Raw genomic sequence first — 41,779 nt, forward strand, 5'->3', positions numbered from 1 at the left:
AACCACGCGTAAACTGGAGTAAACATGGCCGCTGCAACAAGATAGGCGGTGAGCACCCACGAAACTTCTGTTATGGTCGCGGATAAAGCGCCTTGCATCTGTGGCAAGGCTACACCCGTAGCAAAGCTGTCCATACCCTGCATTGCCCCGGCGGGTATTGTCGACAAGGCAATGAGTAATTTTTGGCGTTCAGATAGCCTAACTTGTGTTTCAGTAGCTGCCATTAAAAAATTTAACTTAACTTTAGTATTTGTGACACCGCAGAAATATGGCTTGCCCAAACTTTAACACCGGATTAAAGGCATTTATTCTTGACAATAGGAAAGTTGTTTTTAGGCTCCTTTTTCCTTCCCCTTGTCTGAAAATCGGAAGAGCATTTGTAGTGTTCTATTAATAGCGCTTCATATAGTTAATCAAGCCTTTGTAAAAGAATGGCATCGGTAGAAGACGAAGATAAAATGATACAACTGGTTAGTATTTTTTTGTATCAAGTCGCATCAAAAATACAAGTGGGAAGAGACATAACAGAATTACAGCCATAAGCTGAAAATCAAATAGGAAGCCAAGAAATTCGGCTTCTTTTTCAACGAGTCGGTTCAAATGGAAGGCTCCAGACTGTTCATCTGGGTTCCAACTTTCGGGAACTGATAGCTCTCGTAGGCGTTCAGGCGCGATATGTATCGCTAGGCCATTGCGCACTGACTGGGTTTTATGAACAAGCACACTTACAAGAATTGAAATTCCTATCGAAGTCCCAAGCCTGCGAGCAAGTGAGTTCATCACTGTCGCATCAGGACGCAGTGCTGGGTCAAGGCTGGTAAAAGCGCAGGCAGTGATGGGAACGGTAAAGGCTCCTATGCCAAACCCTTGAAGAATAACAATTGCCATAATGTATTGTATCGGCGTATCGGCAGTAATTAACGATAAGAGCCACATAGAACCTGCCATCGAGAGCAATCCAAGAGTAACTGTTGGACGTGGGTCGCGCCCCGTAAGAAGCCATCCGGCTACCGAAGCACCTATTATTGAGCCAATTCCCCGCATCGCCATTACTATTCCAGCGCTCGTCGGAGGATGGCCCATGTGATCTTGAATCACTTTTGGTAGCAGCCCAGCCATGCCATAAATCATGAATCCGAGCGCGAACACCAGAACCAGTCCAATAAAGAAATCCCTATTCATGAAGACGTGCGGATCGATATAGGTATTTTTTGCAGTTGAGACGTGGACAGAAAACAAATAAATACCAATCGCTGAAAGAGCAGCAAATATTATTATTGTATTGCTTGCAAACCACTCCAAACGCTCACCCTGATCGAGCAGTAACTGCAAAAATAGGATAGCTATGCTTAGGGTAATAAAGCCAAACATATCAAACTTGGATGCCTTGATAATACCGCCCTCAGGAATATAGCGAGCCACCAAGTAAAAAGCCGCCAACGTAACTGGGATGTTGGCCCAAAAAACCCAACGCCAGTCAAACCACTCGGTAAGAAAACCACCTACAATAGGGCCTAGCATTACGCCGGCCATTCTGCCGTTTGACATCCAGCTGAAAGCCTGTGGGTGAAGTTGCCTAGGGTAGGCGGCTAATAATACCTGCTGCGCGAGAGGATTTAGGCCAGCGGAAAATGCTCCTTGAATAAACCTGTATATGATTAATTCGAGCAAAGTATTTGAGGTAGCTACAAGCAAGGTGCTGCCTATAAAGCCTGCTATAGTAATAAGGAGGAGTTTTTTTCTTCCAAGTTTTTTGCTTGCCCATCCGAATAATGGCATGAAGATGGCGGCTGCAACCAGATATGAAGTCAGCACCCAAGAAATTTCCGTAATCGTTGCAGAAAAACTACCTTGCATAATAGGAATGGCAACAGAGACCGCAAAAGTATCCATGCCTTGCATGGAACCGCAAGGAACTATTGCGACTGCAACCCAAAAACGTTCTTTTGCTGGCAGGTGAGTAGTTCGTTCGCTACTGGCATCGGACATGTTCTTAACTGTTCTTTTTTGCCGATTTTGAGTATTTGGGATGCTCTTCCATTTCGCCCGGCGGCTTAATTCGCAAAACTAGTACGAGCGGTAGAAGTAAAAACATCAAAAGTGTCATAAGCCGAAAATCATGAAGATAAGCGATAAATTCCGCTTGTTTGTCTATGACCTTCTCCATAGATAATAAGCCTGGCAGGCTGTCTAGATTCCATTTTTCTGGCAATGGAAGGTGTTTGAAAAGCTCATTATGGGCAGTGTAGTTCTCGCTGAGGACCTGCCTTGCACTTTGTGTTGATCGAGCGAGCTGTGTTACTAAAACTGATACTCCGATCGCCGATCCCAAGCGTCTAAACAAACTCAGGACCGACGTCCCATCTGCACGCTGAGATGGTGACATTGATTGGAAAGCTACCGTCGTGAGCGATACTGAAAGAAACCCAAATCCTGCTCCTTGTATAAACAATGCCAGAGAGATGTATATCGCGTTGACCTCAGGAGTGAAAAAAGACAACCAGCACGTTGATCCACCTATACAGCATATACCAAGCGCCGAGATTGGCCGGGCCGAATATCTCATTAGCATTGCGCCCGCGATAAGTGACGAAACCATCGTGCCTATGCCTCGTGGTACCATCAGGAAACCAGTGGAAATAACTGGGTATCCCATGTGGTTTTGCAATATTGGAGGAATTAATCCAGCGTAACCGAAAACCATAAAATTGAGTAGAAATCCAAAGAGCAGTCCTATTAGGAATTCACGATTGGCGAAAACTCTCGGGTTTAGGAAAGGATTGCGGCTCAAAAAGATATGACCAACAAATAAATATAGTGCGCCAGCAGATAGCAATGTTGCACCGATGATTTCTACTGAGTCAAACCAACCTAGGGTTTGACCTTGATCAAGAGCATATTGTAGCGCAAGGATAGCGATACCGAGTATTAGAAAACCAAAAAGATCGAATTTTTTGGTAGTCTCAGGATGCCCCCGCGGCACGTAAAGGTAAACCAGATATGCTGCCAGCATTCCAAGGGGGATGTTTGTAAGGAATACAAAACGCCAAGAGAAGTATTCCGTCATAATGCCGCCCAATAATGGCCCCACAATGATACCGCTCATCCGCCCGGTTGTTAACCAACCGAAGGCTATTCCCTGTTGACTGACAGGGAATGTTGCTAGGACGATTTGCATAAGTAGTGGGTTGAAACCAGCTCCAAAGAATCCTTGGCAGAATCGGAAAAAAATTATCTCTTCAAGGCTATCTGATTGAGCTATTAATCCGGCACATGAACAAAAACCGATAATTATAATTAGAAATAATTTTCGACGTCCGACACGCCGGGCGAGCCATCCATACATAGGCGTAAAAACTGTCGCGGCAACCAAGAAGGCAGTAAGGATCCAGGAAATTTCCAGTAAGGTTGCTGATAAAACCCCCTGCATGCGTGGTAATGCTACGCCGACAGCAAAAGTATCCATGCCCGTAATCATGCCGGCCGGCAAAATACCAATGACCACAGCAATGCGTTGACGAGGTGTTAGTAGAACCTCTCTTTCTTCGGGCTCCTGTTTGGATTCTGATTTTTCTATCATTTATTTCCAAGCGTTTTCTTTGGAGATCGTTCCGAACCTCGGAATAATAGTATTAGCGGCATCATAAGTAATATTACTATGCCAAGGACATGAAAGTCGAAAAGGTAAGCGATGAACTCAGCTTGCCTTGTCACTTCTTTATCGAGTGCTGCCATGCCTTGAATATTGGTTAAACTCCAGCTGTCAGGTAACTCTTTGTGGCGAAAAATTTCATTCAGTTGACTTACATTTGCACCAAGTATCTCATGGTTACGCTGGGTATTTCTAGCGATCATTCCGACAAGTACTGACACTCCAACACTGGATCCAATTTTACGCATTAGGCTCATAAATGCTGTTGCTTCGGCACGGTGTTCTGCAGGAAGCGTAGCAAATGTCATGGAATTTCCTGATACGAAGAAAAGCCCGAAACCAAAGCCTTGAATAATTATCGCGAAAATGAAGTGCCAGGTTGCTGTCTCAGGTGTGAAGCCAGCCATCATCCAGAGTGATAAAGACATTAGTGACATTCCAAATGCGCAGATCCATTTTGGGTTGAACCGGATCATAAGCCTTCCGGCGGTAGTAGAAGCTAATGCGGTTGCAATTCCGCGAGGGGCAAGGATAAGTCCAATTGTCAGAACCGGAACATCCATTAATCTGTTTAGGAAGGATGGAATTAGGCCCGTAAGTCCGACAAGTGTTACTCCGTGCATGGTAGTTAAACATAATCCAAGAACTAAATTACGGTTTTTAAAAATGGCGGGTTCGACAAATGGCTCATTCGAGGTCAATATATGCACTATAAAAAGGTAGAGTGCGAGACAGGCCGCAGCAAGTTCGAGCAAGATTTCGGGGGAGTGGAACCAGTCAAGCTTGTTGCCCCTATCTAGCATAAGTTGTGTAGCGCCAAGACAAATTGTGAGTAGTATGAACCCAAACCAATCGAAAGGTCGTTTTTCATTATCCTTGCTCTCAGGCACAAACATGTAAATTAATAACATGGCGACGGAAGCTATCGGGATATTCACGTAAAAATTCCAGCGCCACGATAAAAATTCAGTGAGTATTCCACCAAGTGTTGGGCCGCAAATTGCGCTAAACATTACTCCAAATGACCACCAGCTGATTGCGATTCCGTGTTCTTCGCGTGGATATATATCGAGAAGGATATGCATTGAAAGAGGAACCAGGGCAGCACCGAAGACACCCTGTGTAAAACGATAGGCGACCATTTCATTAATTCCGTCAGCTCCACCAGCAAGCATTGAACAGACAATAAAGCCACCTATAACAACAAGGAATAGTCGCTTACGACCGAATTTACGACCGAGCCAGCTCACTGGCGGTGTGGCAATGGCAACTGCAATTAGATAAGATGTTAAAATCCACGATGCTTCCTCAAAGGTTAGCGATAGCGAGCCCCGTATATGTGGCAGAGCGACAGCAGCAAGCATTGTATCCATGCCTTGTAACCCAGCCCCCATCACGGTAGCTATAGTTATTATTCCACGGTGGGTAACAGAGTCGGTGATTTTACTCGCTGTTTTAGGCATGGTGACTGGAGAATATAGAAATTGTGTTTGATCCACTTATAATAGAATAATCGGCATGATTTTGTTGGTCTTTATATGTTTTGGTTAAATCGCAGTCACGGCAGGAACGGGGAAACATGACAAAGAAACAACCTATTGCATTTGTTACCCAAGGAAGCGGACCGAAACTTGTGCTTTTTCATGGGGGGTTTGGCTGTCGGTATCATTGGGTAAAAAATATTGAGGCCCTAGCGGAGCAATTCACTGTTTATGCAATTGATCATCCAGGGTATGGAGAAAGCCTTGGTGTCTCTTCCGAAATGTCCGGGCCAGAATATTTAGATTATTTTTATCTCGCTTTACAAGGTATGTTTCCAGCCGATGAACCGTTAAAATTTGCAGGTTTTTCGTTCGGCGGAGCGATTGCTGCCAATATGGCTGCCCGAATGGGTAGCAGAATAAGTCATCTATTGTTGATTTCGCCCGCCGGAGGGCCGAAGAGGGACTATCCCAATAGGCCGACGCGTAGCTACAAGGAAGCAGGAGATGATGAGGCTCTACTGAGAGATATTTGCCGTCATAATTTACTTGTAAACATGCTTTCATTTCCTGAAACTGTCACAGAACAATGCCTAGATATTCAAGTGTATTGTGTAAATCATACCAAATTTAACAGTCGTAAAGTTAGTGGCGGAGATACTTTAGCCAGTGACCTTGGGAATCTGAAAAGCAAGCTTAGAGTATTGTGGGGTGAGGGCGATGACTCTGAATATAGAAATGCAAATCAATTAATTGACGATATCCGTTCGGCATACCCCGGGGTATTAGATTTGCATCGGGTACCTGATGCGGGGCATTGGGCAGCATTTGAGAATCCCGAGGCCGTAAACTCACTTATGATTGATTTTTTTACTGCTGAGTGATCGCAAGCATTTTGTCGGAGCAAGAATAAGGGGTCCGGAAGCGACGGTTTTACATTCTTGCATGAGGCTGAAAAGAATTGGTGGTTGGGAAGAAATGTTTTTGGTCGCCCATGTCGCAGCAACAGGATAATCATTGTACCACCATTGTTGGTCTAAAATACTTCCATCTGCTGACCTCATGTCAACCAGTAAATGAGTAGGCCTATACAGGTCCAGAAAATCGATCAAAGGTTGGCGAGAATTCCCATATTGGGCATAAATTAGACTCTTCGTTGCGCTTTGTAGATTATTTATGTAAGGCAGGGAGTAGGGTATTGCATATTCCCGGGCACTCAACACTCGCCGACCTGAAAAACTTGGTATGTTGTCTGCTTCGGTTGAGAGTGACGCAATAAGAGAATTTTTTGGTAACTGTCCTACATGCTCATAAAGCTTAGGATGCTGTCCTGTCACGTAGTTTGCATATGGACTTACCGACAAAGGCAATGGCAGTATAAAAAAAATCAAAGCGAATAATAAGACAAGAATTCCAAATAATTTTGGGGCATACTTTCGTCCAGCAGCAATAAGAGGCGGCCCCAGCAATAGTGCTGTCGCAATCCACATTGTTGCTCGAAGAGTATGTTGGGTGTAGCGAGAGGGCAAGTGCAGATCAAATAGAAAAAAATGTGCCGCAATAAACCAGAAGCTGCTGGATATTAATACCAACGAAAAAAGTTGTTCTCTATTTCCAAAAGTACCTGGCTTTCTAACAACTGTGCTGTTTGCAAAATAACAAAGCATGAGTGGTATGCTCAAAGTGAAAACCAGAAGCATAGTAGCTAGCAATGGTGCAAAGCCGAAGCCTTGCCGAAAAGCCTCACCGCAGCCCCACTCGACAGGTAAAAAACCCGCCCTCGCACCGCAGATATAAGTTTCTATAAATCCGTCGAGGAAGAATGCAGACCTGCCTCCGACCTGAAAAGCCGGCAATGCCGCTGCATCGGCAGCAGTTATTATAGAACCATACCTGCCGCTCGTGAGAATGAAAGGTAATAGCCCCACGCCGATCGCAGAATTGCCAACCAACGCCGGCCATATCTGTTTTTTATTAATTCCAACACTTCTCTCGGTGTGTTTCCATCTAAATAACAACAAAACAAGAACGCCGGCACTTACAAGGGCTATAGTTGGGTAAAATAGAGCTTGCAGTAGGCAGCTCACAGCGGTTTGGTATGTTGAATTTTGAGAAACGGATAGCAAGAACCATAGGAGAAGAGGCACTGCAAAGGCGCGTGGAGTAGCACTCAAAAGCGACTGGTCAATAAGACTGAGGAAAAAACAAGTGAGCCAACTGCCTGCTATCGCAACTGCGGTGATTGGCCTCACGGAGTATGCGAGTTTGTAGGCAAGCGCTGCTGTTAAAAGGAAAAGTGGCGTGACTAATAATTTATTAGCAAGGAATGGCTCAATGCCAAGTTTATCGAAAACGTAATGAAGTGCGGCGTAGCCCGGAGGTGTGACGGACTTAAAATATTCCGCTATAGGGTCATTATTGAATAATCTTGGATCTTGCCATTGTTTCATCCAGAATAAAAACTGTCGTGCATCATCTTGTACAGTATATGGCCGATCAAAAGAAAGCACGAGTGTTTCGAGTGAAGGGACCAACGCAAACGCCAAGGCAATAACAAGACCTATTCTACAGTAAGTGGTATTATTTTTATTCTCGTGGAAAAGGCATTTGTCGGCGAAACTAAGAAACCCTGTCATGAGCTAAGTACCAAGTTTAACATCTTCTTTGATACGGCGGGCAATCACAAGGTACCGTCGAACAAATGGTAGGCCTATTAATGCAGGTAAAAAATACCTGAGTGTACACAACAAACCCAGTGCTGCTGCAGTTGGAGCTCCTATGTAAGGCTGGTAAAAAAAGATAATGGCTGCATCTCTTGTTCCGATCCCAGCTAAGGTGAAGGGTAGTAAGCCGATAAAGATAGCCAGTGAAGCCATTGCTGCATTATCAAGAAATGGAATTTTTGAATTCAGTGCTAGGACGAAAAGCCATATTTGAAAAAGATGCATCAACCAGAGAAAAAGTGAGCCATTGATGATAATCATGGCTTTGGTCTTGTTAGACCAGAAATCTGTTAATGCCCGGCACCATGCACTCTGTAACGTCTCAATTTTCTTGTTTCTCTTATTTGGAATAAAATTAAGTGCAATAGAAAAAATGCCATTTGCGAATCTCAGTGATGCGACCATCATTCCGCCTACGAATAAGGCTAAAATGATTGCACAAGCCATGACGTAGAATAACGGACTGATGCCATTTGAGGTTAAAAGCATCCATAATAAGCCAATGGAACACCAAAAAGATAAAGCCAGCACATCCCATGTTTTCTCAAAAATTACTAAAGAAAGGGCATCTGCCATGGGCATATGGCCCTGTTCTGCCAGTGCATACGAACGTGCAATATCACCGAGTTTGGATGGAAGCACAGCGTTAAGAACACTTGCCATGAGAGTGAGGTTAAGGCTTTGAAAAAAACTGAGCCTCGCATCTTTGGGGGCGAGAAAACATATTCTCCAAGCGCTCGCAGCAGTTAAGGGTGCAATCATAGCTATTGCAAGTCCAAACCACTGCCAATCCAAGCCGTTCATTGCTTGCCCTAAAAGCTTCAAGTCAATTTGGTAATATATAATCGCGAGGATAGTGAGACTTATCGATGTAGCAATTATTTTACGTATGTAGATCATGATCGTTTCGTTAAGAGGGAGATTTTTTATGGCCGTTGTGGCGTTGTCGACGCTGCGAAAACTGTATATCTTCAAGCAATTTGCGATTTACCGACTGCAAATCACCTATCAGTCCAGCCATCCACAACAACATGCCTGTAAGTAAAAGAATTGCCGAAAGTATCAAGCTAGGGGTGTGTGTACGTGTCGTACCCTCCAGCCAAAAAATAAGGTACCGCATGCCGAGAAGAAAGCCGAGGGCAAATGGTATTGATCCAAGAATACCAAAACTTCTCAGCGGACGGTAATAAAGGAATATTCGAAAAATAGTTACTATAGAGCGCCATACATAGCTAGGAATGCTTTTGATTAATCGAGATTGGCGTAATTGCTCATTTGTGCGAATAGGGACAGAAGTAATGGCAATGCCGCGCTGTCCAGCGGCGATAATAGTTTCGAGAGTGTAGGTATATTCTGAAAATACATTAATTTTCATTGCAGCTGCAGCAGAGAAGGCACGAAATCCACTTGGCGCATCATCAATCTTGGTGCCACTCACAAGCCGGACCACCCAGGAACCTATTCGCTGTAGGTATTTTTTAATGGGCGAGAAATGACTAATGCTATTAATAGGACGCGCGCCGACAACTATTTCTGCATCGCCAGAGATGATCGGCATCAGAAGAGTCTTTATGTCATCTGCGCAGTACTGGTTATCAGCATCGGTATTGACTATGAAATCCGCGCCTGCTTCGAGTGCTCCCTCAATTCCGGCCATAAACGCTCGGGCAAGACCACGATTCTTAGAAAACTTTATGACGTGTTCAACGTTATGCTGGGCTGCGATTTCAGAAGTTCTATCACGTGACCCGTCGTCTATAACGAGTCGTTCAATCACATCAATCCCTTCTATGTGTTTTGGTAACGCAGCTAAAGTAATGGGAAGAGTATCCTCCTCATTGAAGCACGGTATTTGAATTATAAGTTTGGTCATTCTGGCTCTAACACACTGTATACATAGATATCGTTAGTCTAAACCTGTTTCCGCTCGATCGACAACAACCTAAGCCCTGTCAGAATTGCTGGCACTGCAAATATGCTGAACGCAATATGATAGCTGTTTCCGGATATAGAGAGAAGGATAAGGAAAAGGGGCGTGGTAGCAATACATCCGGCATAGGTCATAATGAGGGATATTCCTAAGACATGAGAAGCTAAACCTGCCGGCGCTCGTGCAGCAGTCTCTGCAATATAAACACCATTCCAACCGGCTGCTGTTGATGCAAGAACAAACGAGGTTATCGCAATGCCGTAAATCGGCCAGTCCGGTGTAAATTGCGCGGTAATAAGACTGGCGCCGCCCATGATAAAACCAAGCAAACCAAGCGTTTTTAGAGGTGATATTAGATTATCAGCAATTATGCCAAAAATTATGCGAGAGAAGAAACTGCCAGCGAAGGATAGTGCATAGATTACCCCGGCTGTTTTATGGTCACAGCCGACTTTTGTAACAAGAAATGTAACCAGATAAGATGTGGTTGCTATTTGCAGCAACACAAAAGCAAACGAGGATATTGAGAGCCAGCGGAGACGTTGGTCAGCAAAAATGATTCGGACACCAGAAGCAAAACTTTTTAAGGTAAAGGTAACGTGAGCAGCGGTGTCGCGGCCAGTGTCCCAGGTCCTTTGTAAAGGCTGGAAAATAAGTGCAACTGCCCCCGTTAAAATTGCAGTGATTAGGAAAGCATTCTGCCATCCAATAGCTATTGCGAGCAGTACTAACAAACCTGCGATAAGGTTGCCTGCTGGAACAGCGGCTTGTTTGAGTGAAAAGACAAAACTTCTAATTGCTACTGGTGTATATCGCAAAAGTATGTCCGACGCAGCCGGTGTTGCGAGCCCAAGCCCAGTTCCTATGCAGATAGCACCTAGAGATATTAATTTGCTATTGAAACCGCAACATAGTGCTACACCTATGGCACAACAAAAAACACAAATTTGCATCATCCTCATGGGACCAAATCTCGCGGTGCAAGGACCAGAAAATGGAACTGTGACCATGGAAGTAAGGTAAAGAAGAAAAACGAAAGTTCCAATGTCATTAGCATTTAGACCCATTTCGGGGGCCATTACCGGAACGATAAATACAGCTAATGCTATCAAGGTATGCATACAAAGCATAACACTTACAGGCAGAGCAACGTCGCTTTTGCGGGGAATGTTCATAGGCCCTAATCGACCAATCCACAATAAAAGCAAGGCATACGAGGCAACCGAAGTTTTGTCCAGCTATTGTTCAATTAATATTGCTCTGGCAAACTCTAATAGTTAGTAAAACATCTAGAAAGAGACTTTATCGATGCCTTATCGTAGTTTTTTGTTCGCTCCCGGGAATCATCCACGCAAAGTTGAAAAAGTTTTCAATTGTGGAGCCGATGCTGTGATCCTTGATCTTGAGGATGCCGTTGCTCTCGCAGAAAAGGAGGCAAGTCGCTCGCATGTTGTGGACGCACTTAAAAATACTCGATCAGCCAAAGGTTATGTCAGGGTCAATGGTTTCGATACTGAATTTTGCTATGATGATATTGCTCAAATTGTGGGTCCATGGCTAGATGGTATTGTACTGCCTATGGTGGAGCGGTCTGGTCAGTTGGAAACTATAAGTTGGTTAATATCAAACTTAGAGGCTGGCGCCGGAATGAAGAAAAATGCCTTAGACCTAATACCCATAATAGAGACCGGTAAAGGGATTGCAATGTTAGATGATATCGCTTCAGCAAAAGTTGGAGGACGCGTTCGGCGAATGGCTTTTGGTGCTGGAGACTATACCAACGATCTTAATATTCATTGGACTCTTTGTGAAGATGAATTAAGAGACGCTCGCGCTAGAATGGTATTACAATCTCGTGCGCACGAATTGGAGCCGCCCATCGACACTGTGTGGATTCACATTAAAGATGCCAATAACTTTGAAAAATCGTCTTTAAATGCACAGCAGCTCGGATTTCAGGGTAAAATGTGTATTTATCCGCCACAGGTCGAAATCGTGAATAAGGTTTTTACCCCTTCGGATGCGGATGTTATTTTTGCAAAAAAAGTTGTAGCTGCTTTTGAGGCGGCCGAAAAATTAGGATCATCATCTATTCAGCTCGATGGTTATTTTATAGATTACCCAATTGTTGCTAAAGCTCGCCGAACACTGGAAAACATGGCTGAGATCCAAAGCCAAATGAAAACCGAGTAATCGGGCGTAGGGCTACGCTAACGGAAAAAAATAATGAGCACGCAATATTTGCACAGCATGATTGGATTACATGTTATAGTGTCATATTTACTTGCAGTAATATTTGCAAAAAAGCCTTTAGGCAAAGTAAAATTCAAAAAGTACTTCAAATTATCTTTTGCATTGATCGGTGTATTTGTAATATTGATTTTTATTACAAGTGGAGATCAGTACATATATCGAGAGGCGTTAATAAGCTTAATAGTAACTGTAGGGGGCTGTGTGCTGCACATTAGCGCCAGGCGATACATGGAAATAGGAGGCAATCGTTGGAATTGTTTTGTGCCTTACATCCATTTTTCAGAATTTATCCGGCTATGGTGGGAATGCCCTGTGCTTAAACAACCTCAAGCAAAGGATAAATGACGCCTTGAGGGTGTGCCTCCCCCATCTAAGTATTCATCACTTTAACTTTTCTTATTCGATTTGTTACCTAGTTTTGATATTCCGGTCGAACCTATTGTTAAAACGAGACGGCTGGTAATGCGATCGCGATTTATCCAACCCATCTCGTCTGGGCCCATTGACAGTTGTGAATATCCGCGAAACTGCACAGTTTCATGTCTGATCTTCTTTATTGATTTTATAGCCTGTCCGACATCCGGATGTTCAAAAACAACAATATCACCAACATCTAAATTATCGTCAGGCAAAACAGCCTTAGTAATCACATAATCGCCATCATTGAGGACTGGTGACATGCTCCTACCACAAACGCGAAACATCCGCCATGGGAAGTACCTAAAGAACAGGGTATACCGTAGGTAGTTCGGGCGGGTAAGGACAAGTCTTTTTTATCGTCTCTACGCTTTTGGTGGCCCAGAAGATTTCGGCAAACCTGTTAACTAAATCAAGCAGTTCTTCACCATCGCTCCGCTTAGTGCCCTGTTTGCACGCACTAGCCTTCATCATGATTTTGTGGGCTAGTTCGTGTATCTCGGGGAAAGCTTCGATTTGCGGACTTTTGAAATAGTCACCCCAGATTATACGAACCTCATGCTTAACCTTTTCAGCTTCCTCTTCCTTGCGCAAGATACTCCGCGCAATAGTATTTTGGTCGTCAATGGACGGAGAACCATCCTTGCCTGCCGTCTCAGCAATAATGTCCATCAGTCGGATAACCGACAGGGCAGCAATTAATGAAGTTGATGGATCGTAAATTTTGCAGGGAATATCACAGTGAGCGTTTACCGTTGATATTTTACTCAAGGACTCAAGAGACTGCGCTAAGCGAAAAAGCATTTTGTGTACCTTTCGAATTAATCTTCAAATAATTTATTGACCGCCAAATGGCAAATCTATCTCTGTTGCTCGTTTGATTTACAATGATATTTCGCAATGCCAGTTGTGACCCGAAGGGCACAAAATGTTATCATTATACCTGCGACAACAAACCCTCCCACAAACAAAATACCAGTAAAAGAGGTTAAACCCACATGTGAAAGCCCAACAAACGAACCTGCTACACCACACACTATATAAATGTAGGCTTGAGAGCCAAAAAGTGAAGTAGCCAACGCAACCATCAGTGCAAGAGCAACAAAATTAATAAAGTGCTCCGGAGCTGTTATGGCATGTAAGAAACCCGACCCTCCACCAGCTATTTCATGGGCAAGCGGAGAGGAGAGAGGAATTAAAGTTAGAATGAAGAGTAAAGCAACTTTTTTAATATAGCTCATTATGACCCTTTTAAATTAAGCATTTCCATGGGACTTCGCATTAAAGTCCGAGGTATGTTGATAAGTATTAATTGATCGGACGTTTTGTAATTTGTGCCTATTGTATATTTGGTATGCCTTCCATACGCAATAGATACCAAAAATATTTAATCGTTAAAGCCCTAATCTTTCTCTGTCCGCTCTTTCTTTTTATCACAGTCGCCGGAGGCGGGAAGTTGTGTCTTGATAATTGTATTTTTGGCAAATGAGCGTGACAAAATTGAGATGAAGAAAATTTCATAAATTGCGTTGACTTCAGTCAAAAAAAGATAGAGTTTGCGGTTTCCGGTAACGTGGGTTGAAATATTCTGTGGCCCCGCCATTCGTTAGGCTAACTGGATTATTAAAAAACACCGGGTAAACCAGGGTGCATTAGATATGAGTAAACGTTTAAGCGCTAAATACAAAATTGATCGCCGTTTGGGTGTTAATCTGTGGGGCCGTCCTCGAAGTCCTTGGAACAAAAGGGAGTATGCTCCTGGTCAGCATGGTCAGCGTCGGAAAAAGCCATCTGATTTTGGCACACAGCTTCAGGCAAAGCAAAAGCTCAAAGGCTATTACGGAAATATTGGGGAAAAGAAATTCCGACGGTATTATCTGGAAGCATCCAAACAAAAGGGTGATACTTCTGAAAACTTGATAGAGCTGCTAGAGCGCCGGTTAGACGCAGTGGTATATAGGGCAAAGTTTGTCCCGACGGTTTTTGCTGCTCGGCAGTTTATCAATCATGGGCACATATCTGTAAATGGTAAACGTGTTAACATCCCATCGTATTCAGTGAGTGATGGTGATATTATCGAGGTTAAGGCTAAAAGTCGCGAGATACCCATGGTTTTAGAAGCGATGGAATCCAGCGAGCGTGAACTTATTGATTATGTTTCAGTGGATCCGCGCAAAATGCAGGCCACATTCGTACGTGCGCCGAAACTCGAAGATGTACCCTATCCGGTCTTAATGGAACCAAATCTAGTTATTGAATTTTACTCCCGATAAAAAAAGTGCCTGCAGGTCACTCAAATGGGAACTCGAATTTTTGCTAACTATTAATTAATGTTAGCAAGACATACCCATTTGTATATTTTCAGCGCATCACAAGGCCCGTGGTAGTATCGTATATACCAATGTTGCAAAAAAATTTGTACCCAATGAACAGATTAATGGGTTTTGTTACATAGCAACCCTGTCGCATAAAAGCGTCGATCCTAAGAATATGTCGTAGCCTTGCACTCAAGAAGTTGCCTTTTGTATTTCTTTATCCTCAATCAAAGTCTGAAGCTCCCCAGATTCATACATCTCTCGGATAATGTCGCAACCACCTATAAACTCGCCCTTTACGTACAGCTGGGGGATCGTCGGCCAATTGCTGAAGTCCTTGATACCTTGTCTTAACGAAGGGTCTTCGAGAACATCTATACCTTTATATTTGATATTCAGTTCTCCTAACACTTGAACAACTGCAGCTGAGAAACCACATTGGGGAAAAACCGGGGTCCCTTTCATAAACAAAACAACATCATTTTCATTGACTTCTTTTTGTAACAGTTCGTGAGCGGGGTTATTTGACATTATTTTGCCTCATGTTAATTGTAAATTGATTACGGAAAATTGATGCAATGCTTAATCATCAGGAGTAGAGGTTTGCAGGGCTAAGGCGTGCAGCTCCTTGCCCATACGGCCCCGTAAAGCATCGTACACCATTTGATGTTGTTGGACTCTTGTTTTACCTTTAAATGCAGTTGAGCAAACGTGCGCAGCATAGTGATCGCCGTCACCACGCAAATCATTTATTTTCACATCTGCACTTGGCAGAGCGTCTCGGATCATCTGCTCAATTTCATCAGCCCTCATTGCCATGTATATCTCCCTTATCTGGTCTGCATGAAATGTTCGAACCAATGTCTGTGGCAATCTCGCAACTCTTCCACGGATATGGAGGTTAAGGAGCCCAAAGTCAATGTTGAGCCTCCGGTAGTTCCGATTACTTCCGCAGGCACATCTGCTTTTCGAGCAGCGCTCAATATAGGTTCGGCATTATTTGCTGCGATGATATAGCGTGCCTGATCCTCACCGAAAGCCCATGAAAAAAGTGGAATATTAATTCTTTTTGGGATCAATTTGGCGCCAATCCCACTGGCCATTGACATTTCAGCAACGGCGACCAGAAGGCCACCATCAGAAACATCGTGGCATACACGCACCTCCTCACTCTCAATAAGACTACGAACGAAGTCACCATTTCGTCGTTCCACTGACAAATCAACAGGGGGTGGGGCTCCCTCTTCGCGATTTTCCATTTCTCGCAGGTAAAGTGACTGCCCTAACCACCCTTCGGTCTCACCAATCAAAATGATTTCTTCATTACTTCGTTGAAACGCTAAGTGCGCTTGATTTTTTATGTCCTTTAAAAGTCCAAGGCCGCCAATAACGGGGGTAGGTAGTATAGCCTCACCGTTTGTTTCATTGTAGAGAGAGACATTTCCTGACACCACTGGAAAATCCAATGCTTTCCCTGCATCTCTAATCCCGGATATACAACCAACCAATTGCCCCATTATTTCTGGACGTTCCGGATTACCAAAATTTAGATTGTTAGTTAGTGCGAGTGGCTTTGCACCTATCGCTGTAATATTCCGCCATGCTTCGGCAACTGCCTGTTTGCCACCTTCCTCAGGTGCTGCTTTACAATAGCGAGGTGTGCAATCGGTTACAACGGCGAGGCCGCGCTCTGAGCCATGAATTCGCACAAGGGCCGCATCACTACCTGGGCCGACGATTGTGTCAGCCATTACCATGTGATCGTATTGTTCCCAAACCCAATGCTTTGACGCCATGTCAGGGCAAGAAATGAGTGTTCTGAGGACGTTATGTATATCTTTCGGGGCAATCAACTCAGTGGGATCAATTCTCACATCTGGCTGGGTAGCTTTCCAAGGTCTATCGTACTCCGGTGCATTCTCTACAAGCGGCGCTACCGGAATGTTAGCGTGCACCTGCCCATCTTTCCTGATAACGAGTTGGCCCGTGTCATTGATGGAACCTATTATTGCAAAATCGAGCTCCCATTTTGTAAATATTTTCCTTGCCATGATTTCTGAGTCTGGCTTGATTACCATAAGCATGCGCTCCTGACTCTCAGAAAGCATTAATTCGTAGGAGCTCATTCCTTCTTCTCGCGCTGGGACATTATCTAAATCCAACTCTATGCCCACTGCTCCCTTCGATGCCATCTCCACAGATGATGAAGTAAGGCCTGCAGCCCCCATATCTTGTATCGCAACAATAGCATCGGTAGACATCAACTCGAGGCATGCCTCCAAGAGTAATTTTTCTGTAAATGGGTCACCAACTTGCACTGTTGGCCGCTTTTCTTGTGCATCCTCGGAGAATTCTGCTGACGCCATTGTAGCACCATGAATTCCATCCCGCCCGGTTTTAGAACCAACATACACTACGGCGTTCCCTATACCGGCTGCTGCTGAATAAAATATTTTCTCTTGATCAGCCAGTCCAACGGTCATTGCATTTACCAGAATATTGCCATTGTATGAGGGATGAAAATCTATTTCGCCGCCCACAGTTGGAACACCTATGCAGTTTCCGTATCCGCCAATTCCAGAAACAACTCCTGCCAAAAGATGTCGTGTTTTAGGATGATCGGGAGCTCCAAAACGCAGTGCATTGAGATTTGCTATTGGCCGTGCACCCATTGTGAAAATGTCGCGTAGAATGCCTCCAACACCAGTTGCGGCGCCTTGATATGGCTCTATGTAGCTAGGGTGGTTGTGACTTTCAATTTTGAATACAGCAGCTTGCCCCTCTCCTATGTCCACCACACCGGCGTTTTCACCCGGACCTTGGATTACTTGTGGTCCATTAGTTGGCAACGTCTTTAGCCATCTTTTTGAGCTTTTGTATGAGCAATGTTCCGACCACATGACAGAGAAAATTCCAAGTTCTGTATAAGACGGAGCGCGACCCAAAATACTTTCTACGTTTGCATATTCATCAGTTGTAAGACCATGCTCAGTAATAAGCTCTTCAGTGATTTTTGGATCGAGTGTCATCACATCAGATTCTTTGCAAGTGTATCAAATAATATTAACCCATCGGTGCCCCCGAGCTTCGCATCCACGGCACGTTCGGGGTGTGGCATCATACCAAGAACGTTGCGCTTTTTGTTGAGGATACCAGCGATTGCGCGCTGTGACCCATTTGGATTATAGCCCGAGTAACAAAATGCAACACGATCTTCTCCTTCAAGCTCATTCAAGGTTTCTTCATCTGCGTAGTAATTCCCATCATGATGCGCAATCGGCAGTTCAAGTGTAGAGCCAACACAGTAGCCGCCGGTAAAAATACTATCCTGTGTTTGAACGGTCACGCCGACATTTTTACAAATAAAGTTTAATTTCGAATTCCTGAGAAGTGTGCCAGGAAGAAGGCCTGTTTCTGTCAACACCTGAAAGCCATTACAAATTCCTAAGATAGCAATACCTTTTTTAGCAGCTTTGACAACATCGAGCATAATCGGAGAATTGCCTGCCATAGCGCCTGCTCGGAGATAATCTCCGTATGAAAAACCGCCTGGTATTAGGATTAAATCCAATCGCTGTGGCAACACACTATCTCGATGCCAGACCATTGCTGGTTGGTTGCCGGTGAGGGCTTCAAGAGCAACCGCTGCGTCGCGGTCACAATTAGAACCAGGAAAAACGATGACTGCCGATCTCACCGTTACATGCGCTCCTACTCGGATAACTCTATGTGATAATTTTCTATTACCGTGTTAGCTAAAAGTTGCTCGCACATAGCCGAAATTTGAGCATGTGCTTTTTCAGGGTTATTCTCATTTATGACAAGCTCTATGACCTTACCTAGTCGAAGCTCTCCCACATCGCTAAATCCAAGCCCATCTAACGCACGTTGGACGGCTTTCCCCTGCGGATCAAGGACGCCCTCTTTAAGCATTACCTGAATTTTTGCCTTCATTGGTCATGCTCCATGAGTCTATTTTCTTTTTCTAGGCTTGGAATTCTCATTTTCCTCTATGTCGGGTAAAATACCAAGGCGACGCGCTACCTCCTGATAGGCCTCCTCCACCTTACCCAAGTCGTGTCTAAACCGATCCTTGTCCATTTTCTCACTGCTTTTGACGTCCCATAATCGGCACGAATCTGGACTTATTTCATCTGCCAAAACGACGCGCATTTCCCCATTTTGCTCATACAATCGTCCAAATTCGAGTTTAAAATCAATGAGTTTTATGTCGATAGCCATGAATAATCCCGACATGAAGTCATTAATGCGAAGTGCTAGCGCCATCATATCATCCACATCATGTGGGGTAGCCCAGCCGAACGCTGTTATGTGTTCCTCGGAAATAAGCGGATCGCCCAACTCGTCAGCTTTGTAATAATATTCCACTATCGATCTTGGGAGCGGTGTTCCCTCGTCAACTTTAAACCGTTTAGCGAACTGCCCCGCAGAAACATTTCGAACGACCACTTCTACGGGTATGATCTCGACTTCGCGTACCAGTTGCTCGCGCATATTAAGACGCTTCACAAAATGTGTCGGCACGCCCATCTCTGCCAAGCGTAACATCATGTACTCTGAAATTCGATTATTAAGAACGCCCTTGCCGGCGATCGTGCCTTTTTTTTCATTATTAAATGCCGTGGCGTCGTCCTTAAAATACTGCACAATCGTGCCCGGTTTGGGCCCTTGAAAAAGGATTTTGGCCTTACCCTCATAAATTTGGCGGCGGCGTGTCATTTTGACGTCTTTCGCTGAAGTACTTCTATAATTAAAAACACAGGCACAGGATCGTATAACACTCCGATGTCGTTGAACCAATCAAATCAAGAGCTGAATTTTTTTTGAGGATATTGGACCTTTCTTTACCAAGGATATTCCAACCAAAAAGGATCCTAACATACTGTAAAAGCTTCAAAAAAACCCAGACCAAAAAAATTTTATAAACCCAAAAAATAGTTGTCTTTTTAGTATGAGAGCACTTGGATCGAAATAAGATGCCACAAGAAATCTAATTCTGATTCGCGAGCAATTAGCTTTGCACCTCTGTCAAGTCATTCCATAGCATATCTGGACCCCTGCCGGCAGCACGACGACCAATTTCTTCTGCCCAATTATTATCTGATCCATATTCAGCTCTCCAACACCAGAGCCGGCGAGTTGAAAAATTAAGCATATGATCATGCGTAAAACCTATTGCCGCAAATACCTGATGTGCAGTTTCAGCCGCTAATGTTGCGGTTTGGCCAGCCACAACTTTGGCTATTGATATTTCAAATCTCGGATCCCTCCGGTCAGCGGCACGAAAAGCAGCCTCAGTTGCTATAGTTGCTTGGGCTACGTGTGCAGCTAAATTGGCTAACTGATGCTGAACTGCTTGGAATTTCGCAATGGGTCGACCGAAGGCTTTTCGTTCACGAGCATATTCAACAGCCAGGTCAAGCGCCCGTTGCGATGCGCCCGCCATTTGGGCTGACCGAAACATAGCGCCGTATAGCCTTATTACATCTCGTGTTATTTCATAACTAAGGGGTTCGCTTATCTCGCACACTGGTGTGCTTTTAAAAATGAGCGTGTCGCGTGGTTCCTTTGCCATATTTAAATCGGGAATTATGGTGGTTTTGCTGGTTTGTAAAATCCCTGAACGAAGTGCTCCGCCTGCGTCCGCAATTACGAATACATGCTCTGCCTCGCTCCCCCATGGCGTGTGGGCTGCAGTGCCAGACAGTGACCAGTCAGAGCCAGTCTGCTTGAATTTAAGCGCATTGCTCCTTCTATTCTCTATCAAGGTTATAGGCCCTTTAGGAACTGAGATTCCAGTTTTCTTTGCTAACCAACTTGCAAGAATTGTCTCGATGAGCGGAACCGGGGCTGAGTGATAACCAGCTCCGTAAATTATTTCATAAGCGTTGGTAAAGTGCGCATCGACCCCTCCATCTTGTTCAGTTGCCAATGGTTGAGTGAGACCACTGCTTTCTAGTGCCTCCCATAATTTATGGGGAAACATGCCACCTTCGGCGGCCTCTAAACTCTCCCGTGTTACGTAGTCATTTAGGAGGCGGTCTACAGTTTGCTTTAATATTTCGGAGAGTTCATTCATCGGGACTGGTCTAGCGCAGCTCCATGTATTTTGCGATTATGCCGCGCATAACTTCACGGGTGCCACCTCGCAGAGAGAAAGAAGGTGCCAACATATTGAGCATAGCGTAGGTTTTTTCAAGCTCTGAGCCATTATTCAAACCGGGCTCAATTCCGAATAAATCGTGAGCTGTTTTTGGAATTGACTGTTCAAAAGCAACTCCTATTTCCTTAATTAATGATCCTTCTAAAGCCGGGTCTTTGCCAGCTTGCTGCATCCCTGCTACCGATAAAGACATCTGACGTAAGCTTGCAAGATTGGCAACCATTTTACCTATCTCTACCGCTATTCTCTCACTTGGATTTTGGGTGGCAGCTCGCACTATTTCGTTCATTAGAACTTGACTGGACATATAACGTTCAGGTCCGGCGCGTTCGAAGGTCAGCTCTGTCATAACTTGATCCCAGCCTTGACCCTCTGTGCCGATAAGTGCTGTGTCTGGCAAAAGTACATCTTCAAAAAAAACTTGGTTGAAATCATGTCGGCCCGCCAGGTTAACAACAGGCTGGATCGTTATGCCTTTTGTGTGGCGAAGGTCGACGAGAAATTGCGATAACCCTAGGTGCTTCTCGGTATCTGTATTTGTGCGAAAGAGTGCTATCATATAGTGAACCATATGTGCTTGGGAGGTCCATATTTTTGAGCCGTTAACTAACCACCCTCCGCTTACTCGTTCTGCTCGTGTTCTAACTGCAGCTAAATCTGAGCCTGTATCAGGTTCACTCATGCCGATGCAAAAATAGCAAATCCCTTTGGCTATTTTCGGCAATAAATCTCTGCAAACTTCTTCGCTAGCAAACCTCATCAAAAGTGGGCCTGATTGTCTATCGGCTATAAAGTGAAGACTTATAGGGGCACCCATAGCCAGAAGCTCCTCCTGTACAACATATCTTTCGAGCATGGTTTTTTCTTGGCCTCCATATTTCTTCGGCCAAGTCATACCTATCCACCCCTTCGCTCCCAACTTTTTGGTGAAGTCCTCGTCAGCCTCGCTCCAGCTATTTGCCCGGTCTGATGGCTTGAGATGTGAAAGCTCTGCATTTAAAAAGTCTCGAACCTCTAGTCGCAATGCATTGGTTTCAGGCGGTAATGCGCAAGGCTCATATCGGATTCGGCTCATTATTTAAATCCAGCTTGTTGGTAACTCAAATTTATTAAAGCTCAATGCGGCTATAATCGTTACGGTTAGGCGGGCCTGGTGCGAAATACCACGTGTCGGACTGCGTCTTCGCTTGCCGCCCCGCAGGTGAGGTAAGCGCAATTAAACTTGATGATACTGTGCCGTAGTCATTACCACGGTCCACACACATTGCACTGGTAACATCTGCGGCGTTTGCAAGTTTTTCACTGGCCAGAAGCGAACGCCAAGAACTCCAATCATTAATCTCCGGTCGTGGTGTGTCTGCATTCCTAAAAAGTGGTAGATAATATTTTATTCGTTCGCTTGTTTCATCATTAAGATCGTAACTTGTTAACATGTGCAAGCCGTAGGGGATTGAGTTTATTAACAACCGGTTTCCAGGACCTGAATTCGCTATCCAATATGCATTTATATTGTCCGCAATTACAAGATTGAAACTACGATAGGCCTTTGAATTCAGGTCAGCAATAGAATTTGCGGCATCGGATGCTTCTGAAAAATCTAGCGCCTCAAGAACGAGTTCGCCGCGGCTTCTCTTATTTGGAGCTGGACCTAGGCTTCCGTGCCTATTAAGGACAGCTGCGACCACACCGAAATCATTTATACCAAGCCAGCTTCCTTGAGCAAATTGGTCAAGGCCTGCGATTGTGTAGGGTCTATCCTGCCAATGGCGCGCGGGTTTATTCCAGCTCCGAGATCTCATCTCGTCCCGGTTTGCTGAAATTAATAAAGGCCATTCATGATCTCGGCGCCTTAATATGACTAACGTACACATTTAATAAATCACAATTTCGTTGGAACCGCGATACGGTGTTATAGGCAGCTCCGTTCGAGAATAAGCATACATTCGAAAATAGAGAAATAAATTTTATATTTGTCCATCTGCAAAAAAGTTTAATTTGCCACTATTATCCTTGTGACCAAAAAAATATTTCCATAATTTACATTTAGGGTGTCAACTTTTTAGGGGTTCCTTTCCCTGCAGGTTCGATACTATCCTTGCCCGACTGTTTGTTTTGCGACGACCCAAACATATCTCCGCCTCTTTTAATTTTATCCGATTTTTCGCGTCTGGGAAGTTGCGAAGTGTCATTTCGGAAACTTTTATTTTGTTCAACCTTATCATATTGTTTTTTTTCGGATGGAAAGGCTTTTGCTATTTCGCCGTACACCCTTGCACGTGATGCTATATCTCGGATTCTGCCTGCTGCACGCAAAGCCAAGCGCTGCTTCCCCTCTGCTGCCGCAGCGACGGCAACACGTCTTAAAGCAGCGTTTCGTGCATTTAGGCTTGCCTCCAGTTGTCCGGGTTGTTGCGGAGGGGTAACGCTATCAGGGACGCGTGCAGCTAAATCAAAAGCTTGCAAGAGCTCTCCGACTTCAATTTGAGCCTTCATAAGATCGGTCAATATCGATGGATATTTTTGATTTCTTCGATTGAGCCATGATATTCGCCATGCTCCAGCTAATGCTCTTAATGCTGCCGTCTGCCTTTTACTTCGTGCCTCCGCTATTGCGATCCTTGTTAAAACATGAATTTTTGTAGAATCATCAGGAAGTTCATCAAACCGTTCCAGAACACGTTTAAACAATGCATCATTCTTCGCAACGGACCCAGCTTTGGATTGAGCATCTATAACAAGCGGCAATGCTTTTTTCAGTTCCAAGGGGGAGGCTTTAAAGCGAGTCTCCTTCAGGGCCATTGTAAGATAATTGCTTGCTTTCTCTTTATCGCCTCGAAGTCCTGTATCAAGAGCAACGGGTACAAATATTTGACTGCGCATACTAACGTATGGAATGAAGTCTACTAGTTTGATTGCCTCGTTATATCTTTTTTGTTTTAGAAGAACACGGCCCATTTTAAGCAAAGCAAGTGCTTGTGGTTTTCTATCTCTAATGACCCCTGCATAGCGAAATGCATCTGCCAGGAGGCCCACTTTTGCCTGTTCTACGATGATGTGAGTCAACGCTAGGTATTTCAAAGTTTTATCTTTAATTTTCTCTATTTGTTCAAAGGCTAAAGTAAATAAAGATACTGCAGCTTCCATATTACCCTTTTGTGCAGAAGCGCGAGCAATTGAAGCGATGGCACGAGCCTTACGGCCTATGTCTATTGTGGAACGAACAATTGCTTGGGCTGCTACCGGGTCGTCTATGAGCACCAACGCAGCAGCAAGATCAGCGCGGAGTTGATCCCGTCCCATAAACCGTCTTTTTTCAAGAACATTTTCAGTGTGTGCCAAACTTTGCCGAGCGCCCTCTCGGTCGTCGGCGCCAATTTGGAATTCAGCAATGCGGATGATCGTTGTAATGGATTCTTTCGTAGTGGGCCTAATCGAGGTTGCAATTTTATAAGCTGCGGCCAGAACTTTTCTGCTGTCTGTCTTGAAAACAGGCAACTTGCTCTGCTGTAACTGGGTTGCGATCTTAAGCAAGAGTCGGATCTGTTCAAATTTGTCCGGTATCACAAGTGTAGCAGCTGTTGCGGCCTGGAAGTCCTCAAGGGCAATGAAGCGTTCGGCTACGCGAATTGCCGTGGCACCGCCATCGCGTTCCATTTGCTTACCCTTAGCCAAACCAAAAGATTTATTAAGCGTAGTTTTAGCTGTTTGTATTCGTCCACGTCGTTTTTGATAGTCTGCAACATGTATCAAAGCGCGAGCGCGCCATAACGGATCAGTTATGGCCTTCATTTCAATGGCAGCGTCATCTGGCTTGTTTCTTGCCAATAGCGCTGATACAAGCCCTGATAGCGCTTCGCCCTGATGCGATGGCTCCTTTAGACTAAGTGCGGCGATACGAATAAGAGTTAAAGGGTTTCCTTCGACGGCCCGCGTCAAAGGGTCCACATTTACTGAAGTTGGATTTTCATTGTTAAAGACAGAATTCTGCGAAAAAACTGGCGCAACATTGAGTAGGGCAGCCACGGTGGCCACTGATAGGGCTGTGATGCCAAATTTAATTATCTTCCAGTGCGCGCCTAAAAATTGTCTCCACATGTTTGGTGTGGTATCCTAAATCGAAAAGTGTCTCAAGTTCATCATTCGCGAGAAAATCGGTTATTTCGCTTTCGCTTTTTAAAAGATTGAGAAATGAACCATTGCCTTTCCAAACCTCCATCGCATTTTTTTGTACGAGCCGATAAGCATCCTCTCTGCTCATGCCTTTTTGGGTAAGAGCCAACAAAACTCGTTGGGAATTATGCAAACCACCGAGTTTTTCTAAATTCTGCCGCATTGCGTCTTCATAAACAACTAAGTTTTCTACAACGGCTGAAAGTCTATGCAGTGCAAAATCGAGGCCCACTGTGGCATCCGGTGCAATCATTCGTTCAACAGAGCTGTGAGAAATGTCCCGTTCATGCCAAAGAGAAACATTCTCGAGCGCTGGTGTAACCATAGAGCGGACCATGCGCGCTAGACCGCAGAGATTTTCTGTTAAGACTGGATTGCGTTTGTGTGGCATCGCTGAAGAGCCTTTTTGACCCGGCGCAAAATATTCTTCGGCCTCTCTTACTTCAGTTCTCTGTAAATGCCGTATTTCAGTTGCTAATCTCTCAACAGCAGAGGCCACAACACCTAGGGTGGAGAAGAATGCCGCATGCCTATCACGAGGTATGACCTGTGTTGAGACTGGTTCGGGTAAAAGCCCCAGTTGCTTTGCAACGTGCTCTTCTACGAATGGATCAATATTTGCAAAAGTTCCAACTGCGCCTGATATACCACATGTAGCAATTTCAGAACGTGCAGCCATAAGACGTTTTTGGCAGCGTACAATTTCAGCATAGTGGCCGATTAATTTAAGACCAAAAGTTGTGGGCTCGGCATGTATGCCATGGCTCCGGCCTATGCACGCCGTGTGTTTGTGTTCAATAGCTCGCTTTTTAAGCGCAACAAGCAGCCTGTTGATACCATCTAAAAGTTTATCTGAAGCCTGTGTCAATTGCACGGACAGGCAGGTATCCAGAACATCGGAAGATGTCATGCCTTGATGGACAAACCGCGACTCTTCGCCAATTTGCTCGGCTAGTTCTGTGAGAAAAGCGATGACATCGTGCTTTGTCTCCGCTTCAATTTCATCAATTCTGGCTATCCGCTCAGGCGTATAAGGAAGATTTCCCCCTTTCCATATCTGTTTTGCTGCGGGTTCTGGGATAATGCCCAACTCCGCCATTGCGTCACATGCATGTGCCTCTATCTCGAACCAGATACGAAAACGATTGGCTGGTTCCCATATATCCTTCATCTCAGGACGACTGTATCTCGGGATCATATTATCTTCGCACTTTTATGTTATTAGCCTAGCAGTCAAAAATAAAGTGTTGGTGTTGTTTGCGCCAGTCATGCTGAATATATTTCAAGAAAACAGGAGTTTAAAAGGATTGCGGTTTTATTGCGCTTGCATTTGTTTAGCGAATCCAGTTTTGTGGGGTACCAAAGATGTGGCAGCGTAGAACAAATAATAAAAAGGTCTTCAGCTTGTTATGATGACAGCTTCGAAAAAGCAAGGACATAAAGTTTTCGCATTCAATAATGTTTTTTTCTGCAAGCGCAGTCTTGCTGCTTAACATAAAAGCCTGTTCTAGTTCGTTTGTGCGGTTGAAATTGATTTATTTGTGTTCTATTCCAGAAAACAATATTTATGGTTCTCACTGAGATTATCGAATGGTTAAAGACAAACTCAACGATACATTAACGATTAGAGAGCCTGATGACTGGCATGTTCATCTCCGTGATGGCAAAATGTTAGCCTTAGCACTTGATTTCACTTCGCGTCAGTTTGCTCGAGCTATTGTTATGCCAAACCTTGTTCCGCCAATCACAACCGTCGCTGCTGCGCTGTCATACAAAAATAGGATTTTGAGAGCCTTGCCACCGGATAGAACGTTTACTCCTTTAATGACAGCCTACCTTACAGACGATATTAATCCGAAAGAAATTAAGAATGGTTTTCGACAAGGTGTGTTTACTGCATGTAAACTCTATCCGGCCGGTGCTACCACTAATTCTTCTGCCGGTGTTACCGATATAAAAAATATTTACTCTGTACTCGAAGAAATGCAGAGAATATCAATGCCACTCCTAGTGCATGGGGAGGTCGTGTCCCCTGAAATAGACATTTTCGATCGAGAGGCTGTATTTCTTGATACCATTTTGAAACCAGCTTTACAGAATTTCCCTGAACTGAGGGTCGTTCTTGAGCACATAACAACTGAAGAGTCGGTGGCATTTATTCGCGAAACAAAGTCATCTGTAGCTGCAACGATAACGGCGCATCATTTAAGGATTGATCGAAATGCTTTGTTTGATGGAGGCCTGCGACCACATGCCTATTGCTTACCTGTTGCTAAACGTCGTCACCATCGTGCTGCCTTGAGAAAAGCGGCTGTTTCCGGGAGCCCGAAATTTTTTCTAGGGACAGATACAGCCCCACATCTTCAAAAAGACAAGGAGAGTGAATGTGGCTGCGCAGGAATCTTTAGTGCGCCGGCAGCACTAGAAAGTTATGCGATGACTTTTGAGGAAGAGGGGGCTCTGGACAAATTAGAGGCCTTCGCTTCAGTGTTTGGGCCGCGTTTCTACCGCCTGCCCTTGAATGATGGCACCGTGACTCTCAAGCGCTCGCCTCATAGCCTGCCAAGCAAGATTATTGAAAAGGATATCACTGTTGTTCCTTTTCATGCGGGAGAAACTCTCCCTTGGCATGCAAGGTGTCGATGTGCTTAAGACTAAATAGTTTTTAGCTGTGCCCTGATTTGTACATTTTTTCGTTAGAACTTTATTTCCAATGGTTGGATCATATGACGTTTTAGCGAATAAGAAGTCGATCCATAACCGAAGCGTTGTTTCTTATTTTTTCAAACAGGAAAAAACCATAATGGCTCGTCCAACACTAATAGTGTTATCAAATTAGCGATTAAATTCTAGTATCAAACCCTATTTACAATTCCCATATTTATGGGGGGTAGAGCCCTCTCCCAAATCCCAAAATATGCCCGCAGTCACCCCTAGTCCTTCGCGCAGGAAAGATTTAAGACCGTGCTCATCTGGTCCGTGTTGGTTGCACCCGCTATAAGAATGAGGAATCCAAATAACTGGCGCTTTTAGTCCAGACTTAAATAATTCACTCGGATTCGAGCCGGATGAACACGGCAAAACGTTGGGCTTAACGTTTGTAGTCTTTTTAATCGAATTCATCACCCATTTCACCCAAGGGTGGTTTGGATCAGTACGGGAAGCAGGAAATTGATCGCGTCCTATCTCGGTATTTATCTTGACATGGTTAAGTTCTTTTTTGTCAAGGTGATGCCTCAATGCTGGAATGAATACCTGACGGTCTACGTCTGTGGTGTATCGTACTTGGCATCGTGCCTTAGCGTAGGAAGGAACTGCGTTTACTGGGTTATCTGGATTGCCAGTTTTGAATGCAAGGACAGCGAAGCTAGTCCAGGCAAGTGTTTTCTCATGTACGCTTAAATCTGGCTGACCCCAATTTGGATCTGGTTCCTCTGTACCAGCACCTTGATCAACTACCAGGCATTTGCATGCTTCAGATACTTGTGCTGGAACTTGGGCAGGCAGCCACTCTTTAATTTTTATTCTACCGCGCGGGTCAGAAATACTTGCAATTGCATGAGCCAGCTGAATCCCAGCATCAGGAAGAACGCCCCCCCAATGACCTGAATGCATGGCGCCTGGCCGACTGTGATCCACTATTAAATCGAAAAAAACACCTCCCCGGCATCCAAGATTTAAATCCATGCACTTTGATGATTTTCGGGGGCCATCGAAGCCAAGAAAGATGTCGCATTTTAAAAAATCTGCATTATTTTCAATTATTTTCAGAAGACCAGGAGATCCTTGTTCTTCTCCCATCTCAATAATAACTTTTGCATTAAACCCTAATTTGCCATCTCGTTCATCTAAAACAGCGCCGAACGCATTTAATGCTAAAGTATGTTGACCCTTATTGTCGGCTACTCCGCGACCGTAAATTTTATCCCCCATTATCGACATCTTGTAAGGGTCTAAGCCTTCGCTCCATTCGGATCTTACAGAGCGAACGACATCGCCATGTCCATAAATTAAAACTGTGGGTAATGTCTCGTTCTCTATCCGCGATGCTATGAGTGCGGGACCACGATTTTTAACTGGATTTTCAACAACCTTCGTCTTAAATCCCAATGCTTTGAGGCATGGCACCATTTCGTCTCTCTGGTATCGATGCAATTCATCAGCCAATTCCGGCACTTGGCTCTCTGTTGGAATAGCAACGCGACGCGCGAGCTCTTTTAAAAAACTGCCATCATCAAAGCGATCATGTGCTTTTTTGACAGCGCCTTCCCGTGTCTTAATATTTGTCATACTGAATTGATCCTTATCAGGCTCATAAGTTCAAGTTGGGGCTTGCTTTCGTTCTTGTTCTTGCACAATCTACATAGCCAGTACAATCTGTATCTAAAAATGAAAGGTTAAGATCTTGTTGTCAGAAGAAGAACGGTGGCAAGTAAGAATTGATTTAGCAGCGGCTTTTCGGTGGGCTGTTCGCCATGAATTACATGAGGGTATTTGTAATCACTTCAGCTACGCCGTTGGCGATAACAAATTTCTTATCAATAGGTGGGGTCTGCACTGGTCTGAAATTACCGCTTCTAATATACTTCTTGCTGACTATGATGGTCACGTTTTAGAGGGCAACGGTACAGTTGAGCCAACAGCATTTTTTATACATAGCCGAGTTCACCTAGCTCGCCCTGAAGCCGTTTGTGCTCTTCACACCCATCAACCTTACACAACAGCCATTAGTTTACTGAAAGACCGGCGGCTGGAGCCGATCGAACAAAAAGCAATACGTTTTCAAAATTTGCTTGCTTACGACGATGATTACAATGGGACTGCATTAGATGTGGCGGAGGGAGATCGAATTGCAGCGACATTGGGCAATAAAAGTGCGGTGCTGATGGGGGCGCACGGGATATTAGTAACTGGTTCGACAGTTGCTTCCGCCTACGACGACTTGTACTATCTTGAACGCGCTGCACAAGTTCAGGTTCTGGCAATGTCGACCGGGAGACCGTTGCGCGAGCTCTCGTCTGAAGTGATTAAACGCACCGCTAGTCAGTCAGAAGGGGAGCGTGCAGGAGCGCAGGACCATTTTGAAGCGCTCAAGAGAGTGCTTGATCGTGATGAAGCAGATTACAAGGATTAAGGATTTTTATGTATGAAATTTTTGGTTTTGAACGGAGACGGCATAGGGCCAGAAATAGTGCCGGCCGGAAAACAATGCTTGGAAGCTGTTAACTATGCCCACGATCTCGGTATTACGTTCGAGGAGGAACATATTGGGCTCAAAGGTATAGAGGTGCATGGGCATGCTTGTTCGGAGAAAGTCATAAAGCGTATTCAAGAGCTAGACGGGGCAATTTTCGGCCCACACGATAACGTTAGTTATCCATCTGCACATCAGAGCTATCCAAATCCATCCGGGGTGGTTCGGCGATCTCTTGGCCTTTTTGCTAATATGCGACCTTCCAAGACGCGACCCAACGTGCCAGCTCATGTGCCAAAGATGGATTTGGTGATAGCGCGGGAAAACATGGAAGGCTTTTATGCCGACCGAAATATGTATAAGGGGGGAGCAGAGTTTATGGCTAACCCCGACCTTGCCCAATCGGTCCGTAACATAAGTCGGTCAGCAACAATTAATATTGCGAGGGCAGGGTGTGAGTTTGCCATGCAACGTAAAAAGAAAATAACGATAATTCATAAGGCAAATGTTATGAAGATAACGGATGGGTTGTGGAGAGATGTGTGCTTGGATGTTGCCAAAGATTATCCTGAGTTGGAAGTGGAGGAAGTTATTCTTGACGCGTTCGCAGCCCATATCGTCAGAAGGCCGCAAGAATTCGACGTAGTAATCTGCTCAAACATGTATGGCGATATTTTTTCTGACCTTGCATCTGAACTCGCAGGAGGTCTCGGGTTGGGCGGCTCGATTAATGCAAGCAATGACACTTGTATTGCTCAATGTGCACATGGTTCGGCGCCCGACATTGCAGGTCGGAACATAGCAAACCCAACAGCTATGATTATCTCTTGCACAATGATGTTGACATGGCTCGCTGCAAAACATGACAAACCAAAATTCAAAAAAGCGGCGTTATCTCTCGAAGGGGCGTTAGCATCTCAACTTCTCGAGGGCCGTACACGTGACTTAGGAGGTGAAATGAATTGTGATGCTTTTGCAGCTGCAGTAGCGGATAAGGTTCTCATTCAACAACAATAATTGAAGGCCCGTGTTATCAAGCACTCTACTATTCGCCACCAATTGCGTAATTTGGATCCTTAATCACAACTTTTACTGAGTCCCGAAGGCTTTTAAGGTACGCCTCAAGCTTTTCAGACACCAATATTTTGGTAATTTGGTCCCTAACCTCTTCGAACGGGGTGAGTTTTCCTTTATTGATCTGGGTAACCTTAATTATGTGAAATCCAAAGCGAGTTTTAATGGGGCCGCCGGTTGCACCTTCGGAAAGAGAGAAAGCGGCACTATCAAAAGCTGGGACCATTTGTCCGCGCTTAAAAAAACCCAAATCACCACCCTTCACACTAGACGGGCCTATGGACTTTTCTTTGGCCAATTTAGCAAAGACCTTACCCGCTTTCAGCTCCTCAAGCACGTCCTCGGCCTCTTTCCTGGTTTTAAGCAGAATGTGACTCGCACGCACCTGATCGTCACGGTAGCGTCGCTTGTTTTTGTTGTAGAAGTTTTTTAAATTTTGCTCATCAATTTTGCTGGCGTTCGTAATAAAGTAATCGACTGTCGTTCGGGCGAGAGCCGTGTCAAATATAGAACGTTGCCTTGCTTTAAATAATTTACTTTGGTCAAGCTTTAAGGCACGTCCCTCAGATGCGAGTATTCTTTGATTTATGATCTCGCGCATGATCTGGACTTTTTGTGCCGGCGGTATTTTTTTTAATTCTGTGTTGAAGTTTGGGATCATAAGTCTGATTTCGCGCTCTGTTATTATCTCATCGCCCACGATCGCTATAACATGTTCTTCGGGATTTACGGGCTTGGATGTTTGCGCATCCGAAATGTGAGGCACTAGAAAGAGGATACAGGTCAATACGGCGGTAAAAGAATATGAAGTCACTATGTTTCTCGCATTAAGTTTTATTCAAAGATTTATCGAGCGCCCACTAAGCGCACTGTCAGTTTGGTTTTGATAACGTGTTTTTTATCTTTATGGGCTTGGGCCTTATGCTAGAAGTCAAGATCGCCGGCGAACTCTGCATTTTTTTGAATGTATTGGAACCGTTTTTCAGCTTTGCGTCCCATAAGGCTCTCTACAAGGCGCGCCGTCTTACGCTGACCATCCTTATCATCAATTTGTGGAATAGAAACACGTAAGAGTGTTCGAGTTTTTGGATCCATTGTTGTTTCTTTCAGCTGTTGAGGGGGCATTTCGCCAAGACCTTTAAATCGACTGACATCTACCTTAGCATTTGTGCGAAATTCGGTTTCTAATAACTTTTCACGGTGTGCATCGTCGCGTGCATAGATGGTCTTATTACCTTGTGTCAATCGATACAGGGGTGGTTGTGCGAGAAATAACCTACCATTTTGAACCAAGCTTGGCATCTCACGATAAAAAAAGGTCATCAGAAGGGAGGCAATGTGAGCACCATCTACATCCGCATCTGTCATGATGATAATGCGTTCATACCGAAGTTTTCCAATATCAAAATCGCTTCTGGTTCCGCATCCCAGCGCTTGAATTAAATCTGTCAACTCTTGATTGTTTTGTAATTTGTCAGCAGATGCACTCGCTACATTCAAGATTTTTCCGCGCAACGGCAAAACAGCTTGTGTTGTTCTCTGACGTGCTTGTTTGGCGGAGCCCCCAGCGCTGTCACCTTCAACCATGAAAAGTTCTGTCCCCTCGGATGTACTCTGTGAACAATCTGCGAGTTTCCCGGGAAGTCTAAGTTTGCGGGTCGCGCTTTTCCTCGCTAAATCTTTTGACGACCTCCGTCTTTGTCTGTCTTCAGCACGTTCAAGTGCTCGCTCTATAAGTTCTCTTACACCAGCGGGATTATTTGAGAGCCAAATTTCAAAATGATCCCGAACGATTCCTTCAACTAATTTTGCGGCCTCGGGTGATGAAAGTTTATCTTTTGTCTGCCCCTGAAACTGTGGATCGCGAATAAATACCGACAACATTACACAGGCACCACCTAGAAGGTCATCTCCGGTAATTTTGCTGATTTTTTTTATATTCGTAAGATTCCCATAATTTTTTAAGCCTCGAACCATCGCTGTTCTAAGTGCTGCCTCATGGCTCCCTCCTTGAGGTGTAGGTATTGTATTGCAGTAAGAATTGACAAAACCATCCTCGTCGTCGGGCCACGCGATTGCCCATTCTATTTTTTCTTTTTGATCGCTACCTGCAGCGCTACCAAAAAAGTGCTCTGTGGTCAGCGAACTGCGTGAGCCAAGCGAAATCACTAAATAATCAGTAAGCCCTCCCGGGAAATGGAGTTTATCGGTTTCAGGCGGGGCATTACTTCCCTTAAGTAACTGGGCCGCACAGCTCCAGCGGATCTCTACTCCTTTATATAGATAAGCTTTTGATCTTGCCATGCGATAGAGTAGGGCAGGATCAAATGAGATAGTGTCACCAAAGATTTTTCTGTCTGGTTTAAATGTTATCGAAGTTCCCCGTCGATTGGCTGGGGCTTTACGTTCTTCCAAGGTAGTTTTTGGCTTGCCTCTGGAAAAGCTTTGGACGTACAGCTTACGTTGGCGTGCTACCTCAATTGTAAGTATTTCCGAAAGAGCGTTAACAACCGAGATGCCAACTCCATGTAGTCCGCCAGATGTGGCATAAATGGTGTCATTGAACTTTCCCCCAGAATGCAGGGTCGTGAGGATAACCTCCAAAGCGGATTTGTTTTTAAATTTAGGGTGTGGGTCAACAGGTATTCCGCGGCCGTTATCTTTTACGGTTGCAGAACCATCGCTTGCCAATTCTATCTCAATACGGCTTGCGTGCCCTGCAACTGCCTCGTCCATTGAATTGTCCAAAACTTCAGCGAGAAGGTGGTGCATTGCTTTTTGATCTGTGCCACCGATGTACATCCCAGGCCTTCGCCGAACTGGTTCTAACCCCTCCAAAACCTCAATATCTTTAGCTGAGTAGTTACTTTTTGCCATTTTTTTTGTTAAAGCTGTGTCAAAAAGGTCACTAGGGTGATCATTAATAGAACTTGTTTTTGATGATTTTTGCGGTGCCACTTTGGTCTGCCTTTACTCTTTTTGAGTAGGAATTTTTAACATAAAACTTTTCTGCAATAAGAATTTGGTTGCACCCACTAACCCAATTAACAAAATACTTATAATGTCGGTATAGATCGTTGGTGTTTCCATCAAGGACTATACAGTGTTTTCCGAGTTTCATGCCGCAATATATAGTGGTACGGGTTCCATTAAAACAAGATTTTGTAGAGAGGGGTATATGCCGCGACCCGCCTCAAAAAATTAACGCAAAAATATCGGTAGAGAGCTAAAGAAAAGTTGCATTGAGATCTTTGTTATTTTCAATCAAAATCCGTATAGCGTATTTTAACTAATCCCGTAAAAATAAGTTGTGGAATTAAAGCGTATTGATCAACAAGATTTAGAATAATCTTTAAATGCATTGCAATTATGGCGCTAATACCCCATATTTTCGTCAGCTTACGCAGATTCTAGGCGTAGAGATCTAGACGCCACGGCGCTACCTCGCGTTACTCCTCGACAATGTGAAGCCGACCACCGCAAAAAAATTATTGTTTTTTTGCATGATAAGAAACTAAATGATTGGAAGAGACATGCCTACAGGTTCCGTAAAATGGTTCAATCCCACCAAGGGCTACGGCTTCATCGCTCCTGATGAGGGTAGTCAAGATGCATTCGTTCATATCTCCGCTGTTGAGAAGGCGGGTCTGGACACGCTCAGAGAAGGCCAGAAGGTCGAATACGAGCTAGTCCCAGGCAACAATGGAAAGTCGTCTGCTGAAAACCTTGTCGTAGTAGACTGACACTGACTTTTTATGGCTACCTCTGGTTACAAGCCAGAGGTAGCCGCTGAAAAGTACGCATGCGTTTATCTAAAAGGCGCGCATGGTCCACAAGTCTTAGTTTTGAAAAGCTACAGCGTGAAAAGCGCAAAGTAGAAAAAAAGCTAAAAAGCGAAGCGGAGAATGCCAAGCGACGGCTCTTCCGCTGAGTAGCTTAAAGGTCGCTTTGAAAATCTTGAATTTATAACGGCACAGAAAATATGATCTTGCCGAGGAAGATTGGCTGCCTACTTCTCACATATCGCAGTCAACTTTCCTGTATGGTTTTTCTTGTTCAGATTTTGTTGCGCGTAGTTTGAAAATGAAACGTGCTAAATTTGTCATCAACGCCTATGAACGGCGGCGCTGAGATAAGTAGATTGTTGTTGAATACAAATACTCAATTAGGCGTTTTTCTCAGACTTTTAGTTTCATCTCCTGAGCTCAGGAAACGTGCTTTAGGTCAATTTCTAGGATTCCTTGCGCCCCAGCGATTTTAAGCTTTGGTATTAATGTTCGCACTTGGTCACGATCCACTACAGTCTCAATAGCGACCCAAGATTCATCCGTTAATTTGTTAACAGTGGGCGCGTGCAAGCTTGGCAACTGATTTGTTACATCCTTTAAAGCGCTAGATGGAACATTCATTTTTAATAGTACGCGATGTCGCGCTGCTAGGGCACTTTGAAGCATTAACGATATCTGTTCGATCTTCGTTTTTTTCCATTTGTCAGTAAACGATCTTTTGTTGGCAATGAATGCGGTGTGAGTATGCAGAATGTCGCAGACAATGCGAAGACCATGTGCGCGTATAGTGCTACCAGTTTCCGTAATCTCAACCGCAGCATCTGCTAGGCCCTCTACCACTTTGGCTTCGGTTGCTCCCCATGAATATTCAACATTAGCGGTAATACTATGTTTGGCGAGATACCTTTCCGTATAATTGACTAATTCGGTTGCTACAGTTTTTCCTTGTAAGTCCTCTATTTTTCTAATGGGGCTATCATTTTCAACAACCAACACCCAACGACAGGGAGCATCGGACGCTTTAGAATAGACGAGGTTACAAATGACTTCGACATCGGCTTTCGTTTCTTCGATCCAATCAGTACCGCAAAGTCCCACATCCATTGTTCCGCCCGCAACGTAGCGCCCCATTTCCTGTGACCGCACAAGAGTGCAAGATATTTCCGGGTCATTTATTGTGGGGAAGTAATTGCGCGAACGTGTCTCTATATTCCAGCCCGCTTGATTGAACAATTCGATGGTAGCTTTTTCCAAGCTTCCTTTAGGGATGCCTAATTTAAGTTGACCCATGGGTATAATCTTTCACTCCCTTTTTGATTTTGGCGATGGATATAGAATAATGTTGCTGATCGCAAGCAAGTCGCAAATATAATTTTGGATTTACGAGTGAAGAAGCTTATTCATTAAAGAGCCATTTGGTTTCGAAGTTTAAAGGATAATCTATAGGTTCTGACCATATCTGCGATTGATACGGATTATTGCTATTAAGACGCATGTGACTTGTGAAATTTCCTTTTCCTAATTCTCCAATTTGAGATTTTGTTGATAATCACGCCATCGCTTTGCGTAATTTGAAGATGTGCGCGCAATCATCGCGCGGTGTTCTTCTCCCGCCTCTTTCACAATTTTACCTGGCGAACCAAAGACAACTGAATTATCCGGAATTTCTTTTCCAGGAGGAATAAAAGAATTAGCGCCAATGACGCAGTTGGATCCAATCTTAGCATTATTTAGAACGATTGCACCAATACCGATGAGCGTATTGTCAGCTATGGTGCAACCGTGCAGCATGACCATATGACCGATGCTAACATTATTTCCCAGGGTGCACGGAATGCCGGGGTCCGCGTGTATAACGGACCCGTCCTGAACTTGACTATTCTCGCCAATAGTTATCGGATCATTATCTCCACGGATAACACAATTATACCAAATGCTGGAGTTTTTTTTCATTACCACATCGCCAATTACGATTGCATTTTCTGCTATCCAGAAGTCATCACCATCAGTAGTTAGGCGCTTTTCTCCAAGCGAATATATCATATCGGTGCCCTCCAATTTATTTAGGTACTGAGTAGTTATTTTTTAAGCATTGTTGAGTTAGGACGTAAACGTTCATGTCTTTGTTTGGTTGCTTTAAAGAATAGTTGGGCTTTAAAACCACAACTAAAGATACACCATCCAAAATTATAGACTCTCAAAAAAAAATTAAAAAACTATGTAAATCACCAATTACCCTAATTCATTTTTTATTGTGTTAGGCAATTCCTAATGCGGTCTATGGCTTCGATTATATTCTCCTTAGAATTAGCGTATGAAAACCTCAAAAAACCTTCTCCATTGTCACCAAAAGCTGTCCCCGCGACGGTGGCCACGTGAGCCTTTTCTAGAAGCAAATCTTGGAGAGTTTTCGCGTCCATGCCTGTGCCGGAAATATTGGGAAACGCATAAAATGCGCCACCAGGCTCTATACAATGAAATCCGTCAATTGAGTTCAAGGATTCAACAATTATTCTGCGTCTTGCATCAAAGGCAGCCACCATATTGCGAACAGCGTTTTGCGGTCCCTCCAGAGCTGCTATGCCAGCGTGTTGGGCCACCGCATTGACGCAAGAATGACAATTGATGGCTAGCCTTGTTGCTATCGGGGCCAACTCACGCGGCCAGACTGCGCAACCTAATCGCCAACCCGTCATCGCATAAGTTTTAGACCAGCCATCGAGTACAATTAAGCGATCGCGAATTTCGGGATAATTAAGCAGTGTCACGTGTTCGCGTTCGCCATAAAGCATCTGACTATAGATTTCATCAGAGAATATTGCGACCTCTGGCCACTTCTGCAGTCCACCTATTAGCTTGTCAAATTGAGACTTGGGCACTGCACCACCACAAGGATTTGCGGGGCTGTTGAGAATTATTAATCGGGTTTTAGAAGTTATTTGATCAAGTACTTCGTCGGCAGAAAAGGAAAACTCATTTTCTTCCTTTAGCAAAATGGGAATTGCGCTTGCACCCGAATATTCTATCATTGATTTGTAGATTGGAAATCCCGGATCCGGATAAAGAATTTCTACTCCCGGCTCGCCGAACATTAAGATACAAAAAAACATTGTTGGTTTACCACCTGGCTGGACTACAACGCAATCTGGATGCACATCCGCTCCGTGTCGACGTTGAAAGTCAGCTGCAACTGCTTCTCGGAGCGGTAAGATCCCATTAGCTGGAGTGTAGCCATGATGTCCATCCCTAAGAGCCTTAATCCCTGCTTCAACGATATGGTTTGGTGTTTTAAAGTCAGGTTGCCCTATCCCCAAATTGATGACGTCATGGCCTGCAGTATCTAGTTCAGCAGCGCGTGCTAACACCTCGAAAGCGCTTTCAGTACCAAGCTGATTAAGATTTTTGGCTATTTGCATTTTCAGTGATCTCTATATTTTTGCTGTTTTTTCAGTATAGTGTCGGTCGCTCAAAGCGGTGTCAATAAAGCAAAGTGTATTTGAGGTTTGATAGTTATTTGCTATTCTTGACGTACGTGCTCTTCGGCATTAAGACAGCCGCGTGTAGACGAAGTTTATTTGTTAAGCTTTATTTTTATGGTGGCTGTAGCTCAGTTGGTTAGAGCGCCTGATTGTGGATCAGGAGGCCGTGGGTTCAAATCCCATCAGCCACCCCATTTTACCCAGTAAAAACAATAGTTTGTGATATTACGGCCATTTCACTCTTAAGGGTGAATGCGGCCGAGTTACGTTAGACTTACGTTTTTGTTGGGGGCTTTTTTTTGTGTAAGGAGCAGCGGTTTACGGGGCTAAAACGGCTTGGTCCTGTCTTAAATTCGAGCCTGAGGCCGCATTCGGTGCAGTGTGTTTGCCATGTAAACAGCGTCGTTTGCCGCCCACCCTTGGTTATGTGGGATGTTTGTGCGATCAACGTGTACTGTTTTCCGTCTTTTTCTATAGAACCTTTTACCACCGGATCCACAATACGGTAGATGGTCTGCTTTTTAAGTTTCATGGCGTGCAGGCTCCTCAGACGTTGCATCGGATGTGTCTGTTTCGTCCAACCGGTGGTCCGGCTCCGGACGATCCGGATCGGGTGCCCGCATGCGTTCTTCCTGTGCAATACGTTGTTCACGGCTTTCCGCATCAAAATGTGCGTAGGCCTCCGGTGCGGTGGGCGGCTCCTCCTCCAGAAGAGTAGTGAGGTTTTCTTCGACCGCGCTAGGATCAGCGCCACCGCGAATAGCAACGGCACTGTCGGCAATGTTCAGGAACTGGCGCACCTCGCCCGACGAGGCTCCTATATAAGAGCCCAACGCTTCAACCGCCGCCGGAAACTTTTCCGCCTCGGTCAGGCTGTCGATAAAGGGCTGCATGTCTTCACTAACCGTGCCGCCCGTATCCGCCTCCACCGCTGCGGCAAGCATTGATGAGTAGTGGGCGATGGACGCATTGTTCACCGGGAGCTGTTTTTCCGTCAGCGCAAAACGCACCAGTTCAGCCAGGGGGTTTTTGGACGCGGCTATATCACGAAGGGACATGGGTCATTTCCTCCTCTGTTGCTTCCCGCCAGCCGTCTGCATTTTCCACCTCGGAACAAGACGGGTTTCGCCATTCCTCGTTCAGCTGCAGGTGCGGAGCGAAGGCGAGCTCCGGCGTACCCTTTTGTTCGAAGTGTATTTGGGTGGGCCATTTGTTGATGGTCATGTTGCTGAGCGCGAAATGCTTCGACAGAGCCGTTATTAAAAACTCATACAATCGTCCGCCGGGACTTGCGTGTAAAAACTCCGGTGGCAACCCCTCGGCGGCCGGGGCAAGGGCGCGTATTTCTTTTTCTATGTCGAGTACTTTTTTATAATGCCTGGCGCCGCGCTTAATGGCGGCTTCCAGTTTATGCGTTTCGGCAAGCATGGAATCGGTCAGCGCACACACACTGTCCCGCGTTCGTTTGCGTTCTTCCAACGCGGCCGTTTGCACCGCCGACGCCAAACGGTTTTCCGCCGCCGCCAGACGCTCTTCGGTAATCTGAATGGCCTCGCGTATTTCAATACGTTTGCCGACCAGCTCGGCCATGGGCTGATCGGACTTCAGCGCGAGACTTTTTACAACCTCCCGCTCTCCGTTTAATCCGGCCAGCCGCGAACGCAGTTCTGCAATGTCGGTCTCAAGGGTCTGAATGGTTTCAGGGGTAGTCATGATTTTTCTCCTTAAGTTTCTAAAATTTTTAGAGGCCTCCCCGATAGCAAACGCGGGGTGCCGGGGGAGGGGGGTATGCCTTTTTTTGGCAAACGTAATCTGTGCGTAATCCCCGGGGCCCTTCGGCTTAAAAGCAGCGGTAAACTGCGGTTTATTTGCTGATTCCTGGTCAGTGGGTCGCGCCCAGCGCGCCCCAACGTGCGCCCCGAATGCGCCTCAAGCGCTATATAAGAGAATGGTATCTCTCCCCCCATACCCCCCTTTAGGTATGCGCTTACCACCGGTTTGTCCTCGCGCCCCAGCCAATGTCCAACTCCCTGTCCGAGGGCAGGGGTGCGTCGGGGGTAAACAAAACCTGATAGCGGTTGCCGCGCTGAACGGCTTTCGGATGTTTGCGTCCCTTGGGTAACAACAGGCGCACCAGACCAAGCTGGTGGAGATCCTTCACCGCACGCGACACATGCGCCTGGTCCATGTTGCCTGCCAGTTCGCCGAGGGTTTTTTGTGAGGGATAACAAAGGCCCCAGCCGCTTGCGTAGTTTCCGAGGGCTGCGAGCACGCGCCATGAGGTGCCGCGTTTTACTAATCCGCACGCTCTTACGGGAACAACGCTGTAGTCGCGGCGATCAAACATCATGTGTCCGTGCTCCCGGTTACACCTCCCCCTAAAGGGGGGGAGGGTGTAACCATCGGCCGGGTTACAGGTTGGTTACAGAACCTCAAACAAAATTTAAGATGGTTGTGCATCAGAGTATGCTCGTTGAAAGGCTATAGGTTCCGCCGGATTTTTGAATATCGCCACGGTGGACGGCGCGGCTGAGTGCGGTTTTAATTGCGGTCTCAGTTACAGGCGGGTTACCGGCCCGCCGGGCATGATCGGTTACAGCGGCAATAACCTCCGCATGGGTCGCGTCGGGCTGACGCGCCAGAGCAACTTTTATGCGCGCGTCCGCGCTCGGGTTAACGCCCACCGGCACCGGTACCAATTCGGTGGTGATCTCACCGGTCTGTTTGTTGTGCAGCTCATGGGACCGCATCTCAAAATCAATCCGCAGATCATCGGGGCCGTCTTTTTGTTTATCAACTTCGATGGATACAAACGCTGCCTTGCCGCTTCGTTTGGTGCGCAGCACCGTATCCACATTAGACTTCAGTGCTGAAGCGCCGCGGGTGCCCTTGGACTCATCCTTGCCCGTGTGGCTCACAATTAAAACAAACCCGTTCCAGCGATCGGCCAGGCGATAGGCGCGCTCCAACGCTTCGGCCATTTCCGAGTTGGAGTTTTCATCGACGCCGGGGGTTGCTTTGGAAAGGGTGTCTATGATCGTTAAATTGAATCCCTCAGTCTCCCCGGCGAGGTATTCCAGATCCTGTGTGGTCGAAAGGCAAATGCCCTCCCAGAGTCC

General features: G+C 45.1%; 40 protein-coding genes and 1 tRNA gene (1 of these 41 running past the window's edge). 8 read left to right on the forward strand and 33 right to left on the reverse strand.

The annotated features are described in order from the left end of the window. The 4 genes from VX941_08435 to VX941_08450 all read right to left on the reverse strand — a co-directional run. Positions 1 to 224, reverse strand: the beginning of a protein-coding gene (locus VX941_08435; protein MEE2933435.1) for a DHA2 family efflux MFS transporter permease subunit. The gene continues 1,303 nt to the left of window position 1, outside the view; only the first 224 of its 1,527 coding nucleotides appear in the window; the start codon lies at positions 222 to 224; its stop codon lies beyond the left edge, outside the window. A gap of 247 nt (positions 225 to 471) precedes the next feature. Next, positions 472 to 1,989, reverse strand: coding sequence for a DHA2 family efflux MFS transporter permease subunit (locus tag VX941_08440; protein MEE2933436.1), 1,518 nt, complete (start codon positions 1,987 to 1,989; stop codon positions 472 to 474). A 4-nt stretch (positions 1,990 to 1,993) separates the two neighbouring features. Beyond that, on the reverse strand, positions 1,994 to 3,580 hold the full coding sequence (locus VX941_08445; protein ID MEE2933437.1) for a DHA2 family efflux MFS transporter permease subunit: 1,587 nt from the start codon (positions 3,578 to 3,580) through the stop codon (positions 1,994 to 1,996). Then, positions 3,577 to 5,115 (reverse strand): DHA2 family efflux MFS transporter permease subunit, encoded by a 1,539-nt coding sequence (locus tag VX941_08450; protein MEE2933438.1) that lies wholly within the window; start codon positions 5,113 to 5,115, stop codon positions 3,577 to 3,579. Before VX941_08450 ends, VX941_08445 begins: the two co-directional genes overlap by 4 nt. A gap of 116 nt (positions 5,116 to 5,231) precedes the next feature. Here VX941_08450 and VX941_08455 point away from each other — a divergent pair, with 116 nt between their 5' ends. Next, positions 5,232 to 6,017: an alpha/beta fold hydrolase gene (locus VX941_08455; protein MEE2933439.1), complete on the forward strand. Its 786-nt coding sequence runs from the start codon at positions 5,232 to 5,234 to the stop codon at positions 6,015 to 6,017. Here VX941_08455 and VX941_08460 read toward each other — a convergent pair. The 4 genes from VX941_08460 to VX941_08475 are packed head-to-tail and all read right to left on the reverse strand — an operon-like array spanning position 5,985 to position 10,961. Then, positions 5,985 to 7,769, reverse strand: coding sequence for a hypothetical protein (locus tag VX941_08460; GenBank protein ID MEE2933440.1), 1,785 nt, complete (start codon positions 7,767 to 7,769; stop codon positions 5,985 to 5,987). The two genes, VX941_08455 and VX941_08460, sit on opposite strands and share 33 nt — an antisense overlap. Before the next feature lie 3 nt (positions 7,770 to 7,772). Next, complete coding sequence (locus tag VX941_08465; protein ID MEE2933441.1) at positions 7,773 to 8,756, reverse strand: lysylphosphatidylglycerol synthase transmembrane domain-containing protein; 984 nt, start codon at positions 8,754 to 8,756, stop codon at positions 7,773 to 7,775. Positions 8,757 to 8,766: 10 nt separating this feature from the next. Then, on the reverse strand, positions 8,767 to 9,729 hold the full coding sequence (locus VX941_08470) for a glycosyltransferase family 2 protein (GenBank protein ID MEE2933442.1): 963 nt from the start codon (positions 9,727 to 9,729) through the stop codon (positions 8,767 to 8,769). 38 nt (positions 9,730 to 9,767) lie between these two features. Continuing rightward, the gene (locus VX941_08475) at positions 9,768 to 10,961 is read right to left on the reverse strand and encodes an MFS transporter (GenBank protein MEE2933443.1); all 1,194 of its coding nucleotides are present in this window, start codon (positions 10,959 to 10,961) and stop codon (positions 9,768 to 9,770) included. A 133-nt stretch (positions 10,962 to 11,094) separates the two neighbouring features. Here VX941_08475 and VX941_08480 point away from each other — a divergent pair, with 133 nt between their 5' ends. After that, positions 11,095 to 11,979, forward strand: a complete 885-nt coding sequence (locus tag VX941_08480; GenBank protein MEE2933444.1) for a CoA ester lyase — start codon at positions 11,095 to 11,097, stop codon at positions 11,977 to 11,979. A 446-nt stretch (positions 11,980 to 12,425) separates the two neighbouring features. Here VX941_08480 and VX941_08485 read toward each other — a convergent pair whose 3' ends face one another. The 3 genes from VX941_08485 to VX941_08495 are packed head-to-tail and all read right to left on the reverse strand — an operon-like array spanning position 12,426 to position 13,697. Then, positions 12,426 to 12,743, reverse strand: coding sequence for a S24 family peptidase (locus VX941_08485; protein MEE2933445.1), 318 nt, complete (start codon positions 12,741 to 12,743; stop codon positions 12,426 to 12,428). 16 nt (positions 12,744 to 12,759) lie between these two features. Continuing rightward, the gene (sodN, locus tag VX941_08490; protein ID MEE2933446.1) at positions 12,760 to 13,260 is read right to left on the reverse strand and encodes a superoxide dismutase, Ni; all 501 of its coding nucleotides are present in this window, start codon (positions 13,258 to 13,260) and stop codon (positions 12,760 to 12,762) included. A gap of 56 nt (positions 13,261 to 13,316) precedes the next feature. Further along, positions 13,317 to 13,697: a hypothetical protein gene (locus VX941_08495; protein ID MEE2933447.1), complete on the reverse strand. Its 381-nt coding sequence runs from the start codon at positions 13,695 to 13,697 to the stop codon at positions 13,317 to 13,319. Positions 13,698 to 14,114: 417 nt separating this feature from the next. Between VX941_08495 and rpsD the strand changes: the two genes are divergently transcribed. Further along, positions 14,115 to 14,729 (forward strand): 30S ribosomal protein S4, encoded by a 615-nt coding sequence (rpsD, locus tag VX941_08500; GenBank protein ID MEE2933448.1) that lies wholly within the window; start codon positions 14,115 to 14,117, stop codon positions 14,727 to 14,729. 234 nt (positions 14,730 to 14,963) lie between these two features. Here rpsD and grxD read toward each other — a convergent pair whose 3' ends face one another. From grxD to purB, 11 genes are all read right to left on the reverse strand, one after another. Further along, positions 14,964 to 15,302, reverse strand: coding sequence for a Grx4 family monothiol glutaredoxin (grxD, locus tag VX941_08505; protein MEE2933449.1), 339 nt, complete (start codon positions 15,300 to 15,302; stop codon positions 14,964 to 14,966). A gap of 51 nt (positions 15,303 to 15,353) precedes the next feature. After that, positions 15,354 to 15,590, reverse strand: coding sequence for a BolA family transcriptional regulator (locus tag VX941_08510; protein ID MEE2933450.1), 237 nt, complete (start codon positions 15,588 to 15,590; stop codon positions 15,354 to 15,356). Between the two features lie 11 nt (positions 15,591 to 15,601). Beyond that, on the reverse strand, positions 15,602 to 17,800 hold the full coding sequence (gene purL / locus VX941_08515; protein ID MEE2933451.1) for a phosphoribosylformylglycinamidine synthase subunit PurL: 2,199 nt from the start codon (positions 17,798 to 17,800) through the stop codon (positions 15,602 to 15,604). After that, positions 17,800 to 18,468, reverse strand: coding sequence for a phosphoribosylformylglycinamidine synthase subunit PurQ (gene purQ, locus VX941_08520; GenBank protein MEE2933452.1), 669 nt, complete (start codon positions 18,466 to 18,468; stop codon positions 17,800 to 17,802). The genes purL and purQ overlap by 1 nt, the downstream gene beginning before the upstream one ends. A 14-nt stretch (positions 18,469 to 18,482) precedes the next feature. After that, positions 18,483 to 18,725: a phosphoribosylformylglycinamidine synthase subunit PurS gene (gene purS / locus VX941_08525; protein MEE2933453.1), complete on the reverse strand. Its 243-nt coding sequence runs from the start codon at positions 18,723 to 18,725 to the stop codon at positions 18,483 to 18,485. Positions 18,726 to 18,743: 18 nt separating this feature from the next. Then, entirely contained in the window at positions 18,744 to 19,511 is a 768-nt protein-coding gene (gene purC / locus VX941_08530) for a phosphoribosylaminoimidazolesuccinocarboxamide synthase (GenBank protein ID MEE2933454.1), read from the reverse strand. A 292-nt stretch (positions 19,512 to 19,803) separates the two neighbouring features. Then, the gene (locus VX941_08535) at positions 19,804 to 20,871 is read right to left on the reverse strand and encodes an acyl-CoA dehydrogenase family protein (GenBank protein ID MEE2933455.1); all 1,068 of its coding nucleotides are present in this window, start codon (positions 20,869 to 20,871) and stop codon (positions 19,804 to 19,806) included. Positions 20,872 to 20,881: 10 nt separating this feature from the next. Then, positions 20,882 to 22,030 carry an acyl-CoA dehydrogenase family protein gene (locus tag VX941_08540; protein ID MEE2933456.1) on the reverse strand — a complete coding sequence of 383 codons (1,149 nt, stop codon included), beginning with the start codon at positions 22,028 to 22,030 and terminating at the stop codon, positions 20,882 to 20,884. Positions 22,031 to 22,064: 34 nt separating this feature from the next. Continuing rightward, positions 22,065 to 22,826, reverse strand: a complete 762-nt coding sequence (locus VX941_08545) for an NRDE family protein (GenBank protein ID MEE2933457.1) — start codon at positions 22,824 to 22,826, stop codon at positions 22,065 to 22,067. Between the two features lie 172 nt (positions 22,827 to 22,998). Then, positions 22,999 to 25,050, reverse strand: coding sequence for a hypothetical protein (locus VX941_08550; GenBank protein ID MEE2933458.1), 2,052 nt, complete (start codon positions 25,048 to 25,050; stop codon positions 22,999 to 23,001). After that, complete coding sequence (gene purB / locus VX941_08555) at positions 25,010 to 26,323, reverse strand: adenylosuccinate lyase (protein MEE2933459.1); 1,314 nt, start codon at positions 26,321 to 26,323, stop codon at positions 25,010 to 25,012. The genes VX941_08550 and purB overlap by 41 nt, the downstream gene beginning before the upstream one ends. A 392-nt stretch (positions 26,324 to 26,715) precedes the next feature. Between purB and pyrC the strand changes: the two genes are divergently transcribed. Then, entirely contained in the window at positions 26,716 to 27,777 is a 1,062-nt protein-coding gene (gene pyrC / locus VX941_08560; protein ID MEE2933460.1) for a dihydroorotase, read from the forward strand. 210 nt (positions 27,778 to 27,987) lie between these two features. Here the strand turns inward: pyrC and VX941_08565 are convergent, their stop codons facing one another. Then, on the reverse strand, positions 27,988 to 29,415 hold the full coding sequence (locus VX941_08565; GenBank protein ID MEE2933461.1) for a M20/M25/M40 family metallo-hydrolase: 1,428 nt from the start codon (positions 29,413 to 29,415) through the stop codon (positions 27,988 to 27,990). 115 nt (positions 29,416 to 29,530) lie between these two features. On the opposite strand from VX941_08565, the gene VX941_08570 reads away from it, so the two are divergent. Together VX941_08570 and VX941_08575 are read left to right on the forward strand one after the other, a co-directional pair. Next, on the forward strand, positions 29,531 to 30,259 hold the full coding sequence (locus VX941_08570; protein ID MEE2933462.1) for an aldolase: 729 nt from the start codon (positions 29,531 to 29,533) through the stop codon (positions 30,257 to 30,259). Positions 30,260 to 30,271: 12 nt separating this feature from the next. Beyond that, positions 30,272 to 31,336 carry an isocitrate/isopropylmalate family dehydrogenase gene (locus tag VX941_08575; GenBank protein ID MEE2933463.1) on the forward strand — a complete coding sequence of 355 codons (1,065 nt, stop codon included), beginning with the start codon at positions 30,272 to 30,274 and terminating at the stop codon, positions 31,334 to 31,336. A gap of 28 nt (positions 31,337 to 31,364) precedes the next feature. Here VX941_08575 and VX941_08580 read toward each other — a convergent pair whose 3' ends face one another. Together VX941_08580 and parE are read right to left on the reverse strand one after the other, a co-directional pair. After that, on the reverse strand, positions 31,365 to 32,207 hold the full coding sequence (locus VX941_08580; GenBank protein MEE2933464.1) for a peptidyl-prolyl cis-trans isomerase: 843 nt from the start codon (positions 32,205 to 32,207) through the stop codon (positions 31,365 to 31,367). Positions 32,208 to 32,317: 110 nt separating this feature from the next. Continuing rightward, positions 32,318 to 34,270, reverse strand: a complete 1,953-nt coding sequence (parE, locus tag VX941_08585; protein MEE2933465.1) for a DNA topoisomerase IV subunit B — start codon at positions 34,268 to 34,270, stop codon at positions 32,318 to 32,320. A 656-nt stretch (positions 34,271 to 34,926) separates the two neighbouring features. Between parE and VX941_08590 the strand changes: the two genes are divergently transcribed. Beyond that, positions 34,927 to 35,136 carry a cold-shock protein gene (locus VX941_08590; protein ID MEE2933466.1) on the forward strand — a complete coding sequence of 70 codons (210 nt, stop codon included), beginning with the start codon at positions 34,927 to 34,929 and terminating at the stop codon, positions 35,134 to 35,136. 462 nt (positions 35,137 to 35,598) lie between these two features. Here VX941_08590 and hisG read toward each other — a convergent pair whose 3' ends face one another. The 3 genes from hisG to VX941_08605 form a co-directional block, all read right to left on the reverse strand. Further along, the gene (gene hisG, locus VX941_08595; GenBank protein MEE2933467.1) at positions 35,599 to 36,471 is read right to left on the reverse strand and encodes an ATP phosphoribosyltransferase; all 873 of its coding nucleotides are present in this window, start codon (positions 36,469 to 36,471) and stop codon (positions 35,599 to 35,601) included. 228 nt (positions 36,472 to 36,699) lie between these two features. Next, complete coding sequence (locus VX941_08600) at positions 36,700 to 37,224, reverse strand: gamma carbonic anhydrase family protein (GenBank protein ID MEE2933468.1); 525 nt, start codon at positions 37,222 to 37,224, stop codon at positions 36,700 to 36,702. A gap of 206 nt (positions 37,225 to 37,430) precedes the next feature. Then, positions 37,431 to 38,597, reverse strand: a complete 1,167-nt coding sequence (locus VX941_08605; GenBank protein MEE2933469.1) for a pyridoxal phosphate-dependent aminotransferase — start codon at positions 38,595 to 38,597, stop codon at positions 37,431 to 37,433. 180 nt (positions 38,598 to 38,777) lie between these two features. Here VX941_08605 and VX941_08610 point away from each other — a divergent pair. Next, positions 38,778 to 38,854: transfer RNA gene (locus VX941_08610), tRNA-His, on the forward strand. A gap of 80 nt (positions 38,855 to 38,934) precedes the next feature. On the opposite strand, the gene VX941_08615 is transcribed toward VX941_08610, so the two are convergent. From VX941_08615 to VX941_08635, 5 genes are all read right to left on the reverse strand, one after another. Next, positions 38,935 to 39,192 (reverse strand): hypothetical protein, encoded by a 258-nt coding sequence (locus tag VX941_08615; GenBank protein MEE2933470.1) that lies wholly within the window; start codon positions 39,190 to 39,192, stop codon positions 38,935 to 38,937. Continuing rightward, positions 39,182 to 39,718 (reverse strand): hypothetical protein, encoded by a 537-nt coding sequence (locus tag VX941_08620; protein MEE2933471.1) that lies wholly within the window; start codon positions 39,716 to 39,718, stop codon positions 39,182 to 39,184. The genes VX941_08615 and VX941_08620 overlap by 11 nt, the downstream gene beginning before the upstream one ends. Continuing rightward, a complete protein-coding gene (locus VX941_08625) occupies positions 39,705 to 40,373 on the reverse strand; it encodes a hypothetical protein (protein MEE2933472.1) in 669 nt (222 codons plus the stop codon). Before VX941_08625 ends, VX941_08620 begins: the two co-directional genes overlap by 14 nt. 11 nt (positions 40,374 to 40,384) lie before the next feature. Then, on the reverse strand, positions 40,385 to 40,939 hold the full coding sequence (locus VX941_08630) for a hypothetical protein (GenBank protein MEE2933473.1): 555 nt from the start codon (positions 40,937 to 40,939) through the stop codon (positions 40,385 to 40,387). 180 nt (positions 40,940 to 41,119) lie between these two features. Further along, positions 41,120 to 41,779, reverse strand: a 660-nt coding sequence (locus VX941_08635; GenBank protein ID MEE2933474.1) for an AAA family ATPase, incomplete at its 5' end; no start/stop codon positions are given.

It is taken from the genome of Pseudomonadota bacterium (genome assembly GCA_036339585.1).
GTDB lineage: Bacteria > Pseudomonadota > Alphaproteobacteria > UBA8366 > UBA8366 > UBA8366.

Excerpts from the sequence above, each read along its gene's own strand:
- VX941_08440 (MEE2933436.1), bottom strand. The coding sequence starts at position 1,989 with ATGTCCGATGCCAGTAGCGAACGAACTACTCACCTGCCAGCAAAAGAA.
- VX941_08445 (MEE2933437.1), bottom strand. The coding sequence starts at position 3,580 with ATGATAGAAAAATCAGAATCCAAACAGGAGCCCGAAGAAAGAGAGGTT.
- VX941_08450 (MEE2933438.1), bottom strand. The coding sequence starts at position 5,115 with ATGCCTAAAACAGCGAGTAAAATCACCGACTCTGTTACCCACCGTGGA.
- VX941_08455 (MEE2933439.1), top strand. The coding sequence starts at position 5,232 with ATGACAAAGAAACAACCTATTGCATTTGTTACCCAAGGAAGCGGACCG.
- VX941_08460 (MEE2933440.1), bottom strand. The coding sequence starts at position 7,769 with ATGACAGGGTTTCTTAGTTTCGCCGACAAATGCCTTTTCCACGAGAAT.
- VX941_08465 (MEE2933441.1), bottom strand. The coding sequence starts at position 8,756 with ATGATCTACATACGTAAAATAATTGCTACATCGATAAGTCTCACTATC.
- VX941_08470 (MEE2933442.1), bottom strand. The coding sequence starts at position 9,729 with ATGACCAAACTTATAATTCAAATACCGTGCTTCAATGAGGAGGATACT.
- VX941_08475 (MEE2933443.1), bottom strand. The coding sequence starts at position 10,961 with ATGAACATTCCCCGCAAAAGCGACGTTGCTCTGCCTGTAAGTGTTATG.
- VX941_08480 (MEE2933444.1), top strand. The coding sequence starts at position 11,095 with ATGCCTTATCGTAGTTTTTTGTTCGCTCCCGGGAATCATCCACGCAAA.
- VX941_08485 (MEE2933445.1), bottom strand. The coding sequence starts at position 12,743 with ATGTTTCGCGTTTGTGGTAGGAGCATGTCACCAGTCCTCAATGATGGC.
- sodN (MEE2933446.1), bottom strand. The coding sequence starts at position 13,260 with ATGCTTTTTCGCTTAGCGCAGTCTCTTGAGTCCTTGAGTAAAATATCA.
- VX941_08495 (MEE2933447.1), bottom strand. The coding sequence starts at position 13,697 with ATGAGCTATATTAAAAAAGTTGCTTTACTCTTCATTCTAACTTTAATT.
- rpsD (MEE2933448.1), top strand. The coding sequence starts at position 14,115 with ATGAGTAAACGTTTAAGCGCTAAATACAAAATTGATCGCCGTTTGGGT.
- grxD (MEE2933449.1), bottom strand. The coding sequence starts at position 15,302 with ATGTCAAATAACCCCGCTCACGAACTGTTACAAAAAGAAGTCAATGAA.
- VX941_08510 (MEE2933450.1), bottom strand. The coding sequence starts at position 15,590 with ATGGCAATGAGGGCTGATGAAATTGAGCAGATGATCCGAGACGCTCTG.
- purL (MEE2933451.1), bottom strand. The coding sequence starts at position 17,800 with ATGACACTCGATCCAAAAATCACTGAAGAGCTTATTACTGAGCATGGT.
- purS (MEE2933453.1), bottom strand. The coding sequence starts at position 18,725 with ATGAAGGCAAAAATTCAGGTAATGCTTAAAGAGGGCGTCCTTGATCCG.
- purC (MEE2933454.1), bottom strand. The coding sequence starts at position 19,511 with ATGACACGCCGCCGCCAAATTTATGAGGGTAAGGCCAAAATCCTTTTT.
- VX941_08535 (MEE2933455.1), bottom strand. The coding sequence starts at position 20,871 with ATGAATGAACTCTCCGAAATATTAAAGCAAACTGTAGACCGCCTCCTA.
- VX941_08540 (MEE2933456.1), bottom strand. The coding sequence starts at position 22,030 with ATGAGCCGAATCCGATATGAGCCTTGCGCATTACCGCCTGAAACCAAT.
- VX941_08545 (MEE2933457.1), bottom strand. The coding sequence starts at position 22,826 with ATGTGTACGTTAGTCATATTAAGGCGCCGAGATCATGAATGGCCTTTA.
- VX941_08550 (MEE2933458.1), bottom strand. The coding sequence starts at position 25,050 with ATGTGGAGACAATTTTTAGGCGCGCACTGGAAGATAATTAAATTTGGC.
- purB (MEE2933459.1), bottom strand. The coding sequence starts at position 26,323 with ATGATCCCGAGATACAGTCGTCCTGAGATGAAGGATATATGGGAACCA.
- pyrC (MEE2933460.1), top strand. The coding sequence starts at position 26,716 with ATGGTTAAAGACAAACTCAACGATACATTAACGATTAGAGAGCCTGAT.
- VX941_08565 (MEE2933461.1), bottom strand. The coding sequence starts at position 29,415 with ATGACAAATATTAAGACACGGGAAGGCGCTGTCAAAAAAGCACATGAT.
- VX941_08575 (MEE2933463.1), top strand. The coding sequence starts at position 30,272 with ATGAAATTTTTGGTTTTGAACGGAGACGGCATAGGGCCAGAAATAGTG.
- parE (MEE2933465.1), bottom strand. The coding sequence starts at position 34,270 with ATGGCAAAAAGTAACTACTCAGCTAAAGATATTGAGGTTTTGGAGGGG.
- VX941_08590 (MEE2933466.1), top strand. The coding sequence starts at position 34,927 with ATGCCTACAGGTTCCGTAAAATGGTTCAATCCCACCAAGGGCTACGGC.
- hisG (MEE2933467.1), bottom strand. The coding sequence starts at position 36,471 with ATGGGTCAACTTAAATTAGGCATCCCTAAAGGAAGCTTGGAAAAAGCT.
- VX941_08600 (MEE2933468.1), bottom strand. The coding sequence starts at position 37,224 with ATGATATATTCGCTTGGAGAAAAGCGCCTAACTACTGATGGTGATGAC.
- VX941_08605 (MEE2933469.1), bottom strand. The coding sequence starts at position 38,597 with ATGCAAATAGCCAAAAATCTTAATCAGCTTGGTACTGAAAGCGCTTTC.
- VX941_08615 (MEE2933470.1), bottom strand. The coding sequence starts at position 39,192 with ATGAAACTTAAAAAGCAGACCATCTACCGTATTGTGGATCCGGTGGTA.
- VX941_08620 (MEE2933471.1), bottom strand. The coding sequence starts at position 39,718 with ATGTCCCTTCGTGATATAGCCGCGTCCAAAAACCCCCTGGCTGAACTG.
- VX941_08625 (MEE2933472.1), bottom strand. The coding sequence starts at position 40,373 with ATGACTACCCCTGAAACCATTCAGACCCTTGAGACCGACATTGCAGAA.
- VX941_08630 (MEE2933473.1), bottom strand. The coding sequence starts at position 40,939 with ATGGCGCGTGCTCGCAGCCCTCGGAAACTACGCAAGCGGCTGGGGCCT.